This window comes from Pseudomonas sp. HMSC067G02 (assembly GCF_001813485.1).
GTDB lineage: Bacteria > Pseudomonadota > Gammaproteobacteria > Pseudomonadales > Pseudomonadaceae > Pseudomonas > Pseudomonas aeruginosa.
Genome location: NZ_KV812666.1, coordinates 177,063 through 231,537 on the forward strand (window position 1 = coordinate 177,063; position 54,475 = coordinate 231,537).

A 54,475-nucleotide genomic window follows, 5' to 3' on the forward strand; every position below is an offset into this window, starting at 1 on the left:
GCTGAATCAGCTTCAGCTTGATGTCGCGCTGATAGGCCCATTGATCGAGTGCCTTGCCGGTGAACTCGGGCCCTTGGTCGGTGCGGCTCGCTTTCGGGTAGCCGCGAAACCGCGCCATCTCGTCCAGCGCCCGTGTGACGCGAAAGCCGCTGATACCGTGCTCCACCAGGATGCCGACCGACTCCTTGGTGAAGTCATCGACCACCGTCAGGCATTTGATCCGCCGCCCGGTGCTCAGTGCATCGAAGACGAAGTCCATCGACCAGACCTGGTTTGGTGCGCTCGGCAAACTCAGACGTTCGCGCTCCACCGCGACGCCATGGCGGCGGCGCCGCCGTTTCACCATCAAGCCGGCAGCGCGGTACAGGCGATAGATCCGCTTGTGGTTGACCTGCACGCCAGCACGCCGCAGCAGGATGTGCAGGCGGCGATAGCCAAAGCGCCGGCGCTCTTGGGCCAGTTCCACCAGTTGGGCTTGCAGCTCGGTGTTTTGCACACTGGCTCGCGGCTGGTAGCGCAACACCGAGCGGGACAGCCCGATCAACTGACAGGCACGACGCTCGGAGATGCCGGTTCGCGCCTGCATCTCCTGCACCGCCTCCCGCCGTGCTGTCGGGCTTACCCTTTTCCCCGGGCGACCACTTTCAGCGACTCGATGTCGAGGTGGGCCTCGGCGAGCAACTTCTTCAATCGGCTATTTTCCAGTTCAAGATCCTTCAACCGTTTGGCGTCCGCCACGGTCATACCGCCAAACTTCGCCCGCCAAGTGTAGAACGAGGCATCACTGAAGCCGTGTCGGCGACACAGTTCCTTCACCGGCACACCGGCCTCCGCCTGCTTGAGGAAGTCGAGAATCTGCTCTTCGGTAAAACGCTTTTTCACTGCCGTCTCCTGCTCGGAAAACGGACTCTACTAAGTTTGACGTGATACTGAAATCGGGGGGCAGGTCATCAGTAACCTGTTGATTTACAGGGGCAAGAGATCTTTTCGGGCTAGTGGATGTGTGTCCATCCTGCGGAGGCCCAGTCCAAATTCTCGGGTATTAGATAGCGGTTACTGGCATTAGCCAGTCGCTGGTTAGCCATTTCTTCAGCGACTTTGAACAGCAATTTGGAGGTATCAGTATCGGGGCTCTGGGGGCTGTGCTCGGCAGGTGTCAGCAGCCATTGGCTGGCCTTTGCAGGGTTCAGCTTGGCTTTGCCATCGTTCACCTGAATGGCTACAAACTCTTGCCGCATCCGTTTTCCCTGAGGGCCTTGCCAGCGCAGCATGGCTCCAAGCAGAGCACCCTCTTCTAGTTCTGGTGCTTTGAGCATTGCAGCCAGACCGCCAAAGTCGTACTCGCAGGCTTTGCCCAGCAGGTACTGCATCAGCTTGGAGTTGAGGTCGAGCATGTGGGTGTCTGGGCGATTGGCTGCCAGCATGCGATCCAAGGTCACATCCATACGCCGCGAGGCCTTCGGGGATAGCCCCATGTCGCGCATCACCTGCTCGGACAATCTGATACGCAAAAGCCGCTCTTTGTGGCTGCGCTCAGCGACCTCAATGCCCAATTGATCGAACATCCCAAGGACGAAGCTGTAGAGATGATCGACAGTAATTTCGAGCTCATCGCGCAGTTCATTGGGGTCGCTGGTGGCGGCATGGGCAAACAGCTCTCGTTGTTTAGCAGCAGCAGTACGCGCCTGCTTCAGCGCTTCGTCGATGCGCTCACGGGTGCGGTCTATGCCGAGTTTTGTTGCCTCTTGCAGGATGTCTTCTACGTCAATTAGCTCGGCCAGCTGGCCTAGGATTTCATCCTTCAAGCCTTCGTTGAACTCATGCCGCTGAATCTCGGCGAGGTCGGTAACCACGCTGTCGATGCGCTCATACATTAGGTCGACGATGTTCTGATCCAGGCTGTCGGTTTGCTGGATGTTGAACACAACAACCTTCTTTTTCTGGCCATAGCGATACAGGCGGCCAATGCGTTGTACGAGGCGCATTGGGTTCCAGGGCAGGTCATAGTTGACCATGACGTGGCATTTGCTCTGGAGGTTGATGCCTTCCCCACCTGCTTCGGTCGAAATCAGAAAGCGGCCTTGCTCCTCGAAGCGCTTGATGGCCTCGCGTCGCTCAGCATGTTGCATGGAGCCATTGATGAGCTCGACCTGGTCGCTGCCATAGTGGTCAGCAAGTGCTTCGCGCAGATAGTTTTGAGTGGTGCGGTATTCGGTAAAGATCAGCACCTTCTCATCGGCATTGGCAGCGTGGATCTTGCCGATGATGTCCTCGATAAACAGCTTTAGTTTGAGGTCGTTTGCTTTCAGTGCTGCTGCTTCGGCAATCAAGTCTTTAAGCAGCTGCACTTCACCAGCGAAGAACTCGCGGGCATCACTGGTGAACTGTTCTTCCCATTCACCCAGATAACGTTGGTCTCTGGGCTCTTCATCCGAGAGTCCGTTGGCCTCATCGTCGAGCAGGCGCTGAAGGCGGTTGCACAACGCCCGGTGAATAGCCGCCGCGCTGGAGGCTGCCAGCTTGCGGTAGACGGTCATCACGAAACCAATGGCGTTACCGGTTCGCCCCAGTGCTTCACCCGCGTCATAGCCTTTGCGCAGATAGTCCTGAAGGGTTTTATCGAATTCGATGGATTCCTTACTGCTGGGCACCTGCAAGGCACTGGTAATTTTGCCTTGGAAGATGAAGTTCCCTTCTGCATCCGTTACATCCGCCTTGTGATTGCGGAACACCATGTCATGTAGGATTTCTGGCTTGATGTTGAGAGCCATGAGGTCGGTGCGTCGCTCGGGGCGAAGCAGTTCCAGCAGCGCGACAAACTTGTCTTGCATGCCCTGGTGAGGGGTCGCACTTAGCAAAAGCATGTGCTCGGTTTGACTACGTAGGCTTTTCGCCAGGTCATAGCGCTCAGAGCTGTCCAGCTTCTGGCCGTACTGGCGACGGCTGAGTCGATGGCCTTCGTCAAATATCACCAGATCCCAGAGCTCAGCCTGGAGCAGGCTCTCCAAGTGACCCTCCTGCTTGAGTCGATCCATGGAGCCAATGACACAGTCGTGCATCTTCCATTGGCGAGGTTCGTTGATGAAAAAGTCCTCACCATAGATTTCAAAGTCTTCGATCTTGAACTTGTGGTACAGCTCTTCCTGCCACTGCTTGGTCAGGCCGGCGGGGGTAACCAGCAAGATGCGTTTGATCAGGTCTCGTTGCCGTAGCGCATGCAGGAGCATTCCGGTCTCAATGGTTTTCCCAAGGCCCACATCGTCAGCGATCAACCAGTTGTAGTTGCCGGAGGCGATAATGTGGTGTACCAAGTGAATCTGATGAGGTAGCGGTTCAATCTCTAGGTGAGAAAGGGCCCCCGTGTTTTCATTCCATACCTTGATGGCATGGGCGAGCATGCGCAGTCGCATGCGTTCCGCATCGACCGCTTCGCCTTTACTGGCAGTGACAAACCGATGCTTAACGCCCTTCACCTGACGCAGGTACTGATAGGGCAGCCAATGGCGTTCGCCTCGCTCAGGAAAGTCGACAAGGACTTGCTCGCTTCCCGCCAAGGTACGTTGCTGCATGATCACGCCCTGCCCTAGTGAGCGAACACCGCTACCAGGTGTTTCGTCGACTACGTCCATGCCATTTTGAAAGCCTGAGCGCACGGCAGATGCATCGACATAGGCCAGTTTCTTCTCCGGACTGAACCAGTGAACCTGAAGCTGATCTTCGGCTTCTTTAGCAATGGCCATTTTGACGATACCCCGGCGTTCGCCCTGGCCGCTGGGTAGAGTCTGGCTGACCCAGCAACCAGGAACGTGGGAGAGTTTGAGGGGCTTCATGGGCTAGTCCTTTATCCTTACGGCTCAATGCTTGGCGAAGGTTGGTCGATATTCTGTGTGTGCAAGGCAGATGCGAGCGGTGCAGCTGACCATTGAGGCACAGCCGAATCCTCTTCAACACCGTCGATACCTGCGGTGTCATCCTCGATATCTGAAAGAGGTTCTGTGTCTGCGGGATCAGCCTTCACCTGCTTTCTTTTCCCTGAGGCATTAAGGCTTGGCTCTTCTTCTCTGACATAGGGCTTGTCACTGAAGTAGCAACTGGGCTCCTGGGGATGCTTTGTCTGGAAAACACCAAATTCCCGCAGGCGCTCGGCCTTCTCGATTTCTAGCGTGTCGCAAAGTCCCAGATCACCGTATTCCTCAGCTGGTAGCTCGCGAGGATCATGGAAATCAAAGTGCTGGCTGGCGGGCAAGCAACCTTCCAGGTTGGCAAACCTGAACCATAGGTAGCGTGCAAAGGCTTTAAACGCGCGGCGCAATGTGCTGTTTTCGTACCAGGACGCAAATAGGTTTTCGAGGAAGACCTCGATCTCTTCTACCTGGGGAAGCGACTCAAAGGAGCGCACGATCAGCAGCGCTGTCGGCCAGGACAGAACGTAGTAGGACAGGCGACTACTGCCGGTTTTATCGAAGGCGATCCAGTAGATATCGTTTTCGGCCCAGATCACTTTGATGTGCGCAGCAAGGATCAGCTCCTCAGGAGTGAGCCCCTTTTCGATCTCTCTCTCCAATGCAAGACGAGTTGCCCCCCAGCCGCTCATGACAAAAATCTGCTGAACCAAGGGCAGTGTGCTGAGTGGCCAGTTGGCTTTTCCAATCAGTTCCGCAGCTTTCTGAAGTGCGCGATCTTCACGGGAAAGCTTGTCTGCCAGCCAATCAGTGGATTCGGCTGCTGACGGCTCCTCATTGTCGAAGACTTCATCCGGGTCAAAGGCATAGGCAGCGTAGTCATCGTCTAGATCACGGAAGTCATCCAGAGCGGCGTTGGTGTCCCCGTCGTGTTCTTTGCCCAGCTCGATGATGGTCAGATCATGCAGGTCATGATCGAAGTCGATGTCATCTTCAGGGTCTTCAAGCCCCAGGCCCATTTGCACCGGACTAGGTACGTCCAGCTCAAGTTCATCTTGAGGAAGATCATCATCGTACTCGTCGAGGATCTCGTCATGAACCTCGGAGGGGATGACAGGTTCTTCGGATACTGGAGCAGTATCCGGCGGCTCGGGTAGCTCATCAGTGTCTGGCCCCGGTGGGCTCAACGGTGATGTAGGGATCATTCTTAGAGGTCGTCCCGATTTATTGAATACTTTGACGCTGGCCTTCGATTCGCCGGGCTCAGTGGGTTTTCTTGGCAAGCCAAGTTTGAGAAGGGGCTTTTTAGGAGTTGGTGAAGAGGTCTCGTCTTCATCTACCTGTTCCACCACATCTTCTGTAATGGCCGGGGCTGCATCAAGAGCGTCGGTCTCCTCACCAGCATCGGTGAGTTCAGTCGTTTCAATAGAGGCGGGTTCAACATGGTTTTCCCACCAACCGTCCTGGTTTAAGGGAGGGAGCTGGGCAGAAGCCTGTTGAATGAAACTGAGCTCGTTGTCGACTGCCACAGTCGAGGTCTGGGCACTGGGCACCGATGGGAGTTCCAGTGTCGCCAATGACGTGGCTGAGTCATTTAGAAATGCCAGGTCGCTAGCTGTCGGTAAGTCGTCTTCTGAATCTAGATCTGGCTCTACAAAAGCCTCTTGTTGGCGTTTTAGCAGTAGTGCACGTTGCATTGCCTTGGCCCCGTCAATAGGGCGGCGTTGCAGCATGTACACGCGGCTGAGTAGGTTCAGAAAGTCAGGCTCTTCGCTTGTATCGATAGCCTCAAGCAGGAGTGACTCAGCCGCTTGCAATTTGCCAGCGGCGACGAGGTGATTGACGTCTTGTAGCAGAGTCTCTTTGTTGTGTTGCTTGCTCTTAAGCGAAAGGGGTTGGGGGGCGCGACTTTTCTTGAAATGCAGAATGAGCTCAAGACGGCGGCCGATACCTGCTGCTGCCTGGTGGCTTTTAAGGAACTCACTGAGAAGCGTTCGGGCGGTGGCGTGCTGCCCTTGGGAAATTAGAAGCGCAACTGCTTGAAGCAGACCTTCTGAGGAATGACCTTTCAAGCACGCGCGAATCTTCGTCTCCAGCTCATTTGGATCCGATGCGGCATAGCTCCACAGTTCGTCTAACAGCGCTTCCCAATCCATTTCCATACCAATTCCGTGAGGACACAGCCCAGACCTGCACAAATCGTGGCGTGTAGGGCGCGCACTACCTCATAGGAGTGGGCCTGTGTCGTCTATCACATTATCCAGACCGACCTTGTAGGTAAAGGCAAACAGCCACTACAACATTAAATTCTTGTCTGCACGGCCAGTGCTCGCTCGTTGCCGGATTCACTCACTTCAATGCGTCTTGAAAGCTGTATCAACTGCGCTTCATGGGCTCGAAGCATGGCTTTAAGCTCTGCGTTTTCATGTTCCAGCCCAATGATCGTGCGGAGGCGTAGCTCGCTTATCTGGGTCTGGCCGCTGAGCAGGGTTTGGATGGCCAGAATGTTCTGGTGCATGACCAGGCCAATCTATCCCGAGACTGCGAGGGCGAGAACCACTAGCTCTCCATAAACCCACGGCTCCATGTGTGGGCAGCGGACGCCGGTCGATTCGGTCGATCGTTGCCAACCGGCCTTGCTTTGTGCCTCGCGTGAAAACAAGAAGCCCCGCTATGGCGGGGCTTCTTTTATCGAATCGGCGCACAGTGCGCCTTGCAGGGGGCTTTGCGGCCCTTCACGAGACCACCGACGGCTCCGGATGGCTGACCCGCTGCTGGATGGGGCTGATCTCGGCCATGGTCTCGCTGACCCAGGCTTCGGCGCGCTGGTTTAGCTCGGCGATGGCACGCGGGCCTTCGCCTTCGGCGTGCATGGCCGGGCCGATCACTACCTGGATGGTGCCCGGGTACTTGGCCCAGCCGGCCTTGGGCCAATACTGCCCGGCGTTGTGGGCGATCGGCAGTACCGGTAGCCCGGCGTTGACCGCCAGGGCGGTGCCGCCGCGGGAGAACTTGCCCATCTGCCCCACCGGAATACGCGTGCCTTCCGGGAAGATCAGCACCCAGGCGCCTTTCTTCAGGCACTCGTCGCCCTGCTTGGCCAGTTGCTTGAGGGCCAGCTTGGGCTGGCTGCGGTCGATGGCGATGGGCTTGAGCAGGGCCAGGGCCCAGCCGAAGAACGGCACGTAGAGCAGCTCGCGCTTGAGTACCTGGCTGAGTGGCTCGAAGAAGCCGGAGAGGAAGAAGGTTTCCCAGGTGCTCTGGTGCTTGGAGAGGATCACGCAGGGCTTTTCCGGGATGTTCTCCAGTCCGCGCACCTCGTAGCTGATGCCGGCGACCACGCGGGTCAGCCAGATCGCGAAGCGGCACCAGTTCTGTACCACGAAGCGGTAGCGGGCGCGGAACGGCAGGATCGGCGCGATGAAGAAGCTGAGGGTGCCCCAGACGAACGCGCTGGCGGACAGCAGCAGGTAAAAGAGGACGGTTCTGATGGCCTGCACTGTCGACATGTATTCTGACCTTACTGAAGTAATGCGCTGGCGACTGCCGCCAGATCGTCGAATATCAGGGTGCCCTCTGGCAAGGGCTTGCCCAGCGTACGTACACCTTTTCCGGTCTTTACCAACACCGGCTGACAATCGACGGCCCGCGCCGCCTCCAGGTCACCGATGCTGTCGCCGACGAACCAGATACCCGACAGATCGACCCCGTAGTGCTCGCCGATCTGCCGCAGCATACCCGGCTTCGGCTTGCGGCAGTCGCAGCCGTCGTCCGGTCCATGCGGACAATAGACGATGAGGCCGACCTCGCCGCCCTGCTCCGCGACCAGTTCGCGCAAGCGCGCGTGCATGGCCTCGAGCACCGCCAGGTCGTAATAGCCACGGGCGATGCCGGACTGGTTGGTAGCCACCGCGACGGTCCAGCCGGCCTTGCTCAGGCGGGCGATGGCCTCGATCGAGCTGGGGATGGGGATCCACTCGTCGAGGGTCTTGATGTAATCGTCGGAGTCGAGGTTGATGACTCCATCGCGGTCGAGAATCAGCAGGGAACGGGACATCGATGCGCAGTTGGCCATGAACGGAAAGGATCGATTCTACCTCAGCCAGCCGGAGCATCGCGGATGGATCGACGAGCCCCCTACGCTGGACAATCTGTACTAGATTCAATAATGGCAATGGAATGGCAATCCCAGGCCAGGGAGTCATTTGGCACGCAGCAGTGGGTGTCTCGGAGTACGTGCGAACCCCTTGGCGGGTGGATCACCGGAGTAACGCAGTAAGCGCCTATCGCATGCCAGCACGGCCGACCGGCCGTGTTTCCACCACAGGTGGAGCGGGCATGACGACGGGGAGTTCCGGGGCGTCTGCCCGTTCCCAAGGACGGTAACCGTGAAACGCCTGAAAAAGACACTGCACCTTTCAAGCTTGTCCCTCGCTTCCCTGGCTCTTTCTTCCGCCGCCCTGGCGGCCGCTCCGGTCATGCTCGACCAGGGCAAGGAATGGACCGAAAGCCACCGCCAGGACTTCTACAGCCGCGACCAGGGCTCGCAGGTGATGCCCCTGCCCTGGCTCAAGGCGTTGCGACAGCCGGATGGAACGCCTTTCCTCGCCGACAGCCTGGCCCGCTACGGCTATTTGCCCAATCCCAAGGCGCCCGCGGAAGGCCTGCCGGTGGGCTTCACCGTAGCCGGCACGGGCGCCCGGCAGATGGTCGGCATGACCTGTTCGGCCTGCCATACCCGGCAGATCGAGGTGAAGGGCACGGCCTATCGGATCGACGGCGGTCCGGCGATCGTCGACTTCCAGGCATTCCTCGCCGACCTCGATCGGGCCGTGGGACCGCTGACCAGCGATGACGCCGCCTTCGACGCCTTCGCCAAGCAGATCCTCGGGGCCAATCCGCCTCCCGGTGCGCGCGACGCCCTGCTCGCGGCGGTGAAGGAATGGTACGAGCCCTATCACACGCTGATCGAGCGCGCGCTGCCCAAGGACACCTGGGGACCGGCGCGGCTGGACGCGGTATCGATGATCTTCAACCGCCTTACCGGGCTGGATATCGGCACCGCGCCGCCCTACCTGATTCCCGACAACATCAAGGCGGCGGATGCGCCGGTGCGCTACCCGTTCCTGTGGAACGCGGCGCGGCAGAACAAGACCCAGTGGCCCGGCTTCGCCGCCAACGGCAACGACCTGCTCGGCCTGGCGCGCAATGTCGGCGAGGTCTACGGGGTGTTCGCCACCTTCCACCCGCAGAAGAGCAAGTTCCACCTGCTGGGCATGGACTACCTGAAGGTCAACTCGGCCAACTTCCACGGGCTGGGCAAGCTGGAAGACCTGATCAAGAAGATCGGCCCGCCGAAGTGGCCCTGGGCGGTGGACAAGCACCTGGCCAGGAAAGGCGCGCTGATCTTCGCCCGCAAGACCGACGAAGGTGGCTGCGTGGAGTGCCACGGCATCCGGATCAAGGACCTGGTGCTTTGGGACACTCCGCTGAGGGACGTCGGCAGCGACAGCCGCCAGCACGCCATCCTCGATGGCCAGGTGCAGACCGGCGTGATGGAGGGCGCGCGGATGCCGTTCGGCCAGCCGCTGAAGGCGACCGACGGAGCCTTCGACGTACTCGCCGTAGCGGTGGCCGGTTCGATCCTGCAGCACTTCGTGCCGATCCTCGGTGAGAAGCACGATGCCAAGGCGGCGGCGGTCAAGCCGGAAAGCGTGATGACCGACGAAACCCGGCAACTGCTGACCGCCTTCCAGAAGCCGGTGCGTACCCAGGCCGACCCCTACCCCTACGAGTCGCGGGTCCTGCAGGGGATCTGGGCGGCGGCGCCGTACCTGCACAACGGCTCGGTGCCGACCCTGGAAGAGTTGCTGAAGCCGGCCGCGGAGCGGGTGGAATCCTTCCCGGTGGGCTCGGCCTACGACGTGGACAAGGTCGGCCTCGCCGCCCAGCAGACCCAATTCGGCAGCTATGTGCTGAAGACCACCGGCTGCGAGCAGCGTGATTCCGGCAACAGCCGCTGCGGCCATGAGTACGGCACCAGCCTGTCGGCCGAGGAGAAGCGCGCGCTGCTGGAGTATCTGAAGGTCCTGTAGTGAAAAAGGCCCGGTGTCGCGAGGACGCCGGGCCTTTTCTTCGAGGCGGGACTGGCTCAGCCGAGCAGCGAGATGTCCGCCACCCCGAGGAACGACCCGCGCAGCTTGGCCAGCAGCGCATAGCGGTTGGCGCGCACCGCCGCGTCGTCGACATTGACCATCACATCGGCGAAGAACGTATCCACCGGCTCGCGCAAGGCCGCCAGGCGGGCCAGCGCGGCGCGATAGTCGCGTGCCGCTGCCAGCGGCGCGACTTCGCTCTCGGCGTACGCCACGGCGCTGCCCAGGGCCTTCTCGGCGGCTTCCACCAGCAGGCTGGCATCCACGTTCGGCGGAACCTCGTCCTCGGACTTGGCGAGAATATTCGACACCCGTTTGTTCGCCGCGGCCAGGGCCTCGGCTTCAGGCAACTGGCGGAAGGCCTGGACGGCCTGTACGCGCTGGTCGAAGTCCAGCGGCGAGCTTGGCTTGAGCGCGCGCACCGACTGGTACACGGCCACGTCCACGCCTTCGTCCTCGTAGCGCGCGCGCAGACGGTCGAACACGAAGTCCAGCACCTGCTCGGCCAGGCCGGCGGCCTTGACCTTGTCGCCGTATTGCTCGACGGCGGCGTTGACCGCGGCTACCAGGTCCAGGTCGAGCTGCTTCTCGATGAGGATGCGCAGCACGCCCAGCGCGGCACGGCGCAGCGCGTAGGGGTCCTTGCTGCCGGTGGGAAGCATGCCGATGCCGAAGATACCGACCAGGGTATCGAGCTTGTCGGCCACCGCCACGGCGGCGCCGGTCAGGGTCGAGGGTAGCTCGGCGCCGGCGCCGCGCGGCATGTACTGCTCGTTGAGGGCCAGGGCGACGTCTTCCGCTTCGCCGCCGTGGGTGGCGTAGTAGTAGCCGGCGATGCCCTGCATCTCGGGGAACTCGCCGACCATCTCGGTCGCCAGGTCACACTTGGACAGGATGCCGGCGCGCGCGGCGTTCTGCGCATTGCCGCCTATACGTTCGGCGATGTAGGCGGCCAGGCCGGAGACGCGCTGGGCCTTCTCGAACACGGTGCCGAGCTGGGCCTGGAACACTACGTTGCGCAGGCGCTCGTTGAAGCTTTCGAGCGGCTGCTTCTTGTCCTGCTTGAAGAAGAACTCGGCGTCGGTGAGGCGCGGGCGAACCACCTTCTCGTTACCGCTGACGATGTTCTCCGGCGCCTTGCTCTCGACGTTGGCGACGGTGATGAAGCGAGGCAGCAGCTTGCCGTTGGCGTCCAGCAGGCAGAAGTATTTCTGGTTGTCCTGCATGGTGGTGATCAGGGCTTCCTGCGGGACCTCGAGGAAGCGCTCCTCGAAGGAGCAGACCAGCGGCACCGGCCACTCGACCAGTGCAGTCACTTCGTCGAGCAGGCTCGGCGGCACGATGGCGCTGCCCTGTTGCTCGGCGGCCAGTTCGGCCACGCGCTTGGCGATCAGCTCGCGGCGCTCGGCGAAATCGGCCAGCACATGAGCGCCGCGCAGGTCTTCCAGATACGCTGCCGGGCTGGAAATACGCACATTGTCCGGATTGTGGAAGCGGTGGCCACGGGATTCGCGCCCGGCTTTCTGGGCGAGGATCTCGCACTCGACCACGTCGTCGCCGAACAGCATCACCAGCCATTGGGTCGGACGCACGAACTCCTCGCGGCGAGCTGCCCAGCGCATCCGCTTGGGAATCGGCAGTTCGTTCAACGAGGCCTCGACGATGCCCGGCAGCAGGCCGGCGGCCGGTTGGCCGGCGATGGTCTGGCTGAAGCGCAGCTTCGGACCGCTCTTGTCGATCTGCTGCAGATCCACGCCGCACTTCTTGGCGAAGCCCAGGGCGGCCTGGGTCGGGTTACCGCTGGCGTCGAAGGCGGCCTGCAGCGGCGGACCGTCTAGGTTGACGGTACGGTCGGGCTGCTGCACGGCGAGTTGCTCGACCAGCACGGCGAGACGGCGCGGCGCCGCATAGAAACGCGCAGCGGCATAGCTCAGACCGGCAGCCTTGAGGCCCTTCTCGATACCGCTGAGGAAGGCTTCGCCGAGGCTGTTGAGGGCTTTTGGCGGCAGCTCTTCGGTGCCCAGTTCGACCAGGAAATCCTTGGCGCTCATCATTCGGCCTCCTTCAGCTTGGCCAGTACTTCGTCACGCAATTCGGGGGTGGCCATGGGGAAGCCGAGGCGCGCGCGGGCCTGCAGGTAGCTCTGCGCCACGGCGCGGGCCAGGGTACGCACGCGAAGGATGTAGCGCTGGCGCTCGGTGACCGAGATGGCGCGCCGCGCATCCAGCAGGTTGAAGGTATGCGAAGCCTTGAGGACCATCTCGTAGGTCGGCAACGGCAGCTCCAGCGCGATCAGGCGGTTGGCTTCGCTTTCGTAGAAGTCGAACAGTTCGAACAGCTTCGGCACGTTGGCGTGCTCGAAGTTGAAAGTGGATTGCTCCACCTCGTTCTGGTGGAACACGTCGCCATAGGTGACCTTGCCGAACGGGCCGTCGGTCCAGACCAGGTCGTAGACCGAATCCACGCCTTGCAGGTACATGGCCAGGCGCTCCAGGCCGTAGGTGATCTCGCCGGTGACCGGATAGCACTCGATGCCGCCGACCTGCTGGAAGTAGGTGAACTGGGTGACTTCCATGCCGTTCAGCCAGATTTCCCAACCCAGGCCCCAGGCGCCGAGGGTCGGCGATTCCCAGTTGTCCTCGACGAAGCGGATGTCGTGGACCAGCGGGTCGATGCCGATGGCTTTCAGCGAGCCGAGATACAGCTCCTGGAAGTTCTCCGGGTTCGGCTTCAGGACCACCTGAAACTGGTAGTAGTGCTGCAGGCGGTTGGGGTTCTCGCCGTAGCGGCCGTCGGTGGGGCGGCGGCTCGGCTGGACGTAGGCGGCGTTCCAGGTCTCCGGGCCAATGGCGCGGAGGAAGGTGGCGGTGTGGAAGGTGCCGGCGCCCACTTCCATGTCGTAGGGCTGCAGCACCACGCAGCCCTGCTCGGCCCAGTAGTTCTGCAGGGCGAGAATCAGGTCTTGGAAGGTGCGCACGGCGGGCGTAGTCTGGCTCACGAAATTCACCTGTGCTGAGGCTTCGATACAAAACGCGGAAGTATACCCGATTCCCGCGCCGCCTCGCCCGTCCCCCCGATCCCTGGAAAACCACGGAAAGCCTTATGCCACGCTGCTTCTGGTGCAACGACGATCCTCTCTACATGGCCTACCACGACGAGGAGTGGGGTGTGCCGCAGCGCGATCCCGACGCGCTGTTCGAACTTCTGCTGCTGGAGGGCTTCCAGGCCGGGTTGTCCTGGATCACCGTGCTGAAGAAGCGCGAGCGCTACCGCGAGGTGCTGTTCGGCTTCGACGTGCAGCGGGTGGCACAAATGAGCGACGCTGAGATCGACGAACTGATGCTCGACCCCGGCATCATTCGCAATCGGGCCAAGCTCAACGCTGCGCGGCAGAACGCCCAGGCCTGGCTGGAGCTGGATGACCCGGCTGGGTTCCTCTGGTCCTTCGTCGGCGGCCAGCCGAAGATCAACCATTTCGCTGGTCGTGCCGAGGTGCCGGCGATTACCCCGGAAGCCGAGGCCATGAGCAAGGCGCTGCGCAAGGCCGGCTTCAACTTCGTCGGGCCGACCATCTGCTACGCCTTCATGCAGGCCAGCGGCATGGTCATGGACCATACCCAGGACTGCGACCGTTACGCCCAACTCGTCGGCTAGCCGGGCGCTCCCTGATGGATGCGTTCGGATGTTCCACGTGGAACATCGGCGCGCAGCATAGCTGGTCGCCCCGCTTCCTTGGCTGCCGCCCTCGCCCTTCTTCCTGGCGTACAATGCGCGTTCGAGTCGAGCGAGGAGTGTTTCGTGGAGAAATTCAAAGGTGCCCTGGTGGTGGGGGCCCTACGCCTGTTCGCGCTATTGCCCTGGCGTGCCGTACAAGGCGTCGGGGCCGGCATAGGCTGGCTGATGTGGAAATTGCCGAATCGATCCCGCGAGGTAGTGCGGATCAACCTGTCCAAGTGCTTCCCCGAGTTGTCCGAAACCGAACTGGAAAAGCTGGTCGGACAAAGCCTGATGGATATTGGCCGTACCCTCACCGAAAGTGCCTGTGCCTGGATCTGGCCGCCTGAAAAGTCGCTGAGGTACATCCGCGAGGTCGAAGGCATGGAAGTGCTGGAGGAAGCGCTGGCTTCCGGCGATGGCCTGGTCGGCATTACCAGTCACCTGGGAAACTGGGAAGTACTCAACCACTTCTATTGCTCTTACGCCAAGCCGATCATCTTCTATCGTCCGCCCAAGCTGAAGGCAGTGGACGAGTTGCTGAAGAAGCAACGCGTGCAATTGGGCAATCGCGTCGCACCTTCCACTCCGGAGGGTATCCTCAGTGTCATCAAGGAAGTGAAGAAAGGCGGTTGCGTAGGGATTCCCGCCGACCCCGAGCCCGCGCGTACCGCTGGGCTCTTCGTGCCCTACCTGGGCACCACTGCATTGATCAGCAAATTCGTCCCGCAGTTGCTTTCACGCGGCAAGGCGCGTGGAGTGTTCTTCCATGCGGTGCGCCTGCCCGATGGTAGCGGTTACAAGGTGATCCTCGAAGCGGCTCCGGCGGACATGTACGACAAGGACCTGGAAGTGTCTGTAGCAGCCATGAGCCGCGAGTTGGCGAAGTATGTACGAGCCTATCCCAGCCAGTACATGTGGAGCATGAAGCGCTTCAAGAACCGCCCGGATGGCGAGAAAAAATGGTACTGAGGAAAGGGCGTCGGAAGACGCCTTTTTCATATCCGGGTACTATGCTCAGCTCTGCCGCCTCCTCCGCAGGTTCCGAGGGACTCGATGGATAATCAACGACAATACCCACGAACCCCGCTCAAGTGCCGAATCCGTATCAGTCACCCGTTATTTGGCGAGCTGATGGCGCAGACACGCGACCTCTCCGACACCGGGGTCTATGTCAAACACCCGGATCTGACCCAGCTCCCAACAGGCAGTGTCGTTACTGGCCAGGTACAGGATCTGCCGATCGACGCGCCGATCCTGCAGATGGAAGTCGTGCGAGTCGATGCGGAAGGCGTCGGCCTGCGCTTTCTCAGCGAAGCCTGAACGGTGATGTTCCACGTGGAACCCCAGGCATGAGCCACTGATCACAGAGTGGGCGAAACCGCTGCCGGTTATCGGCTAGAATGCGCGCCGCTCGGCATGGTGCCGGGCATGGGTTCCCTCACCCCATCGCGCAAAAAGGACAGTACATGTCAGCTTCTTCTCCGGCGGCCTGGCGCGGCACCCTGGCCGGCCTGATCGCCTTCCACATCTTCATCATCATCGCCAGCAACTACCTGGTGCAGTTGCCGATCACCCTGTTTGGCTGGCACACCACCTGGGGCGCCTTCAGCTTTCCGTTCATCTTCCTGGCTACCGACCTCACCGTGCGCTTGCTGGGCAAGGGCCCTGCCCGGCTGGTCATCGCCCGGGTCATGATCCCGGCGTTGATCGCCTCCTACGTGGTCTCGGTGTTGTTCCAGGAAGCGGCGTTCCGTGGTTTCTCCGCGCTGCTGGAGTTCAACACCTTCGTCGCACGGATATCCCTGGCAAGCTTCCTCGCCTATGTGCTCGGGCAGATCCTCGACATCCAGGTATTCGACCGCCTCCGTCGTTCCCGGCACTGGTGGACCGCGCCAGTCGCCTCGACCATCCTCGGCAACCTGCTGGACACCTTCACCTTCTTCTTCGTGGCGTTCTGGCGCAGCGACAATCCGTTCATGGCGCAGCACTGGGTGGAAATCGCCACGGTGGACTACGGAGTGAAGCTGAGTATCAGTCTTCTGCTGTTCGTGCCGCTCTACGGCATGCTACTCAACGGCATCCTGAAGATGCTGCCGGGGCGGCCGCAGAGCAACGCTTGAGGCTCATCGAGGCAGTCTGGAGGAAGGGCGCAACGGCCGTGACCGTTGCGCCCTTCTTCGTTAGGAGGTGGTAGCCCGGTGCGCGGCCGTGAGCAGCGTCAGGGCATCGCCGCCGAGCGTGACCAGGATGTGCGCCACGCGCTGAATGGGAACGCCCTGCCCTGTCCGCACTTCGATCCTTTCCAAGGCATGGAGGAGGCCGAGGAGAGCCCTGAGGCGCTCCTGTACGGATTCGAGCATCTCATTGGCGGAGGCGTTCCGGTGAACGTAGAGAATCGCTTGCTCGTATGGGTATTCTACATAGGACGGGACCGAACGCTCGTGCTTCGACATGTTGGCTCCGGAAAAGTAGTTGAAGTCGGGTGTCGCGTTCGGGCTTGGACCGAAGCGATGAGTCGAAGCTAGAGGGCCGGCAGCGGTCGCTCAATGGGGTGTTGGGCGTTCGGGATGCAGGCTACATCGTTGACAGAAGTTGCCTACGAATGTGTGGAACAGGTCTTTGTAAAAGTGTCGTCGGGGCGTGCTCGAACCGTTCCGCCAGCGCTGGATGAGGACGCCCGACCCGTCTGCCGGAACTCCGGCCTACGGGTGGAGAGAACGCGCTGTACTCCGTCCTGGCCGGGGAAGCGCGAGCCTCGGCCGGACGCTCAGGTTCTCGCCCTGTCGAGCTTGCGCAGGAACACCGTCATTTCCTTTTCGGCCTGCTTGTCGCCATGCGTCGCGGCAGCTGCCAGGCCTTGCTCCCAGGCCTGCCGGGCGCCCGCGAGATCGCCGGCAGCCTGGCGCGCCTTGCCCAGCAGTTTCCAGCCAGCGGAATACTTCGGGTCCTGCTCTACGCAACGCTGGAGGTGTTCCGTCGCGCGTTCGGCGTCGCCCGCGTCCAGGTAGCCCTTGCCCAGGCCGAAGCGCAGCAGCGCATTGTCCACGCCTTTGGCCAGCATCTTTTCCAGACCTTCGATCATCATCCTGCCCTCTTCCAACGATGTCGGCCATTGTGCCCGGCTCCGGCCAGGCTTTGCACGGAACAGGGGGCTTCGGCCGTTGCGAAGGAGGCACGCGGCCCCTTCGTGTTCGTAGGCCGAAGCCCTATCGCCGTTCGCGATAGGGCGTGCCTCAGAAGAACGTCAGGCCGGCCTGGAACAGTCGCTCGACGTCGCGGATGTATTTCTTGTCGACCAGGAACAGCAGCACGTGGTCGCCGCTCTCGATGTGGGTGTCGCCGTGGGCGATCAGCACTTCCTCGTCGCGCACCAGCGCGCCGATGGTGGTGCCCGGCGGCAGCTTGATCTCGTTGATCGAGCGACCGATCACCTTGCTCGACTTGGCGTCGCCATGGGCCACCACCTCGATCGCTTCGGCTGCGCCGCGGCGCAGCGAGTGTACGCTCTCGATGTCGCCGCGGCGAACGTGGGCCAACAGGGTGCCGATGGTCGCCAGTTGCGGGCTGATGGCGATGTCGATCTCGCCGCCTTGCACCAGGTCGACATAGGCCGGGTTGTTGATCAGGGTCATCACCTTGCTCGCGCCGAGCCGCTTGGCCAGCAGCGAGGACATGATGTTGGCCTCGTCGTCGTTGGTCAGGGCGAGGAACACGTCGGTCTCGCCGATGTTCTCCTCCAGCAGCAGGTCGCGGTCGGAAGCGCTGCCGTTGAGCACGATGGTGCTGTCCAGGGTATCCGAGAGGTGCCGGCAGCGCAGCGGGCTGCGCTCGATGATCTTCACCTGGTAGCGGCTCTCGATGGCCTCGGCCAGGCGCTCGCCGACATTGCCGCCGCCGGCGATGATGATCCGCTTGTAGCTGTCGTCGAGCCTGCGCATCTCGCCCATTACCGCGCGGATATGGGCCTTGGCGGCGATGAAGAAGACTTCGTCGTCGGCCTCGATCACCGTGTCGCCCTGGGGAATGATCGGCCGGTTGCGGCGGTAGATCGCGGCGACGCGGGTATCCACGTTCGGCATGTGCTCGCGCAACTGGCGCAGCTCCTGCCCTACCAGAGGGCCGCCGTAGTAGGCCTTGATGCCGACCAGTTGCGCCTTGCCTTCGGCGAAGTCGATCACCTGCAACGCGCCGGGATGTTCGATCAGGCGCTTGATGTAGTTGGTGACCACCTGCTCCGGACTGATCAGCACGTCCACCGGGATCGCCTCGTTGTCGAACAGGCCGGTACGGGTCAGGTAGGCCGGCTCGCGGACGCGGGCGATCTTGGTCGGGGTGTTGAACAGGGTGTAGGCGACCTGGCAGGCGACCATGTTGGTTTCGTCGCTATTGGTCACCGCCACCAGCATGTCGGCGTCGTCGGCGCCGGCCTGGCGCAGCACCGTGGGGAACGAGGCCTTGCCTTGCACGGTGCGGATGTCGAGGCGGTCGCCGAGGTCGCGTAGGCGGTCGCCGTCGGTGTCGACCACGGTGATGTCGTTGGCTTCGCTGGCCAGGTGCTCGGCCAGTGTGCCGCCGACCTGGCCGGCACCTAGGATGATGATTTTCATGGCAGGAACGGCTCGTCAGGTTTCGATCAACGGGCGGATATCTTGATCAGCTTGGCATAGTAGAAGCCATCGTGGCCTTCCACCTGCGGCAACAACTGGCGGCCGTGGGGCTGTTTCATGCCCCAGGGGCCGGGAAGGTCCAGTTCGCGGGCGCCGGGCGTACGGGCGAGGAAGGCGGCGATGCTGTCGCTGTTTTCCGCCGGCATCACCGAACAGGTGGCATAGAGCAGCACGCCGCCGACTTCCAGGGTAGGCCACAGTGCGTCGAGCAATTCACCTTGCAGGTGCGCCAGGGCGGCGATGTCTTCCGGCTTGCGCGCCAGCTTGATGTCCGGGTGGCGGCGGATCACCCCGGTGGCCGAGCACGGCGCGTCGAGGAGGATGCGCTGGAACGGCTTGCCGTCCCACCACTCCCCGGTGGCCCTGGCGTCGGCGGCGACCAGGCTGGCTTGCAGGCCGAGCCGCTGGAGGTTTTCCCGAACCCTTACCAGGCGGCTCTCCTCGAGGTCGACGGCGACCACTTCGGCCAGTCCCGGCTGGGTTTCCAGCAGGTGGCAGGTCTTGCCGCCAGGCGCACAGCAGGCGTCGAGGACACGCTGGCCGGGCGCGCTTTCGAGCAGCTCGGCGGCCAGTTGCGCGGCTTCGTCCTGGACGCTGACGCGGCCCTCCGCGAAGCCCGGTAGTTCGCGTACGTCGCGCGGCGCGGCGAGCTGGATGCCGTCGCGGCTGTAGTCGCAGGCGCGGGCCTCGATCCCGGCTTCGGCGAGTTCGGCCAGGTAGGCATCGCGCTCGCCATGGCGCCGATTGACCCGCAAGGTCATCGGCGGGTGTGCGTTGTTCGCCGCGCAGAGCGCGTCGAGTTGCTCCGGCCAGGCCTGCTTGAGCGCTTTCAGCAGCCAGCGCGGATGGCCCAGGCGCGCCGAGGGATCGCGGTCGACCTCGGCCAGCAGCGTCTCGCCTTCGCGCTGCGCGCGGCGCAGCACGGCGTTGAGCACGCCCTTGGCCCAGCCCTTCTTCAGCTTGTCGGCGCAGCCGACGGTCTCGCCGATCGCGGCGTGCGGCGGAATCCGCGTGTAGAGCAACTGGTAGAGGCCGATCAGCAGCAGGGCGTGGATATCGGTGTCGGCGGCCTTGAACGGCTTCTGCAACAGGCGCGCGGCCAGGGCCTGCAGGCGCGGTTGCCAGCGCGCCGCGCCGAAGGCCAGCTCCTGGGTCAGGCCGCGATCGCGCGGGGCGACCTTGTCCAGTTGCGGCGGCAGCGCGCCAGACAGCGAGGCGCGTCCGGCGAGCACCGCGGCCAGCGCCTGGCAGGCGGCGAGACGCGGGTTCATTGGCCGAGCACCTGGCCGGCGGCGAATTGCTCGCGACGGCTGTTGTAGAGGTCGGCGAAGGCCAGTGGCTTGCCGCCCGGCAATTGCAGACGGGTCAGGCGCAGGGCGCCTTCGCCGCAGGCGACCAGCAGGCCGTCGCGGCTGGCCTCGAGGATGGTTCCGGGCGCCCCGCTACCCTGCCCCAGGCTGGCGCCGAGGACTTTCAGCGGAGCATCGGCGAGGCTGGTGTGGCAGACCGGCCACGGGGTGAAGGCGCGGACCTGGCGCTCCAGTTCGACGGCCGGACGGCTCCAGTCGAGGCGTGCCTCGTCCTTGTTCAGCTTGTGCGCGTAGGTGGCCAGGGCGTCGTCCTGGACCTCGCCATGCAGGGTGCCGGCGGCCAGGCCGGCGATGGCTTCGACCACCGCTTTCGGGCCGAGCGCGGCGAGCCGGTCGTGCAGGCTGCCGCCGGTGTCCGCGGCGGAAATCGGCGTGCTCACCTTGAGCAGCATCGGGCCAGTGTCGAGCCCGGCTTCCATCTGCATCACGGTGACGCCGCTCTCCGCGTCGCCGGCTTCCACCGCGCGCTGGATCGGCGCGGCGCCGCGCCAGCGCGGCAGCAGCGAGGCGTGGCTGTTGATGCAGCCCAGGCGCGGGATATCGAGTACCGCCTGGGGCAGGATCAGGCCATAGGCGACCACCACCATCAGGTCCGCGCGCAGCGCCGCCAGCTCCGCCTGGGCCTCGGCATTGCGCAGGCTCTGCGGCTGCATGACCGGTAGGCCATGCTCCAGGGCCAGGCTCTTCACCGCGCTGGGCATCAGTTTCTGCCCGCGGCCGGCCGGCCGGTCGGGCTGGGTGTAGACGGCGACGATCCGATGTGGGGTGTCGAGCAGGGCCTTGAGATGCTCGGCGGCGAATTCCGGGGTTCCGGCGAAGACGATGCGCAATGCTTGGCTCATGCGGGGCTCGCTAAAAGAAAAAGGCTTGCCGGGGCAAGCCTTTGGGGGATGGGGTCACGCCTGCTGTCGATGCTGCTTTTCCAGCTTCTTGCGGATGCGGTCGCGCTTGAGGGTGGACAGGTAGTCGACGAACAGCTTGCCGTTGAGGTGGTCGCATTCGTGCTGGATGCATACCGCCAGCAGGCCTTCGGCGACTTCCTCGAAGGGGTTGCCGTCGCGGTCGAGGGCCTTGATCCGGACCTTCTGCGGTCGGTCCACGTTCTCGTAGAAGCCGGGTACCGACAGGCAGCCTTCCTGGTACTGGTCCATTTCCTCGGTCAGCGGTTCGAACTCGGGGTTGATGAATACCCTCGGCTCGGACTTGTCTTCGCTGAGGTCCATGACCACGATGCGCTTGTGCACGTTCACCTGGGTCGCGGCGAGGCCGATGCCCGGGGCTTCGTACATGGTTTCGAACATGTCGTCGATCAGCTGGCGCACCGCGTCGTCGACCACCTCCACCGGTTTGGCGATGGTCCGCAGGCGCGGATCGGGGAATTCGAGAATGTTCAGGATGGCCATATGCGTTTGTGATGCACTTGTGGAATCGATTGAAAATCCGCTGCTAAGATGGCGCGCAGCTTGAAAACGGCTTCAGACCGCGTTTCTCGCGGGCTTCGGGCGTTTCGCGTATGTCGACATGATAAAGGGATTCACTGCATGAGGAAATCACTAGTCGCCCTTCTGCTCCTTGCCGCGAGCGGTCTGGCGCAGGCCCAGGTCGACCTCAGGGAAGGGCATCCGGACCGCTACACGGTGGTCAGGGGCGATACCCTGTGGGACATCTCGGGGAAATTCCTCCGCCAGCCATGGAAGTGGCCGGAACTCTGGCACGCCAACCCGCAGATCCAGAATCCCCACCTGATCTACCCCGGCGACACCCTCAGCCTGGTCTACGTCGATGGCCAGCCGCGCCTGGTGCTGAACCGTGGCGAATCGCGCGGGACCATCAAGCTGTCGCCGAAGATCCGCAGCACGCCGATCGCCGAGGCTATCCCGACCATCCCGCTGGACAAGATCAACAGCTTCCTGCTGGCCAACCGCATCGTCGATGACGAGAAGACCTTCACCAGTGCGCCGTACATCGTCGCCGGCAACGCCGAGCGGATCGTCAGCGGCACCGGCGACCGCATCTACGCCCGCGGCAAGTTCGCCGACGGCCAGCCGGCCTATGGCATCTTCCGCCAGGGCAAGGTCTACATCGATCCGAAGACCAAGGAAGTCCTCGGCATCAACGCCGACGACATCGGCGGCGGCGAGGTGGTAGCCACCGAAGGCGACGTCGCGACCCTGGCGCTGACCCGCACCACCCAGGAAGTGCGCCTGGGCGACCGCCTGTTCCCCACCGAGGAGCGTGCGGTGAATTCCACCTTCATGCCCGGCGAGCCGAGCCGCGAGGTGAAGGGCGAAATCATCGACGTACCGCGCGGCGTGACCCAGATCGGCCAGTTCGACGTGGTCACCCTGAACCGTGGCCAGCGCGACGGGCTGGCCGAGGGCAACGTGCTGGCGATCTACAAGGTCGGCGAGACGGTGCGCGACCGCGTTACCGGTGAGTCGGTGAAGATTCCCGACGAACGCGCCGGCCTGCTGATGGTGTTCCGTACCTACAAGAAGCTGAGCTACGCCCTGGTTCTGATGGCCAGCAGGCCGCTCTCGGTAACCGACAGGGTGCAGAATCCCTGACTCGAAACCCCCGCCTCGGCGGGGGTTTCGCGTTTCTGGGGGAAGGAAATTTCATACGACGGTTTCCAGGATGGAAGCCGGACCCTTCCCCTCTTCCTGTCAGCGATGGACCTGCCTGCTATGGATGAGTCGCGATGAAGAACCATTCTCCAGCCGAACTGGAAGCACGGCTGCGCCTGCATGGCCTGCCCGAACTGGGACCCATGCGCTTCCTGCGCTTGATCGAGGCCTTCGGTTCGGCCTCTTCCGCGCTTGCCGCGCCAGCCGGCGCCTGGCGCACCCTGGGAGTGCCTGCCGAGGCCGCTGCCGCGCGGCGCAGCCCGGCGGTGCGGGAAGCGGCGGGTGAAGCCCTGCGCTGGCTGGAAGGTCCGCGCAGGCACCTGCTGATGTGGGACGACCCGGGATACCCGGCACTGCTCGCCGAAGTCGCCGATGCCCCGCCGCTGCTGTACGTCGAAGGCACCCCGGAGACTCTGGAACGGCCGCAACTGGCGATGGTCGGCAGCCGCCGCGCCAGCCCCGCCGGGCTGGGCACCGCCCGGAGCTTTGCGCGCAGCCTGGCGCAGGGCGGCTTCGCCATCACCAGCGGGCTGGCCCTGGGAATCGATGGCGCCGCCCACGAGGGCGCGCTGGAGGTTGGCGGCGCGACCGTGGCAGTCCTCGGCACCGGCCTGCGCAGGCTCTATCCGCGGCGCCACGAGGCGCTGGCGCGGCGCATCGTCGAGGGTGGCGGCGCGCTGGTCTCGGAGCTGCCGCTGGACAGTCCGCCGCTGCCGGCAAACTTTCCCCGGCGCAACCGCATCATCAGCGGACTCTCGCTGGGTGTGCTGGTGGTCGAGGCAAGTCCCGCCAGCGGCTCGCTGATCACCGCGCGGCTGGCGGCGGAACAGGGTCGCGAGGTGTACGCCATTCCGGGTTCCATCCACCATCCCGGCGCACGTGGCTGCCACCAACTGATTCGCGATGGCGCGCTGCTGGTGGAAAGCGTCGGGCACGTGCTCGAAGCACTGCGCGGCTGGGCGCAGGCGGAGCCAGCGGAAGCGCCGGCGCAGCCCCTGCCCCACCCTTTGCTGGCGCTGCTGCGCGCCGCGCCCTACACCAGCGAAGGCCTGGCTGCCGCCAGCGGCATGACGCTGCCCGACGTGCTGGCGACGCTCAGCGAACTGGAACTCGACGGCCGGGTCGCCTGCGAGGCCGGCACCTGGGTGCATCGCTCCGGCTGAAACCGTACACTTCGCGCACCCTGTCCGCTGGAGTGAGTCGATGATCAGCAGCTTTCGTGCGCAATGCGCCGCCCGGGTCGTCCGCGAGGGCGGCGTGATCGCCTATCCCACCGAGGCGGTATGGGGGCTCGGCTGCGACCCGTGGAACGAGGATGCGGTGTATCGCCTGCTGGCGCTGAAGGCGCGGCCGGTGGAAAAGGGCCTGATCGTGGTGGCGGCGAACATCCACCAGCTCGACTTCCTTCTCGAAGACCTGCCGGACGTCTGGCTGGACCGCCTGGCCGGTACCTGGCCGGGGCCGAACACCTGGCTGGTGCCGCACCAGGAGCGCCTGCCGGAGTGGGTCACCGGCGTCCATGACAGCGTCGCCGTGCGGGTCACCGACCACCCCCTGGTACAGGAACTGTGCCATCTCACCGGTCCGCTGATCTCCACCTCGGCCAATCCGGCCGGGCGCCCGGCGGCGCGCACGCGGCTGCGGGTGGAGCAATACTTCCACGACGAGCTGGACGCTATCCTCGGCGGCGCCCTTGGCGGGCGCCGCAACCCCAGCCTGATCCGCGACCTGGTGACCGGGCAGGTCATCCGCCCGGCCTGAGTACGCGCTTCAGGGCAACAGTACGGTCGAGCCGGTGGTTCGCCGTGCGGCCAGTTCGGTATGCGCCCTGGCTGCTTCGGCCAGGGCGAAGCGCTGGTTGATCTCGATGCGGATGTCGCCGCGCTCGATCAGGCCGAACAGCTCGTCGGCCATCGCCTGGAGTTTTTCCGGGGTATCGGCGTAGCTGCCCAGGGTCGGCCGGGTCACGTACAGCGAACCCTTCTGCGAGAGGATGCCGAGGTTGACCCCGGTCACCGGCCCCGAGGCGTTGCCGAAGCTGACCAGCAAGCCGCGCGGCGCCACGCAGTCCAGCGAGGTTTCCCAGGTATCCTTGCCCACCGAGTCGTAGACCACCGGGCACTTCTTCCCGTCGGTCAGTTCGAGCACCCGCCGCGCCACGTTCTCGTGGCTGTAGTCGATGGTCTCCCAGGCACCGTGCTGCCTGGCCAGGCGCGCCTTTTCCGGCGAGCTGACGGTGCCGATCAGTTGCACTCCAAGGGCCTTGGCCCATTGGCAGGCGAACAGGCCCACGCCGCCCGCGGCGGCATGGAAGAGAATGGTTTCGCCGCCCCGCAGTTCGTAGGTCTGGCGCAGCAGGTATTGGGTGGTGAGCCCCTTGAGCATCACCGCGGCGGCCTGTTCGAAGTCGATGCCGTCGGGCAGGTGGACCAGCTTCTCCTCCGCCAGCACATGCAGTTCGCTGTAGGCGCCCAGCGGGCCGGTGGCGTAGGCGACGCGGTCGCCGATCTTGAAACGGGTCACTTCGCTGCCCACCGCCTCGACCTCGCCGGCACCTTCGCTACCCAGTCCCGAGGGTAAGCCGGGGGCCGGATAGAGGCCGCTGCGGTAATAGGTGTCGATGAAGTTCAGGCCGATGGCGCGATTGCGCACGCGGACTTCCCGGGGGCCCGGCTCGGCGGGTTGGTAGTCGCGGTATTCGAGGACTTCGGGGCCGCCGTAGGCAGCGAACTGGATGCGCTTGGCCATGCTGGAACTCCTGCTTCGTCAGGGTTTCGGACGGTCGCGCCGGGTGGGCGACCCTGGGTAAAGGCCTTCATCCAAGCCTTCCCCTTGACGGCCGTCAAGCGCCGGCTACCCATCCAGGGTGGTATGCTTGCGCCCTCGTTTCGTCGCCAGCCCGCGCCCCGCGCGGCCTCCCCGCTCCAAGGTGAACTCCGTGACCGACCGTATCGCCGCTGTCAAAACCTACCTGCTCGACCTGCAAGACCGCATTTGCGCCGCCCTCGAGGCGGAGGACGGCAAGGCCCGCTTCGCCGAGGACGCCTGGGAGCGTCCGGCCGGTGGCGGCGGACGGACGCGGGTAATCGGCGACGGCGCATTGATCGAGAAGGGCGGAGTGAATTTTTCCCACGTCTTCGGCGATAGCCTGCCGCCCTCGGCCAGCGCCCATCGGCCGGAACTGGCCGGGCGCGGTTTCCAGGCGCTCGGTGTGTCGCTGGTGATCCATCCGGAAAACCCCCACGTGCCGACTTCCCATGCCAACGTGCGTTTCTTCTGCGCCGAGAAGGAAGGCGAGGAGCCGGTCTGGTGGTTCGGCGGCGGCTTCGACCTGACCCCTTACTACGCCCACGAGGAAGACTGCGTGCATTGGCACCGGGTCGCTCGCGACGCCTGCGCGCCGTTCGGCGCGGACGTCTACCCGCGCTACAAGGAATGGTGCGACCGCTACTTCCATCTCAAGCACCGCAACGAGCCGCGCGGCATCGGCGGCCTGTTCTTCGACGACCTCAACCAGTGGGACTTCGACACCTGCTTCGCCTTCATCCGCGCCATCGGCGATGCCTATATCGACGCCTACCTGCCGATCGTCCAGCGCCGCAAGCACACGCCGTTCGATGAACGGCAGCGAGAGTTCCAGGCCTATCGTCGCGGTCGCTACGTGGAGTTCAACCTGGTCTTCGATCGTGGCACCCTGTTCGGCCTGCAGTCCGGCGGCCGTACCGAATCGATCCTGATGTCGTTGCCGCCGCAGGTGCGCTGGGGCTATGACTGGAAACCCGAGCCGGGCAGCGAGGAAGCGCGCCTGACCGAGTATTTCCTCGCCGACCGCGATTGGCTCGCCGGCCAGCCCTGACCAGCCCGCAGGGGACGAGTCCGCTCGTCCCGTCCCACCCCGGCAAAGGAACGACCCATGGACCGCTATTGCGTATTCGGCAACCCCATCGGCCATAGCAAGTCGCCGCTGATCCACCGCCTGTTCGCCGAGCAGACCGGCGAGGCGCTGGTCTATGACGCGCAGCTGGCGCCGCTGGACGATTTCCCCGGGTTCGCCCGGCGCTTCTTCGAGCAGGGCAAGGGCGCCAATGTCACCGTGCCGTTCAAGGAAGAGGCCTATCGTCTGGTGGACGAATTGAGCGAGCGGGCCACCCGGGCCGGGGCGGTGAACACCCTGATCCGCCTGGCCGACGGTCGCCTGCGCGGCGACAACACCGACGGCGCGGGCTTGCTGCGGGACCTGACGGCGAACGCCGGGGTCGAGCTGCGCGGCAAGCGGGTTCTCCTGCTCGGCGCCGGCGGTGCGGTGCGCGGGGTGCTCGAACCCTTCCTCGGCGAGTGCCCGGCGGAGCTGCTGATCGCCAACCGCACGGCGCGGAAGGCCGTGGATCTGGCCGAGCGGTTCGCCGATCTCGGCGCGGTGCGCGGCTGCGGTTTCGCCGAGGTCGAAGGGCCTTTCGACCTGGTCGTCAACGGCACCTCGGCCAGTCTTGCCGGCGACGTGCCGCCGCTGGCGCAGAGCGTGATCGAGCCCGGCCGTACCGTCTGCTACGACATGATGTATGCCAAGGAACCGACCGCCTTCAACCGCTGGGCCGCCGAACGCGGTGCGGCGCGTACCCTGGATGGCCTGGGCATGCTGGTGGAGCAGGCCGCCGAGGCATTCTTCCTCTGGCGTGGCGTGCGTCCTGCCTCGGCGCCGGTGTTGGAGACGCTGCGCCGGCAATTGGCAACTGTCTGAGTTGTCAGGCAGCATTTGAGACGTACGTCTCAAATCGGTTTCCATCTGACATGTAGGAATCACAAAACCGGGTTAAGACTTCAGGCTTCACTCACTCTCGAGCGCTGCCGATGAAAACCTTCGCCCGCCTGGCCGCCGGTCTCTGCATCTGCGCCATCGCCAGCCAGGCCAACGCCTGGTCGCAACCGACCCACAAGAACATCGTCAAGGACGCCCTGGCCTTCATGAACTCCTCCTACGCCACCGAGGAGATGCGTCAGGCCTACCGGTTCTACGTGAGCGCCGCCGGCAGCGAGGCGCAGGCCGGGGAGATCCTCGGCCAGGCGGCCTTCGACGTGGACGACTTCAAGGACACCCGTCTCGGGGGCTGGTGGGTCGGCTACGAACACGCGCCGCTGTGGGGCGCGGCTTCGGGCATCGTCAACTACACCTCGTACTGGCACTTCCTCAACCTGGCCCGCGACGGCGACTCTCATGGCAACCCCCACGGCGGCTACGACTACCGCTACCACAAGGTCGACGGCGGCATCGCCGACGTCGACTGGTACGCCATGGTCTATCTCTACAACCGCGAGCTGAAGCGCGAGGACTTCGACACCACCGAGGCGCACTACCGCCAGGGCACCCGCTCGGACTGGCAGGAGCACTACGGCGACTTCCAGACCGCCGCCTTCCAGCCGATCGACAACCTCGCCACCTACTGGTTCGAGCAGTTCCGCGCCGCGCCTTCGCTGCAAACCATCGGCTATGCCCTGCACGCCACCGGCGACGTGGCCCAGCCGCACCATGTGTGGATCACCTCGGCCAACGGCCATTCCAGCTGGGAAGGCTGGGTCGACGACCACTACGCCAGCGAGAAGCTCAACGACCCGGCGGCGGTGGCCAACCTGGTGGGGCGCTACGATCCGAGCAAGAGCATCCGCGACCTGCTCACCCAGACCGGCCAGGTCGCCTACGCGCGTCCCGAGCCGCTCTACGACACCAGCTACGAGACGCGCCTGCGGGTGGCGAAGGAGCTGATTCCCGAGTCCATCGCCCTGACCGTCACCGTACTGACCAAGGGCGCCAACAGCTTCGATGCACAGACTGCTCTCTGACCGCGCTCGGGGCTGGCGTCGCGCACTGTGCGGGGTCGCCCTCGGGCTGCTGGCGTGGAGCGCCCATGGCGTCCCCGCCAAGGCGCCGCAGGATCTGCGGATCGACGGCGAGGTGCTGCCGGGGAAAAGCGTCGACCTGCTCGAGCAAGCCCTGTCGCGGGTCAAGTTCAACACCGACCCGCAGCAGTTGCGCCGCGGCCTGGTGGAAAACCGCCTGCTGGCGCGCGCGGTGGAAGACCAGCTCACCGCGCAGAGCCGCGCCGATCTCGACGCCAGCGTGGAGATCGAGGCCGGCAACCTGCTCGAACAGGTATACGGCAGGCGCTACCGCGAGGACCTCGGGCCATACCTGCGCCAGCCCCGGGCCCTGAGCGCGGAGCGTTTGCGCGAGGTGCTGGCGCCGAGGAGCCGCGGCCTGGTGGAAAACAGCCTGCTGCTGGATGAGACGCAGCGCCGCGAGGCGGCCGGGGTCGAGCTGATCGGCTGGCAGTTTCCCGGCCAGCCGGCACAGGTCCTCGACCTGCTATCGCTGTACGAAGGCGACAACGTCCAGGGCCAGGTGGAATTGCAGCAGGGCAACCTCGCCTACCTGGCGCGCCAGGTCCAGACCCGCATCCGCCGCGACTACCTCTGGTACCGCCTGGCCCGGGACGGCTTCGGCCCGGCAGAGCGGCAGGGCGTGAGGACCCTGGTGCGGGACAAGCTGGTGCGCCATCGCTATCTGCACCAGATCGGCCTCTACAGTGATTTCCACCATGAGTCCGAGGCGCTGCGGGAACTCGCCGGCAAGGTCAGCGACAAGGACGCCGAGGCCTACTATCGGCGCAACCTGGAGCGTTACCGCAACGTCGCGCAGGTGCAGGCGGCGCATATCCGCCTGGCCGACCAGGCGAGCGCGGACAAGGTCTACGCCGAGTTGCGCAACGGCCTGGCCTTCGACGAGGCGGTACGCCGCTATTCCCTGGCCGACGACAGGGACCGCGACCCGCCCGGCGACCTAGGCCTGATACGGCCCCAGGACGGCCGGCTCGACCTGCTGCGCAAGACTGCGCTGATCCAGAAGGCCGATACGGTTTCCCAGCCGATGCGCATCGACGGCGCGTTCGAGATCGTCCGGGTGCGTAGCCGCGAGGATCGCCAGTTGCCCCTCGACGACCGCAGCGTGCGCTTCGAGGTGAACCAGGCGGTGGCGCGCGAGCAACTGGCAGCACAGTTCGAGACGCGCCTGCGCAACCTGCTGGCCGGCGCCAGGGTGGAAGGCCTGTGAAGCGCTGGCTCGGCGTTGCCCTCGGCTGCAGCGGGCTGGCGATCGCCCTGGCCTGCGCCGGCGTGTTGCTGGCGCCCGCCGATATGGCCGCTTCCTCGTCTTCTCCGCCGCCAGCCAGGACGGTTGCGGCGCTGCCCGCGGTCGACGACCGTCCGCCGCCGCTGGCGCCGGTACGATCGCAAGCGGTGGCACCGGCGTACGAGGCGGAGCCGCCGGTGGCGGAACTGGATCGCGAGCAGGCGATCCAGTTCATGCAGATGCTGCGCGACGAGGGCGACCCGCGCAGCCCGCCGCTCGGCGGCCTGCAACCACGCCAGGGCGCGACGGCGCAGGAGCTGGCCGATCCGAAGCAGTACCAGGCCTTCGAGGAACGACAGACCCGCGAACTGGTACAGGCCTACACCAGCGGCGTACAGCAGATCCCGGAAATCCGCGCGCGGATCGAGGCGGCCGAACAGGGTGGCGAGCGCAGCGCCGAGGAAATCGACGAGGCTCGCGCCGCCCTTGGACAGTTGGAGATGATGCGCGACAAGCTGCAGCGGGAATCGCCGCAACTGCTGCCCGGCGACAGCGCACCGACATCGCCGGCGGCGCCCTGAGCGTCAGCCTTCGTAGTGCAGGCGGCAGCCTTCGTCGGCCTGCCGGCCCAGCGCTTCGCGGACCTGCGGGCGAGCGTGGCGCAATACCAGGCAGCGTCCCTCGGCGTGCAGGCGGCGGGCTTCCTGCTGCAACAGCACTGCGCCGGCGAAGTCGATGAAGTTCACCTGGCGGGCGTCCAGCACCAGCCGTGGCCTGTCGCATTGGCGCATGAGGCGTTGCAGGTAGTCGCAGGCGCCGAAGAAGATCGAGCCTTCGATGCGCAGCACCTCTTCCTCGTCGTTGCGCTGGCGCAGTACGCGTGGTGTCGAGGTGCGCCGCAGGTAGAAGAACAGCGACGCCAGCACTCCCGCGTAGATGGCGTTCTGCAGCGGCAACAGCAGCGTGGCCAGGGCGGTTAGGCCGGCCACCAGGCATTCGGCGCGGCCGCTGCGGTAGAGCGCGCGGAGCGCCGGGCGGTCGATCAGGCCCCAGGCGATCAGCAGGATGCCTGCGGCCATCGCCGGCAACGGTACATGTTCGATCAGGCGCGCACCGAGCACGGCCAGCAGTGCCACCCAGAGCGCCGAAAACGCACCCGCCAGCGGGGAGCGCGCACCGGCTTCCAGATTGAGCCCGGAGCGGGTGAAGGAACCCGCCGACAGGCTCGCCGACAGCCAAGGCCCGAGCAGGTTCGACAGACCCTGGGCGCGGACCTCCTGGTTGGCATCGAACGCGTCTCCCTGGCGCGCGGCCAGGGCGCGGGCGATCGACAGGCTGGTGACCAGCCCGAGCATGCCGCAGGCCACCGCCGCAGGTAGCAGGTCGAGGATCGATCGGGGATCGAAGACCAGCGGATTCCAACCCGGCAGTGCACTCGATAAGGCCTGCACATGGGCTACCGAGGCGAAGGTCCCGGGTAGCGCCCAGACCAGCGTGGCACCGCCCAGCAAGCCAAGCAGCAGGGCCGGCCAGCGCGGTCGCAGGCGCCTGACCAGCAGGCTGAGCGCGAAGCTGAAGCCGCCCACCAGCAGCGATGGGCCATCGAACTCGGCGAACCGCGCCAGCAGCCGCCAGCCGTTTCCCGGCGCTGCGCCCTCCCCGCTCGCGGCCAGGCCGAGAAGATAGGGCAGTTGGCCGAGGACGATCAGCAGCGCCGCGCCAAGGGTGAAGCCGAGCATCACCGAATGCGAGACGAAATTGACCAGCGACCCGACGCGCAGGACGCCGAGCAGCCACTGGAAGGCGCCGGCGAGAAAGGTCAGCAGCAGCACGGCCTGGACGTATTGCGGGCTGCCCAGCGGCGCCAGCGGGGCCACCGAACTGAACAGCAGCACCGAGATCGCCGCGGTGGGACCGCTCACCAGGTAGCGCGACGAGCCCCACAGGCAGGCGATCGCCACTGGCAGCATCGCCGCGTACAGGCCGTACTCCGCTGGCAGGCCGGCGATCAGCGCATAGGCCATCGATTGCGGCAGTGCCAGGATCGCGCCATTCAGGCCGACCCAGGCCTCGCGCCCGAGCGTGCCCCGGCGTAGCCCCGGTAGCCAGGCGAGGAACGGCAGCAGGCGCGTCCACATGGCGCTATGGCTGGCCGCGAACCGCGGCCAGGGCGTCGCCGCCGTCGCGGCTGGTCACCCCTTGCAGCCAGGCCTCGAGCACCCGCGGGTTGGCCTTGAGCCAGGCGCGGGTCGCCGAGGCCGGAGTCGCCGTGCCTTCCAGCGCGTCGCTCATCAGGCGGTTCTCCATGTCCAGGTCGAAGCGCAGGTTGGCCAGCAGCCGCGCCGGGTTCGGGCACTGCGCGGCGTAGCCCTTGCGTGCCAGGGTGTAGACCTGGCCGCGGTCGCCGAAGTACTGCTCGCCGCCTTCCAGGTAGCGCAGGTCATGGCGGATGTTCATCGGGTGTGGCGTCCAGCCGAGGAACACCAGCCAGCGCTGGCGCTTCTCGGCCCGGCCGAGTTCGGCGAGCATCGCCTGCTCGCTGGACTCCACCAGCTTCCAGTCGCCGAGGCCGAACTGGTTGGCGTCGATCATCTTCTGGATCGACTGATTGGCCGGCGCGCCGGAGCCGATCCCGTACAGCTTGCGGTTGAAGCGTTGCCCTTGCGCGGCGAGGTCTTCGAAGCGGTGTACGCCGGCGTCCCAGACGTAGCGCGGCACCGCCAGGGTGAAGCGGGTGCCATCGAGGTTGCGAGCGAGGCGTTCGACCTGGCCGCTGGCGACGAACTTGTCGTGATAGTCCTGGTGCGCGGGCATCCAGCCGCCGAGGAAGGCGTCCACCTGGCCGTCGCGCAGGCCGCCATAGATGATCGGCACCGACAGGGTATCGATCTTCACCTGGTAGCCGAGGCTTTCCAGGAGAAACGCGGCGGTGGCGTTGGTCACCGCGATATCGCTCCAGCCTGGATCGGCCAGCCTGACGCGGGCACAGGCGGGGTCTTCGGCGTATAGCGAGGCGCTGCCCAGGAACAGGGTGGCGGCCAGCAGGCAGGTGGGAAGCCGGTTCATGGAAGTGCCCTCGTGCTCAGGGTTGCGGGAAGCGCGCGCGGCGCTCGAGATCGTCCAGGTCGATATGGTTGCGCATGTACTGCTGGCTGGCGTCGACCCACGGCTGGTGGTCCCAACTGGCCAGCCGCCCTCGCGCCAGCGCGGCGGCCACCAGACGTCGGCGGCGCTGGCTGTCGAGTACGGCGCGGGTGATCGCGGGGATGTCCCAGCGTCGCCGGGCCTCGTCGAGGAACGCCTCGAACGTTCCGCGATGGGCCGGACTGGCGGCGAGGTTCTCGCGCTCCTGCGGGTCGTTGCGCAGGTCGTAGAGCAGGCAGGGGTCCTGCTCGGAGTAGATGAACTTGTAGTCGCCGCGGCGGATCATCATCAGCGGGCTGAGGGTGCCCTCGGCGGTGTATTCGCCGATCACCTCGTCATGCCCGCTGCCGTCGCGCAGGTGCGGCAGCAGCGAGCGGCCTTCCAGCGGCAGGCGTGGATCGACCTGGCCGCCGGCCAGCTCCACCAGGGTCGGCAGCAGGTCCACGGTGGATACCGAAGCGCCGATGCGGCGCGGCGCGAAGCGCGCCGGCGCATGGACCAGCAGCGGCACGCGCGCGGCCATCTCGAACCAGTGCATCTTGTACCAGAGGCCGCGCTCGCCGAGCATGTCGCCATGGTCGCCGGAGAACACCACGATGGTGTCGTCGGCCAGCCCGCATTCCTCCAGGGTCGCCAGCAGCGCACCGATCTGCGCGTCGACGTAGCTGCAGGCGCCGAAGTAGGCACGCCGGGCGGCGCGGATGCGCTCCTCGGGCAACGGCTTGTCCCACAGGTCGATGACCTTCAGCAGGCGTTGCGAATGAGGGTCCTGCTCCTCCTGGGCGAAGCGCTGGCGCGGCAGCGGGATGTCCTCGTCGCGGTAGAGATTCCAGTAGCTCGCCGGGATGCTGTAGGGGTCGTGCGGATGGGTCATCGACACGGTCAGGCAGAATGGCTGGCCGGCGTGCTGGCGAACATGGTCGTAGAGGTACTGGCGGGCCTTGAACACCACCTCCTCGTCGAAGTCCAGCTGGTTGGTGCGCACGCAGGGACCGGCCTGCAAAACCGAGGACATGTTGTGGTACCAGCTCGGGCGCACCTCCGGCTCGTCCCAGTTCACCGCCCAGCCATAGTCCGCCGGATAGATGTCGCTGGTCAGGCGTTCCTCGTAGCCGTGCAACTGGTCGGGACCGCAGAAGTGCATCTTGCCCGACAGCGCCGTGCGATAGCCGAGGTTGCGCAGGTAGTGGGCGTAGGTGGGGGTATCGGCGGCGAAGTCGGCGGCGTTGTCCCAGGCGCCGATGCGGGTAGGCAAGCGACCGCTGACCAGGGTGAAGCGCGACGGCGCGCAGAGCGGGCTGTTGCAGTACGCCGAGTCGAACACCACGGCCCGTTCGGCGAGGCGCGAGAGGTGAGGCATGCGCAGCACCGAGCGCGGATCGTGAAGCGGCAGCAGCGGCGCGGCCATCTGGTCGGCCATGATGAACAGGATGTTCGGCGAGGTCTTCATCGGGCGGCTTATCCCATGCGATTGGGTTATGCGATAGTGCTGCGTCGATCATCAGTGCATCGAAATCCCTGGTAAACCGCATGGGGCTGGATGCGTTGGATAAGCCTGGCTTATGGGAGAACGCCTCATGCCGCTGTCCCTCGACCTGCTCCGGGTATTCGAGTCCGCCGCCCGCCAGCTCAGCTTCACCGCTGCCGCCGAGGAGCTGGGGACCACCCAGCCTGCGGTCAGCCAGCAGATCAAACGCCTGGAGAAAGAGCTGGCGACCCCTCTGTTCCAGCGCGTCCATCGAGGCATCGTGCTCACCGACGCCGGCCAGCTCCTGCTCCGCCACGTGGCCGCCGGCCTCGAGACGATCGATGCCGGCATCGCCGCGCTGGGCGCGCGCCAGCGCCACGAGGTGCTCCAGGTGGCCACCGACTACGCCTTCGCTGCCTACTGGCTGATGCCGCGCCTTCCGCGCTTCCACCAGGCCCATCCGCACCTGGACGTGAGCCTGGTGACCAGCGAGCGCGGCCTGGCCGGCCAGCGCGGCGATATCGACGTGGCGATCCTGTTCGGCGACGGTCGTTCCAAGCACGGCGAAGCGCACCGGCTGTTTCGCGAGGAGGTGTTCCCGGTCTGTAGCCCGCGGCTGGTCGAGGGATTGCAGTTGCCGCTGGCCAAGGCGCACCTGGCGCGCCTGCCGATGCTGCATCTGAAGCCGGCGCAGCACGCCCGCTGGTTCGACTGGCCGGCGTTGTTCGAAGCGTTGGCCATCGATCGGCAGCCGATTCCGGCGGTGCTCAGCTTCGACAACTACACCTTGCTGATCCAGGCGGCCATCGCCGGCCAGGGCGTGGCCATCGGCTGGCGCCACCTGGTCGACGGCCTGCTCGAACAGGGGCTGCTTTGCCGGCCCATTGGCGAGAGCTGCCTGTCGCGATACGGGTACTATGCGGTATTGCCGGAGCGCAAGCGGCGCCAGCGGCTGGTCGACGGTTTCGTCGACTGGCTGCAGGCCGAGTTGCAGGCCGGCGGCGCTTGAAGAGGTGACGATGAACGAGTATTCCACCCCCCGCATCCAGGGCTTCCATGCTCACGTCTATTTCGATGCGCAGAGCATCGAGCGAGCCCGCGCCCTTTGCGAAGAGGCGGCGCGGCGCTTTCCGCTGAAGATGGGGCGGGTCCATGAGCGGCCGGTAGGGCCGCATCCGGACTGGAGCTGCCAGCTGGCATTCGCTCCCGAGGTGTTCGGCGAGCTGGTGCCCTGGCTGGCCATCCATCGGCAGGACCTGGTGGTGTTCATCCACCCGGTCACCGGCAACGATCTGCTCGACCATCGCGACCGAGCCATCTGGATGGGAGCCATTCGCCCGCTGGACCTGTCGATCCTGGACGAAGGCCCGCAACGCTATGACTTCGCCGTGCCTTGAGGCGCGGTCATCGTCATCCAGTCGTGCAGTTCGCATTGCAGCTCGCCCAGTGCCGTCACCAGGTCGTCGACGGCATCGGCGAGCTTGCGCACGGAGCTTTCGCCGCAGGCGATCTCCAGTTGGTGGCAGGCGCGTTCCACGGCGTGGGCGTGGATCAGCGAGGCCATGCCCGCCAGGCGGTGCGCCAGCTCGTTGAGTTCCTGGGTCTGCTCGCGCTCCTGGGCGCGTCGCAGCTTGCGGGTGTCTTCGTTGTTGCTGGTCATCAGCTGCGCGACGAGCAGGCGGCTGATCTCCGGTTGGTTGGCGCGGTCGCCCAGGGCGGCGGTCAGGTCGAACGTTCGCATGGGATCCTCAGATCAGCTCGTGGCGGCGGGCGAAATCGATCAGGCCGGCCAGGGAATGGGCGTTGAGTTTCAGCATGATGCGTGACTTGTAGGTGCTCACGGTTTTCTCGCTGAGGAACAGCTGCTGGGCGATGGCCTTGTTGGTATTGCCGTTGGCCAGGTACTGCAGCACGGTCATCTCGCGGTCGGAAAGGCTTTCCAGCATGCGGGCCTCGTTGTCGCGGCTCTGCTGGTTGATGCTGCGCAACGCCCCGGTGGGGAAGTGGATGTAGCCGGCCAGCACGGCCTTGGCGGCGAGCAGCAGCTCGGAGAGGTTTTCCCTTTTGCTGACGAAGCCCATGGCGCCGGCCTGCAGGCAGCGCGGGGCGAACTGCGCCGGATTCTGCCGGGTCAGGACCAGGACCTTGGTGTCCAGCTTCAGGGACTTCAGGCGGGCTATCACTTCGAGACCGTCGATCTTGGGGATGCCGATGTCCAGGATGGCCAGGTCGGGAGACTTCTTGCGGGCTACCTGCAGGGCTTCGGCACCGTTGTCGGCCTCGCCGACGATGGTGAAACCGTCGCGCTCGAACAGCAAGCGCACGGCCAGGCGGATAGCGGGATGATCATCGACGATCAGCACCTTACTCATGCGAACCTTCTTTGAATGCGTTGGCTATTTGGGTGAGGCGCTATTCAAGGCTTCGGCAGAGTCGGCGGACAATAAGACGTTTCTGAAAGTGACCGTGAATTTTTCCTCACGGTTCTGGCAGCGTGCAACGCAAGGCCAGGCGCAGCGGGTTGCCTGCGCCTGGCGAATGCCGCTGTCAGGGTCTGTCAGCGTGCGTTGCGCACGCCTTCGGCCAGCTCGCCGCACAGGGCGAGGACATCCTTGACCGCCTGGGCATTGTCGCGGGCCTTGGCGATCCGGTCGATCAGCGCCGAGCCGACCACCACGCCGTCGGCCAACCGCGCGACCGCGGCGGCGTGTTCGGCGCTGCGGATGCCGAAGCCGATACCGATCGGCAGGTCGGTATGCCGGCGCAGGCGCGCCACCGCTTCCTCGACGTGCTCCAGGGTCGCCGCGTTGGCGCCGGTGACGCCGGCCACCGACACGTAGTAGACGAACCCGGAACTGCCTTCGAGCACCGTCGGCAGGCGCTGGTCGCCAGTGGTCGGGGTGGTCAGGCGGATGAAGTCGAGGCCGGCGGCCTGGGCCGGGTGGCAGAGGTCTTCGTTGTGCTCCGGCGGCAGGTCGACCACGATCAGGCCGTCCACCCCCACCTCCTTCGCCTCGGCGATGAAGCGCTCGACGCCGTAGTGGTGGATCGGGTTGAAGTAGCCCATCAGCACCAGGGGCGTCTCACTGTCGCCGCTGCGGAATTCGCGGACCATCTGCAACGTCCTGGCCAGGGTCTGGCCGCCTTCGAGGGCGCGGATGTTGGCCAACTGGATGGCCGGGCCGTCCGCCATCGGATCGGTGAACGGCATGCCCAGTTCGATCACGTCGGCTCCGGCCGCCGGCAGGCCTTTGAGGATTTCCAGGGAAGACGCGTAGTCCGGGTCGCCGGCGGTGACGAAGGTCACCAGGGCGGCGCGGTTTTCCTGCTTGAGCTGGGCGAAGCGGGTCTGCAGGCGGCTCATGCTTTCGACTCCTGTTGCATGTGGTGCATGACGGTCTGCATGTCCTTGTCGCCGCGACCGGACAGGTTCACCACCATGATGTGCTCCTTGGGCAGGCTGGGCGCGCGCTTGAAGACCTCGGCCAGGGCGTGGGAGCTTTCCAGCGCCGGGATGATGCCTTCGAGGCGGCAGCAGGTGTGGAAGGCCTCCAGGGCTTCGTCGTCGGTGATCGAGGTGTACTCGACGCGGCCGGTGTCGTGCAGCCAGGCGTGTTCCGGGCCGATGCCGGGATAGTCGAGGCCGGCGGAGATGGAGTGTGCGTCGATGATCTGGCCATCCGCGTCCTGCAGCAGGAAGGTGCGGTTGCCGTGCAGCACGCCGGGAACCCCGCCGTTCAGGCTAGCCGCGTGCTTGCCGGTGTCGATGCCGTGGCCGGCGGCTTCCACGCCGACGATCTGCACCCCGGCGTCGTCGAGGAACGGGTGGAACAGGCCCATGGCGTTGGAGCCGCCGCCGATGCAGGCGACCAGCGAATCGGGCAGGCGCCCTTCCTTCTCGGCCAGTTGCTCGCGGGTTTCCTTGCCGATCACCGCCTGGAAATCGCGGACCATCGCCGGGTACGGATGCGGGCCGGCGACCGTGCCGATCAGGTAGAAGGTGCTGTCGACGTTGGTCACCCAGTCGCGCAGCGCCTCGTTCATGGCGTCCTTCAGGGTACCGGTGCCGGCGGTCACCGGGATCACCTCGGCGCCCAGCAGCTTCATGCGGAAGACGTTGGCCTGCTGCCGGTCGATGTCGGTGGTGCCCATGTAGATCACGCACTGCAGGCCGAAGCGCGCGGCGACGGTGGCGGTGGCCACGCCGTGCATGCCGGCGCCGGTCTCGGCGATGATGCGTTTCTTGCCCATGCGCCGGGCCAGGAGGATCTGGCCAATGCAGTTGTTGATCTTGTGCGCGCCGGTATGGTTCAGCTCCTCGCGCTTGAGGTAGATCTTCGCCCCGCCGCAGTGCTCGGTCAGGCGCTCGGCGAAGTACAGCGGGCTCGGTCGACCGACGTAGTCGCGCTGGAAGTAGGCCAGTTCCTCCTGGAACGCCGGGTCGTCCTTGGCCTTCTCGTACTCGCGGGCGAGGTCGAGGATCAGCGGCATCAGGGTCTCGGCGACGTACTGGCCGCCGAAGCGGCCGAACAGGCCCTTGGCGTCGGGGCCGTTGCGATAGGAAGTCATGGAGGGCTCCAGGAAATGACGTATGGGCAGAATCTAATCCCCCCGCCGGGTAAAAGAAACCGATAAGATTGCTCAAACCTGTCAGGAAAACTCACGAATAGCCATGAGCCGCGACCTCCCTTCCCTGAATGCCCTGCGCGCTTTCGAAGCCGCTGCCCGGTTGCACAGCATCAGCCTGGCGGCCGAGGAACTGCACGTTACCCATGGCGCCGTGAGCCGGCAGGTGCGGTTGCTCGAGGACGATCTCGGGGTGGCCCTGTTCGGCAAGGATGGGCGCGGCGTAAAACTCACCGATTCCGGCGTTCGCCTGCGTGACGCCTGCGGCGATGCGTTCGAGCGACTGCGTGGCGTCTGTGCCGAGCTGCGCCGGCAGACCGCCGAGGCCCCGTTCGTCCTCGGCGTACCCGGCAGCCTGCTGGCGCGCTGGTTCATCCCGCGACTGGACCAGCTCAACCGTGCCCTCCCCGACCTGCGCCTGCAACTGTCCACCAGCGAGGGCGAGTTCGATCCGCGTCGTCCCGGCCTGGACGCCATGCTCTGGTTCGCCGAGCCGCCCTGGCCGGCGGACATGCAGGTCTTCGAACTGGCGCCCGAGCGCATGGGCCCGGTGGTCAGCCCGCGCCTGGCGCAGGAAACCGGCCTGGCCCAGGCGCCCGCCGCGCGGCTGTTGCAGGAGCCGCTGCTGCATACCGCCTCGCGACCCCAGGCCTGGCCGGCCTGGGCCGCGAGCCAGGGGCTGGCGGCGGAGGCGCTGCGCTATGGCCAGGGGTTCGAGCATCTCTACTACCTGCTGGAAGCGGCGGTGGCGGGCCTCGGCGTGGCCATCGCCCCGGAGGCGCTGGTCCGCGACGATCTCGCCGCGGGCCGCCTGGCGGCGCCCTGGGGCTTCATCGAGACCGATGCGCGCCTGGCCCTGTGGGTACCGGCGCGCCTGCACGATCCGCGTGCCGGGCGCCTGGCGCAATGGTTGCGGGAGCAGTTGGCAGGCTGAGCGCTGGCGATTTGCTGCACTTTTCCGGCTCGGCTAGTGTCCATTGAACAGAGGCGCCCGTCGGGCGCGAAGAACCAGGCATCGTCCGGGGAGAGAGTTCATGTCCAATCACCACACCTACAAGAAGATCGAACTGGTCGGCTCGTCCAAGACCAGCATCGAGGACGCCATCAACAACGCCCTCGCCGAAGCGGCGAAGAGCATCCAGCATCTGGAATGGTTCGAGGTGGTGGATACCCGCGGGCACATCGAGAACGGCGCCGTCGGCCATTACCAGGTGACCCTGAAAGTAGGGTTCCGTATCGCCAATAGCTGATGGCACCCTGGAAACCTGTCCACGATCGCCAGCGCCCTGGGAAGGCCACCGCGTCTTTCCGCTTCGCCGGATCATGCACAGGCTATGAGGGCGGCGTGCCTCCATGGGCGGCGCGCTCGTCTCAACCTTGCCGCATTTGGCAAGCCTGACCCGTTCGGGTCTTCATCCATGCAACGAGGGAATGTGTTCATGAAGAAGTTGATGTTGGCAGTCGGCCTGTTTGCCGTGGCGGGCAGCGCATTCGCCGCCAAGCCCTGTGAGGAACTGAAAGCCGAGATCGATGCGAAGATCAAGGCCAACGGCGTTCCTGCCTACACCCTGGAAATCGTCGACAAGGGCAGCGTCACCGACAAGAAGGTAGTCGGCACCTGCGACGGCGGCACCAAGGAAATCGTCTACCAGCGCGGCTGATGCAGCGCCTGCGACGAGCAGTATCCGGGGCCGGCTTTCCCATGGGAGCCGGCCCTTTCTTTTTGCCGCGATGAGTACCTTACCAACGATGGGGCTTGTTGCAGTTCGTCGAGAAAGCGTGCCATCTAACGGATTAATCCAAAAGTCTGTGTTAGGTTTTTCGGCACGCCCAGATGGCCTTGTGCCTTAATTCCGGATTGTCCGACTCATGGAAGACGGATTTCGGAATATTCCTGCTTACCCGCTGTAGCCGCTGGGCCAACATCGCGCCTTTCTGTATTTCAAGGAATGAAATCGTGGCTCTCCATCGCCTGGCCTTTATCTTCCTGTGCCTGCCCCTCATGGCCAGCGCCGCCCCCTTCACCTCCCCCGGTGACCGCGACCTGATCCGCGACCGCCAGCAGCGCCTGCTGGACGAACAGCGCAAGCGCCTGGAGGAACTCCAGCAACTGCCCGGCAAGGGAGCGCCCGCCGCTGCGGATGCCTCCGGCGACGACGAGCGCTGCTTCGAGATCCGCCGCATCGAGCTGGAAGGCGCCGGGCACCTCGGCGAAAGCGCGCGTCGCCAACTGCTGGCGCCCTACCAGGGGCGCTGCCTGGGCGTCGGCCAGCTCAATGCGCTGCTCAAGGCCGTCACCGACCATTACCTGGATCGCGGCTACGTCACCACCCGCGCCTACCTGCCACAGCAGGATCTGGCCTCCGGGACCCTGCGCATCATCGTCGTCGAAGGCCGCCTGGAGGGCCTGGACAGCTCCGCGCTGGCCAGCCCGCGCGAACTGGCGATGAGCTTTCCGGGCAGGACCGGCGAGCTGCTCGACCTGCGCGAACTGGAGCAACTGGTCGACCAGTTGAGCCGCCTGCCGTCGCGCCAGGCGCAACTGGAGCTGGTGCCCGGCAGCGAGGTCGGCGGCAGCCGGGTGCGTCTCAAGGGCGAGCGCGACAAGCCCTGGCGGGTCTCCGCCACGCGCAACAACGACGGCGACGTCAGCACCGGCGAGCAGCAGATGGGCCTGGGCCTGGACTGGGACAGCCCGCTGGGCCTGGCCGACCAGCTCAACCTGCGCGCCAACCGCGACGCGGTGACCGACCGCTGGCGCCATTCCGACAGCCAGAGCCTGTTCTACACCCTGCCCTGGGGCTGGTGGACCTTCACCTACGGCTACAGCCAGAGCGACTACCGCACGCGCAACGAGGCCAGCGGCTTCCCCTTCAAGCTCGATGGCGACAGCCGCAGCCATCAGTTCCGCGCCGAACGCGTGCTGCACCGCGACGACGTGAGCAAGACCGCCATGAGCCTGGGGCTCAGCCACCAGCGCACCAACAACTATGTCGAAGACACCCGCCTGGAAGACCAGAGCACGCGGATCACCGAGACCCAGCTCGGCTTCAACCATGGCCGGCGGATCGGCAGTGGCTTCGTCAACCTCGACCTCGGCTGGCAGCAGGGCATAGGCGCCCTTGGCGCGCAGGGTCGCGGCCACCCGCACGCGGGCGATCCGAATGCGCGCTACGACAAGTACAGCCTGACCCTCAGCTACCTGCAGCCGTTCCAGCTATGGGGCGAGCGCTTCAGCTTCGACAGCCTGGCCACCGGGCAAAGGAGCGAGGACGTGCTGTTCAGCCCGCAGCGCATCAGCCTCGGCGGCAACAGCTCGGTGCGCGGCTTCAAGGACCAGACCCTGACCGGCGACAGCGGCGGCTACTGGCGCAACCAGTTGCGCTGGCGGCGCGCGGTGGAATGGGCGCCGCTGCGGCCCTGGCTGCAGGAATACGGCGTGGCCTTCGCCTACGACGTCGGCGTGATCCGCCACGACCGCTACAACGACGGCGCCAGCGGGCGCATGAGCGGCAACGCCATCGAACTGGATGCCCGGGGCCGCTATTTCGCCGCCAGCGTCGGCTTCGCCCGCTCGCTGGAGCGGCCCAGCGCCATCGAGCGGCGCGAGCACCCGATCTATTTCCGGGTCGACGCGTTCTTCTGAATACGCGGCGACCTCCTGAACGCTTTAGGAAAGCGCCTACCTGCATCGAGGCCCTTTCCTTGGAAAACCTTGCTTAACCTCGCCGGGCCCCTACCCGCCAAGGAGTAACGATATGGACATCCGCAGCCCGCTGAACCAGTGCATCGCCCTGTCCCTGGCCGGCATCCTGTTCCTCAACCCGATCGTCGCCGCGGCGGCGGGGCTGGCGCTGGACAAGGCCGCCGGCGGCAACACCGGCCTGGGCCAGGCGGGCAACGGCGTGCCCATCGTCAATATCGCCACGCCCAACGGCGCCGGGCTGTCGAACAACCATTTCCGCGACTACAACGTCGGCGCCAACGGGCTGATCCTCAACAACGCTACCGGCAAGACCCAGGGTACCCAGCTCGGCGGGATCATCCTCGGCAACCCCAACCTCAAGGGCCAGGCGGCGCAGGTGATCCTCAACCAGGTCACCGGCGGCAACCGCAGCACCCTGGCCGGCTACACCGAGGTGGCCGGGCAGTCGGCGCGGGTGATCGTCGCCAACCCGCACGGCATCACCTGCCAGGGCTGCGGCTTCATCAACACGCCGCGCGCGACCCTCACCACCGGCAAGCCGATCATGGACGGCCAGCGCCTGGAGCGCTTCCAGGTGGACGGCGGCGACATCGTCGTCGAAGGCGCCGAACTGAACGTCGGCAACCTCGAACAGTTCGACCTGATCACCCGCAGCGCCAAGCTCAACGCCAAGCTCTACGCGAAGAACCTCAACATCGTCACCGGCCGCAACGACGTCCAGGCCGACAGCCTGCAGGCCACGCCGCGCGCCGCCGATGGCAGCGAGAAGCCACAGCTGGCGATCGACAGCTCGGCGCTGGGCGGGATGTACGCCGGGGCGATCCGCCTGGTCGGCACCGAGCAGGGCGTGGGGGTGAAGCTGGCCGGCGACATGGCCGCCAGCGGCGGCGACATCCGCATCGACGCCAGCGGCAAGCTGAGCCTGGCCCAGGCCTCCAGCCAGGGCGACCTGAAGATCGCGGCCCAGGCCGTGGAGCTGAACGGCAAGACCTACGCCGGTGGCAGCGCCGAGATCCGCAGCGCGGAGGAACTGGTCAACCGGCAGAGCCTGGCGGCGCGCGAACGCATCGCGCTGGAGGCGGCGCATATCGACAACGCCGGGGTGATCGAAGCCGGCGTCGAGCCAGACGAGCGGCGCAACGCGCGCGGCGACCTCGAGCTGCGCAGCGGCACCCTGCGCAACGCCGGCAGCCTGGTGGCCAGCCGCGCGCTGGAAGCGAAGGCGAGCCAGGCGCTGGACAACCAGGGCGGCAGCCTGAAGGGGGCGACCGTCCGGGTCGACGCCGGGCACCTGGACAACCGTGGCGGCAAGCTGCTCGCCGAGGGCGAACTGCGGGTCGAGGCGAGCAGCCTGGACAACCGCCAGGACGGCCTGTTGCAGAGCCGGGACCGCGCCGTGGTCAAGACCCGTGGCGATCTCGACAACCGTGGCGGCCAGGTGATCGGCCTGAACGACCTGGAGGTCGGCGCGGCGACGCTCGACAACGGCCAGCAAGGCCTGCTCGGCAGCCAGCAGTCCACCCGCGTCCGCGCCCAGGCGCTGGTCAACCGGGGGGACGGCGAAGTCTCCGGCAAGCGCGTCGAGGCCCGCGTCGGCAGCCTCGACAATCGCGGCGGCAAGCTGATCGGCGACGACCTGCTGGTGGTCGCCAGCGGTGCCATCGACAACCGCCTCGGCTTGTTCTCCGCGGCCAACCGCCTCGACCTGCGGGCGCGCAGCCTGGACAACAGCGGCAAGGGCACGCTGAGCAGCCGGGGCGGCCTGGAGGTCAGCCTCGGCGGCCTGCTGGACAACCGCGATGAAGGCAACCTGCTCAGCCAGGGCGCGCAGCGCGTGACGGTGGGGCAACTGGACAACCGCGCCGGCGGCCTGCTGTCGAGCCGCAGCGAGTTGAACGTCCACGGCGCCAGCCTGGACAACCGTGGCGGCGTGCTGGTGGCCGACGCCGGCCTGAGCGCCACGGGAGGCGCCTTCGACAACCGCGACGGCGGCAGCGCCAGCGGCAAGGCTGGCGTGCGCGTGGAGGTCGCCAGCCTGCGCAACGACCAGGGTGGCAAGCTGCTCAGCGATGGCCGCCTGGACCTCGCAGCGAACGCCGTCGGCAACGCCGGAGGGCGTATCGCCGCCAAGGGCGACCTGCAGGCGACGCTTGGCAGCCTGGCCCAGCAAGGTGGCGAACTGGTCAGCGAAAAGACCCTGAAGGTCGCGGCCGACACGCTCGACAACAGCCAGTCCGGGCTGATCGCCGCGAATGGCGGCATCGCTATCGAGGCGCGGCAGGTCGACAACCGCGCCGGCGAGATTTCCAGTACCTCGAAGGTCGCCGTGAACGCCCGCGAGCAACTGGACAACCGCGGCGGCAAGGTCATCGGCGACAGCGGCCTGCGCCTCACCGTGCAGCGCCTGCTGAACCAGGCCAAGGGGGTGCTGGCCGGGCGCGACGGCCTGAGCCTGGACGGCGGCGAACTGTTCAACGGCGACGGCGGGCGGCTCGACAGCCAGAACGGCCTGAGCGTGAGCCTCGGCGGCGTGCTGGACAACCAGGGCGGCGCGCTGGTCAGCGAAGGCAGCCTGACGGCGCGCGCCGCGCGCCTGGACAACCGTGGCGGAACCTTCTCCAGTGCCGGTGCGCTGGCGCTGACCAGCCAGGCCGCGCTGGACAACCAGGGCGGCAGGCTGCTCAGCGATGCCGGCGTGACGCTGAAGGGCGCCAGCCTCGACAACAGCCGTTCCGGCGTGATCAGCGCCAAGGGTGCGGTGGATATCCGCACCGGCGTGCTGGACAACAGCCGCAACGGCGGCATCGGCAGCAACGCCGGCATCACCCTGGTGGCCGCCCGGCTGGACAACGGCCAGCAGGGCCGGGTCAGCGCCAAGGGCCTGCTCGACGCCAACCTGAAAGGCCTCGACCAGCGCGGAGGCGGTGTCCTGGTCAGCGAAACCGGCGTCACCCTCGACCTCAATGGCGGCACGCTGGTCAACCGCGACGGCGGCCTGATCGCCACGCCCGGCGCGCTGCTGCTGCGCCAGCTCGGCGCGGTGGACAACGGCGCCGGCGGGGAAATCTCCAGCGACCGCGCCTTCACCCTCGCCGCCGCCAGCCTGGACAACCGCGGCGGGCGCCTGATCGGCGCCGACAGCCTGACCCTGCGCATCGCCCAGGCTCTGGACAACAGCCTGGCCGGGGTGATCTCCGGCGCCGCCGGCCTGGACATCGCGGCCGCTCGCCTGGACAACAGCGCCAAGGGCACCCTGGCCAGCCGCGCCGGCATCGACCTGCGCGTCGACGGCGCGCTGGACAACCACGCCGAAGGCACCGTCTCCGGCGCCCGCCTGACGCTCGCCAGCGCCTCGCTGGACAACAGCGGCAAGGGCCTGCTCTCCGGCAACGCCGGCCTGAGCGTCGTCACTGGCGCGCTGGACAACGCCGAGGGTGGCCAACTGATCAGCCAGGGCGTGCTGGACGTCAGCAGCGCCGACCTCGACAACCGTGGCGGCGCCCTCAGTGGCAAGCAGTCGCTGCGCCTGAGCGCCGCCAACCTGGACAACCATGGCGGCCTGCTCACCAGCGACGGCGAACTGGAACTGACGGCAGGGCGCGTCGATTCCGCCGACGGCGGCGAAATCTCCGCCCGGGGCGACCTGCGCCTGACGGTCGAGCGCCTGGTGCAACGCCAGGGCCGGCTGATCGGCGAGCGCGGCGTCAGTCTCGACCTGCGAGGCGGCGACCTGGACAACCAGGGCGGCCTGATCAGTGCCCGCGGCCCGCTGAGCATCGAGCGGCTGAACGTCCTCGACAACCGCCAGGGCGGCGAGATTTCCAGCCAGCAGGGCTTCGAGCTGCTGGCCAGGCGCATCGACAACGGCCAGCAGGGGCGCATCATCAGCGCCGGGAAACTGCGCCTGGACGCCGACGCGCTGGGCAACGCCGGCGCCGGCCTGCTCTCCGGATGGCAGGGCCTGACGGTGACAGGCGGGAGCCTGGACAACAGCGCCGGCGGCACCCTTTCGAGCAAGGACGGCGAGCTGGCCATCAGCCTCGGCGGCGCGTTGGACAACCACGGCCAGGGCGCGCTGGTCAGCAAGGGCGCGCAACGGATCGACGCCGCCAGCCTGGATAACGCCCAGGGCATCGTCTCCGGCGAAAGCGACGTGACCCTGAGCATCGCCGGGAAGCTGGACAACGGCCAGGGCGGCCTGGTCTCGGCGCAGCGCGCGCTGAGCTTCGAGCGCGACGATACGCTGCTGAACAACGCCGGCGGCCGGATCAACGGCGGCAGCCTGCTGCTCAAGGGCGCCAGCCTGGATAACAGCGACGGCCAGTTGATCAGCCAGGGCCGGCTCGACGCCATCCTCGGCGGCGCCCTGGTCAACACCGGCGCGGCGCGCCTGGCCAGCGGCGGCGACCTGCTGCTGCGCAGCGCCAGCGTCGACAACCGCGGCGGCAAGCTGGTCAGCCAGGGGCTGCTGGAGATCAGCGCCGGCAGCCTCGACAACAGCGCCTCCGGCACCCTCGCCAGCCAGGCCGACATGAGCCTGCGCCTGGTCGGCGGCGCCCTGCGCAACCAGCAGGACGGCCTGATCTTCAGCCAGGCCGGCGCCCTCGAGGTGCAGGCCGGCAGCCTGGACAACCGCCAGGGCACGCTCCAGGCCCAGGGTGACAACCGGCTGCGTATCGGCGGCGCGCTGGACAACCAGGGCGGCCGCCTGGACAGCCGGGCCGGCAACCTCGACCTGCAGAGCGGCAGCCTCGACAACGGCGCCGGCGGCGTGCTCAACAGCGCCAAGGGTTGGCTGAAGCTGGTCACCGGGCTGTTCGACAACAGCGCCGGCGTCACCCAGGCGCAGTCGCTGGAGATTCGCGCCGGGCAAGGCGTGCGCAACCAGCAGGGCCATCTCTCGGCGCTGGGCGGCGACAACCGCATCGTCACCGCCGACTTCGACAACCAGGGCGGCGGCCTCTACGCCAGCGGCCTGCTCAGTCTCGACGGCCAGCGCTTCCTCAACCAGGGCGCGGCGGCGGGCCAGGGCGGCAAGGTCGGCGCCGGGCGCATCGACTTCAGCCTGGCCGGCGCGCTGGCCAACCGCTTCGGCCAGTTGGAAAGCGAAAGCGAGCTGCACCTGCGCGCCGCCGCGATCGACAACAGCGGCGGCAGCCTGCGCGCCCTCGGCCGCAGCGGCAGCACGCGGCTGGTCGCTGGCGGCCTGAACAACGCCTACGGCGTGCTGGAAAGCGCCAACCAGGACCTCGACCTGCAACTGGGCAGCCTGGCCAACGCCGGCGGGCGCATCCTCCACACCGGCAATGGCACCTTCGGCCTGGATTCCGCGCAGGTGATCCGCGCCGGCGGGGAACTGACCACCAATGGCCTGCTGGACATCCGCGCCAGCGAATGGACCAACAGCAGCGTGCTGCAAGCCGGACGCCTGAACCTGGACATCGGCACCTTCCGCCAGACGGCCGAGGGCAAGCTGCTGGCGGTGCAGTCCTTCACTGGCCGCGGCGGCGACTGGAGCAACGACGGCCTGCTGGCCAGCGACGGCAGCTTGCGACTCGACCTGAGCGGCGGCTACCGTGGCAACGGCCGCGCCACCAGCCTCGGCGACTTCGCCCTGAACGCCGCCAGCCTCGACCTCGGCAACGCCGCCAGCCTCGCCGGCGGCGCCAATGTCACGCTTGGCGCCGGCAACCTGCTGGTCAACCGTGGGCGGATCACCGCCGCCGGCGACCTCGTGGCCAGCGCCGCGAGCCTGAACAACTACGGCACCCTGGGCGGCGGCGGCAACCTGCGATTGAACGCGCCCGCCCTGCTCAACGAGCGCGGGTTGCTGTTCAGTGGCGCCGACATGACCCTGCGCGCCGGCGACATCACCAACCTCTACGGGGATGTGTACAGCCTCGGCAGGCTGGATATCGCCCGCGACGATGCCGGCAACCGCGCCGCCAGCCTGCGCAACCTTTCCGGGGTGATCGAGAGCGGCAAGGACTTCAGCCTGCGTGCCAGCCTGATCGAGAACCGTCGCGCCGTGCTGGAAAGCAAGTCGGGCCTGTACACCGCGAAGATGGAGCAGACCGCCTGCATCGAAGGCGTCAACGCGGGCGACTGCAGCGGCAAGCGCAACGCCATCTGGACCATCACCCAGCGCGACAAGACCGAGGTCACCGCCAGCAGCGCCATGGGGCAACTGCTGGCCGGAGGCGACTTCGCCATCGACGGCGGCACCCTGAACAACCTTTCCAGCCTGATCGGCAGCGGCGGCAACCTCACCGCCAACCTCGAAGTCCTCGACAACCAGGGCCTGGAAACCGGCGAGCTGGAAACCATCCGCGTGCTGCGTACCGCTCGCGGCGGCGATATCGGCGGCATCGACCAGAAGTCGCGCAACTTCACCAACCTCTACTGGTACCAGAGCGCCAATTTCGACCCGGCGCGCGCGGGCGAGATTCCCGCCGCGCTCAACGCGATCCTCAGCGACTGGTCCTTCGAGTACGAATTCCCGAGCAAGGGACCGACCCCGATCAGCAGTGGCGACCAGTCCTACGCAGCGGTGATCCAGGCCGCCGGCGACGTCACGGTCAATGCCAGCACGCGCATCGACAACGGCGTCACCCGCCCCGGCTACACCTTCGTCGGCAGCGGCCGCCAGGTGGGCGACAGCGCGGTGGGCGGCAGCGGGGTTTCGGTGGTCGTGCCGCTGACCTCGCAACTGCCGCCCGACCTGGCGCGGCGCCAGGTCAACCCGGTCACCCTGCCCGGCTTCAGCCTGCCCCAGGGCGACAACGGCCTGTTCCGTCTCAGCTCGCGCTTCGCCGAGGACGGCAATGGCAGCGCCGCGCTCGGTGCCGGCGCCGACCGCACCCAGGGCGGCAGCGGCGTCTCGGTCGGCCAGCAAGGCGCCGGCAACGTCGCCGGTACCTGGCAGGGCCAGGGCGTGCGAGTCGACGGCCTGGCTGGCGCGGCCAACGTCCAGGGTCAGGGCGGCAGCACGCTCGGCGGTAGCCTGCCGGGCGTCGCCCGGGTCCAGGGCGTGCCCGGCAACGCCACGCCGAGCGCCAGCCACAAGTACCTGATCGAGACCAACCCGGCGCTCACCGAGCTGAAGCAGTTCCTCAACTCGGACTACCTGCTCAGCGGCCTGGGCATGAACCCGGACGATAGCAAGAAGCGCCTCGGCGACGGTCTCTACGAGCAGCGGCTGATCCGCGACGCGGTGGTGGCGCGCACCGGCCAGCGCTACATCGACGGGCTGAGCAGCGACGAGGCGCTGTTCCGCTACCTGATGGACAACGCCATCGCTTACAAGGACAAGCTCCAGCTGCAACTGGGCGTGGGTTTGAGCGCGGAGCAGATGGCGGCGCTGACCCACGACATCGTCTGGCTGGAAGAGGTCGAGGTGAACGGCGAGAAGGTCCTCGCGCCGGTGGTCTACCTGGCCCAGGCGGAGGGTCGGCTGGCACCCAACGGTGCGCTGATCCAGGGCCGCGACGTGAAGCTGGTGAGCGGCGGCGACCTGCATAACGTCGGCACCCTGCGCGCGCGGAACGACCTCTCGGCGACAGCCGACAACCTCGACAACAGCGGCCTGATCGAGGCCGGCAAGCGCCTCGACCTGCTCGCCGGCGACTCGATCCGCAACCGCCAGGGCGGGGTCATTGCCGGGCGCGACGTGAGCCTCACCGCGCTGACCGGCGACGTGATCAACGAACGCAGCGTGACCCGCTACGACAGCGCGCTCGACGGCCGCACCTGGGAGCGTAGCTTCGCCGACAGCGCCGCGCGGGTGGAGGCGGCGAACAGCCTGAACGTCCAGGCCGGACGCGACATCGCCAACCTCGGCGGGGTGCTGCAAAGCCGCGGCGACCTCAGCCTCGACGCCGGACGCGACGTCACCGTCGCCGCCGTCGAGGACCGCCAGGGCCAGACCCGCTGGAGCACGTCGCGGCTACAGAGCGTGACCCAGCTCGGCGCCGAAGTCAGTGCCGGGCGGGACCTGAACGTCAGCGCCGGGCGCGACCTCAGCGCAGTGGCCAGCGCCCTCGAAGCGCGCCGCGACATCGCCCTCTCCGCCGGGCGTGACGTGACCCTGGCGGCGGCGGCGAACGAGGAGCATGCCTACAGCAAGACCAGGAAGGTCACCTACCAGGAAGACAAGGTCGCCCAGCAAGGCACCCGCGTGGATGCCGGCGGCGACCTGGCGATCAATGCCGGACAGGACCTGCGCCTGATCGCGAGCCAGGCCAGCGCCGGCGACGAGGCCTACCTGGTGGCCGGCGACAAGCTGGAACTGCTGGCCGCCAACGACAGCAACTACTACCTGTACGACAAGAAGAAGAAAGGCGACTTCGGCCGCAAGGAAACCCGGCGCGACGAAGTCACCGACGTCAAGGCGGTGGGCAGCCAGATCAGCAGCGGCGGCGACCTCACCCTGCTCAGCGGCGGCGACCAGACCTACCAGGGCGCGAAGCTGGAATCGGGTAACGACCTGGCCATCGTCAGCGGCGGCGCGGTGACCTTCGACGCGGTGAAGGACCTGCACCAGGAGAGCCACGAGAAGAGCAAGGGCGACCTGGCGTGGCAGTCGTCGAAGGGCAAGGGCCAGACCGACGAAACCGTGCGCCAGAGCCAGATCGTGGCCCAGGGGAATCTGGCGATCAAGGCCGTGGAAGGGCTGAAGATCGACCTCAAGCATATCGACCAGAAGACCGTGAGCCAGACCATCGACGCGATGGTGCAGGCGGATCCGCAACTGGCGTGGCTGAAAGAGGCCGAGCAGCGCGGGGATGTGGACTGGCGCATGGTGCAGGAGGTGCACGATAGCTGGAAGTACAGCAACTCGGGGCTGGGGGCTGCGCCGTCACTGGCCATTGCCATCGTTGCGGCTGCTTACCTCGGCCCGGTGTATGGCGCAATGGCCAGCAACCTCGCCATTGGCACCATCAACAATGGCGGTGACCTTGGCAAGGGGCTGCAACAGGCCACCAGCGCTGACAGTCTGAAAGGGTACGCCATCGCAGCGGCTACGGCTTATCTCGTCAGCCCGCAGTTGGACAAGGCTTTCGGCGTATCCAGTGACAACATCAACAAAGTCACCAAAGGATTCAAGCTCAGCACAGTTGAGGGAATCGGTGGATTTGCTGCCTACAGCATTGCCCAAGGCTTTGCTCAATCGGTCATGCAGCAGGCCGCCTATGGCGGCAGCTACATCGACAACCTCGGTAATGCCATGGCAGGCCAGGCGCGCAACCTGGGAATGGCGGTAGGTTTCAATTTCATTGGCGACTCGGTCAAATACCCTGATGGCAGCCCGCCGAAAATCATGGCTCACGCCCTGATGGGAGGTCTGCTGGCCGAAGCCTCCGGCAGTGACTTCAAGACTGGAGCGGCGGCCGCTGGTGCCAACGAGGCCATGATCAACCTCCTTGGGAAAATGGTAGGTGGCGATCAAAACCTCGAACTGATGGCCTCGCAACTCGTTGGCGTAGCCGCGGCAAGTGCGGTCAATGGCGATGTGAGTCTGGGCGCCGAGATCGCCAAAAGCGGGACGGCGTACAACCGGCAGCTACACCCAGATGAAATCAAATTCGCATCGGATGTGGAGCGCGTCAAACGTTATGCCCAGGAAAATGGGCTGAGCGAGGACACCGCCCGCAAAGAGCTTCTCAGCACGGCCGCCATGATGGTGGACAATGACTGGAACCAGGCCTTGGCCGGCACAGACATCAACGCTGCCCGGGCTGCTCAGTATCTGCGTACGGAGCTGGGCACAGGCCCGGACAGCAATCTCTTCCAGGTGACCCAGGCTGACTACTACAACGAGCGGGTGGGGCTGACGGCGCTATTCAAGAACAAGGAGGCCCTGACCAGCGTTCTGGAAAACATAGCCCTAGCGAATCCCGCGAGCTATACGAGGGACCCCGCGAACCGTGCGGAAGTGCTGAATGCCAAAGGTGAAGGTAGCCAAGCGGGCTTTGGGCTGGCACTGGAAGGGATCGTCAGCGCGCCTTCAAAAACTGCCTTGTGGTTGATGGGTGCGCTAACCTGTTCAAGCTGTGCGGAGCGGGATATCCAGAACGCTTGGAACTCGGTTGCCTCGTTACCTGAAGACATCCGTATGAAAGGCTATCTGGATGCCTTGCACACCATGCAAGGCCAGGGTGCCAGCGTGGTGCGGGACAACGCCGCGAGTTCGACTGCATTGGGAGTTGAGGTCGGGTTGGCCATTGATGGAGGGTTGGCAGGGGCAGGCAAGGGCGTCGTTACTGATGGTGCAAAAGGGAGCGCGGCGGGAGCAGCAGAAGCTAATAACGCTCTCAGTGCAGCGGAAGGAGTTGTTGCCTCGCGGGTCAATGTGCGGACTGGCGCTGCAAACGTCACTGGTAGTGGACTTGAGTACGCTTGGAAAAAGCATGGTGGCGCTTGGGGTGATAACAAATCTGCTTTTACGATCTCTAAGAATGAATTGAAGGTTGTTCTGCAGAGTCCACAGGTTGTCAAGACGCCTGCGTACCAATCACCAACTTCTGGTAATTTTATACGAACAGTTGATATGGGTCGGCCTATTGGAATTGATGCCAAAGCTGGGGGGCAGCCTACTAATTTCATGACGGTGATTACCGATTCAAAGGGTAATTTGGTAAACACATTTCCTGGGAAGACTTTCTAATCATGTATTATTTGATGATATGGGATAGATATTTAGCCTCCATCGGGCGAGACGGTTGTCTTGATAAAGTTGAGATTCCTTTGGATGTGGCAAATTTTTTCTTTCGTCTGGATGTCGAGCAATATCCAATTCTTTCCAGCTTAAGCTTCGATGATTACGATATGTTCTCTGGGGCGCAGATTGACTCTCTTGTAGGTGAGCTATGTTCTGTTGCAAGCATAAATCCGCTAATTTCCGAAACAGTTGAATCGATGGTGGATATAATGCTTAAGGCGAGGGCTTTAGGGAAAAATATATTGTTTGACCCGTTCAAGGTAGACTAGTTGGTGCAAAAGCGACAGGTGGAGCCGATCAAACTGCGGGCTCAATCAAGAATGTTAATCCGGGTTATCCAGAAGCTGGTCGAACTCATAACTGTGTCAATTGCTCTATTGCTACTGATGCAACACTGGCAGGAAATCCTGCATCGGCCTTGCCAATCAACCATACGAAGGGTGTTCCGTTGAGTGTGCTGGAAAAACAATTCGACTCTAAATTTGGCCCTGTAACGGCACCTGGGAGCATAAAGGGGACAGATTTATTTTCCCTACTCTAATTTTCTAAGCAGGGAGGCTCCAGCGCAGACGCCGTAAGGAGGCTCCGCGATGCCTAGGTAAGGGCGCATGGTTTAGCGAATTATTTGCTTTGAGCGTTTCAGAGTGGGCGCAGTCGCCGAAATTAGAGTAGTAAAAATAAAATCTGTCCCCTTCCCAATTCGGATGAGATACCATGAAGAAAATAGTATCTTTTAAAGATTTAAAGTGTTTGAGTAATTATGAATTATGGAAGTCCGGTTGGGAGAATAAGAATGAGATTGATATTTTTTCATATATTTCATATGAAATCAGGCCAGAAGATTTATTGATCTTGGGGAAATTGGTTTTTCCTGATTTTATCTTGGATAGGGGGCGGTAATACTGGAGATGAACTATGAGGCAGAAAAGTTTAATGGCTGGATGGCAAGATTCGAAGATGATATCCAGTCTGTAGAGAGATTTGTTAATCATACTCATATTTATGACATTTTCCCCGGGTGTAGTGAGGATGTAGAAGATGAAATTTTTGAGCAGCTTGCTCATATGCTTTCTCTATCATGGCGCTTAATTTTAAAAGAGAAATTTCCAGATAGAGATTTTTCGGTTTTGCTATCTTGCTCAGATCAAGATTATGGCCCTACTATTACTTTTTTCCAGAAATAAAAATACTTTATTAAATAAAGAATAAGTAAAGGGGTAGATTTATTTTCCCTACTCTAATTTTCTAAGCAG

At 65.1% G+C, this 54,475-nt stretch carries 43 protein-coding genes and 1 pseudogene; 22 read left to right on the plus strand and 22 right to left on the minus strand.

Annotated features, from left to right (window positions below; genetic code table 11):
- The 6 genes and pseudogenes from HMPREF2914_RS13120 to gmhB form a co-directional block, all read right to left on the minus strand.
- Positions 1-882 (minus strand): annotated as a pseudogene (locus HMPREF2914_RS13120) (IS3-like element ISPa32 family transposase); the annotation flags it as partial.
- A 110-nt stretch (positions 883-992) separates the two neighbouring features.
- A complete protein-coding gene (locus tag HMPREF2914_RS13130) occupies positions 993-3,410 on the minus strand; it encodes a DEAD/DEAH box helicase (RefSeq protein ID WP_049311444.1) in 2,418 nt (805 codons plus the stop codon).
- 437 nt (positions 3,411-3,847) lie between these two features.
- Positions 3,848-6,064, minus strand: coding sequence for a hypothetical protein (locus tag HMPREF2914_RS31540; protein ID WP_083323302.1), 2,217 nt, complete (start codon positions 6,062-6,064; stop codon positions 3,848-3,850).
- 140 nt (positions 6,065-6,204) lie between these two features.
- Positions 6,205-6,420, minus strand: coding sequence for a hypothetical protein (locus HMPREF2914_RS13145; RefSeq protein WP_016852303.1), 216 nt, complete (start codon positions 6,418-6,420; stop codon positions 6,205-6,207).
- Positions 6,421-6,637: 217 nt separating this feature from the next.
- Entirely contained in the window at positions 6,638-7,411 is a 774-nt protein-coding gene (locus tag HMPREF2914_RS13150; RefSeq protein ID WP_019485165.1) for a lysophospholipid acyltransferase family protein, read from the minus strand.
- 11 nt (positions 7,412-7,422) lie between these two features.
- Positions 7,423-7,959, minus strand: a complete 537-nt coding sequence (gene gmhB, locus HMPREF2914_RS13155; protein ID WP_023092222.1) for a D-glycero-beta-D-manno-heptose 1,7-bisphosphate 7-phosphatase — start codon at positions 7,957-7,959, stop codon at positions 7,423-7,425.
- A 331-nt stretch (positions 7,960-8,290) separates the two neighbouring features.
- Between gmhB and HMPREF2914_RS13160 the strand changes: the two genes are divergently transcribed.
- The gene (locus HMPREF2914_RS13160; RefSeq protein WP_019485166.1) at positions 8,291-9,997 is read left to right on the plus strand and encodes a di-heme-cytochrome C peroxidase; all 1,707 of its coding nucleotides are present in this window, start codon (positions 8,291-8,293) and stop codon (positions 9,995-9,997) included.
- A gap of 56 nt (positions 9,998-10,053) precedes the next feature.
- On the opposite strand, the gene glyS is transcribed toward HMPREF2914_RS13160, so the two are convergent.
- Positions 10,054-12,108: a glycine--tRNA ligase subunit beta gene (gene glyS, locus HMPREF2914_RS13165; protein ID WP_023980069.1), complete on the minus strand. Its 2,055-nt coding sequence runs from the start codon at positions 12,106-12,108 to the stop codon at positions 10,054-10,056.
- Positions 12,108-13,055 carry a glycine--tRNA ligase subunit alpha gene (gene glyQ, locus HMPREF2914_RS13170; protein ID WP_003097276.1) on the minus strand — a complete coding sequence of 316 codons (948 nt, stop codon included), beginning with the start codon at positions 13,053-13,055 and terminating at the stop codon, positions 12,108-12,110. The genes glyS and glyQ overlap by 1 nt, the downstream gene beginning before the upstream one ends.
- 104 nt (positions 13,056-13,159) lie before the next feature.
- On the opposite strand from glyQ, the gene HMPREF2914_RS13175 reads away from it, so the two are divergent.
- The 4 genes from HMPREF2914_RS13175 (at position 13,160) to HMPREF2914_RS13190 (ending at position 15,894) form a co-directional block, all read left to right on the plus strand.
- Positions 13,160-13,711: a DNA-3-methyladenine glycosylase I gene (locus HMPREF2914_RS13175; RefSeq protein WP_003097280.1), complete on the plus strand. Its 552-nt coding sequence runs from the start codon at positions 13,160-13,162 to the stop codon at positions 13,709-13,711.
- Positions 13,712-13,855: 144 nt separating this feature from the next.
- Positions 13,856-14,743: a lysophospholipid acyltransferase gene (locus HMPREF2914_RS13180; RefSeq protein WP_003097282.1), complete on the plus strand. Its 888-nt coding sequence runs from the start codon at positions 13,856-13,858 to the stop codon at positions 14,741-14,743.
- Positions 14,744-14,827: 84 nt separating this feature from the next.
- Positions 14,828-15,094 carry a PilZ domain-containing protein gene (locus HMPREF2914_RS13185; RefSeq protein ID WP_003114645.1) on the plus strand — a complete coding sequence of 89 codons (267 nt, stop codon included), beginning with the start codon at positions 14,828-14,830 and terminating at the stop codon, positions 15,092-15,094.
- Positions 15,095-15,240: 146 nt separating this feature from the next.
- Entirely contained in the window at positions 15,241-15,894 is a 654-nt protein-coding gene (locus HMPREF2914_RS13190; protein ID WP_003097286.1) for a 7-cyano-7-deazaguanine/7-aminomethyl-7-deazaguanine transporter, read from the plus strand.
- Positions 15,895-15,954: 60 nt separating this feature from the next.
- Here the strand turns inward: HMPREF2914_RS13190 and HMPREF2914_RS13195 are convergent, their stop codons facing one another.
- The 6 genes from HMPREF2914_RS13195 to def all read right to left on the minus strand — a co-directional run bounded on the left by HMPREF2914_RS13195 (position 15,955) and on the right by def (position 21,214).
- Entirely contained in the window at positions 15,955-16,227 is a 273-nt protein-coding gene (locus tag HMPREF2914_RS13195; RefSeq protein WP_003142201.1) for a hypothetical protein, read from the minus strand.
- Positions 16,228-16,541: 314 nt separating this feature from the next.
- Positions 16,542-16,859 (minus strand): tetratricopeptide repeat protein, encoded by a 318-nt coding sequence (locus HMPREF2914_RS13200; protein ID WP_003097288.1) that lies wholly within the window; start codon positions 16,857-16,859, stop codon positions 16,542-16,544.
- Positions 16,860-17,007: 148 nt separating this feature from the next.
- Positions 17,008-18,381 carry a Trk system potassium transporter TrkA gene (gene trkA / locus HMPREF2914_RS13205; RefSeq protein WP_003111375.1) on the minus strand — a complete coding sequence of 458 codons (1,374 nt, stop codon included), beginning with the start codon at positions 18,379-18,381 and terminating at the stop codon, positions 17,008-17,010.
- Between the two features lie 26 nt (positions 18,382-18,407).
- A complete protein-coding gene (rsmB, locus tag HMPREF2914_RS13210) occupies positions 18,408-19,712 on the minus strand; it encodes a 16S rRNA (cytosine(967)-C(5))-methyltransferase RsmB (protein WP_023092224.1) in 1,305 nt (434 codons plus the stop codon).
- Positions 19,709-20,653 (minus strand): methionyl-tRNA formyltransferase, encoded by a 945-nt coding sequence (gene fmt, locus HMPREF2914_RS13215; RefSeq protein ID WP_009316076.1) that lies wholly within the window; start codon positions 20,651-20,653, stop codon positions 19,709-19,711. The genes rsmB and fmt overlap by 4 nt, the downstream gene beginning before the upstream one ends.
- A gap of 54 nt (positions 20,654-20,707) precedes the next feature.
- Entirely contained in the window at positions 20,708-21,214 is a 507-nt protein-coding gene (gene def / locus HMPREF2914_RS13220) for a peptide deformylase (protein WP_003097293.1), read from the minus strand.
- 138 nt (positions 21,215-21,352) lie between these two features.
- Here def and HMPREF2914_RS13225 point away from each other — a divergent pair, with 138 nt between their 5' ends.
- From HMPREF2914_RS13225 to HMPREF2914_RS13235, 3 genes are all read left to right on the plus strand, one after another.
- Positions 21,353-22,378 (plus strand): LysM peptidoglycan-binding domain-containing protein, encoded by a 1,026-nt coding sequence (locus HMPREF2914_RS13225; RefSeq protein WP_003097294.1) that lies wholly within the window; start codon positions 21,353-21,355, stop codon positions 22,376-22,378.
- Positions 22,379-22,512: 134 nt separating this feature from the next.
- Positions 22,513-23,601 (plus strand): DNA-processing protein DprA, encoded by a 1,089-nt coding sequence (gene dprA / locus HMPREF2914_RS13230; RefSeq protein ID WP_023092225.1) that lies wholly within the window; start codon positions 22,513-22,515, stop codon positions 23,599-23,601.
- Between the two features lie 40 nt (positions 23,602-23,641).
- Positions 23,642-24,199 carry an L-threonylcarbamoyladenylate synthase type 1 TsaC gene (locus HMPREF2914_RS13235; RefSeq protein WP_003097300.1) on the plus strand — a complete coding sequence of 186 codons (558 nt, stop codon included), beginning with the start codon at positions 23,642-23,644 and terminating at the stop codon, positions 24,197-24,199.
- Between the two features lie 9 nt (positions 24,200-24,208).
- On the opposite strand, the gene HMPREF2914_RS13240 is transcribed toward HMPREF2914_RS13235, so the two are convergent.
- A complete protein-coding gene (locus tag HMPREF2914_RS13240) occupies positions 24,209-25,186 on the minus strand; it encodes an NADPH:quinone reductase (RefSeq protein ID WP_023092226.1) in 978 nt (325 codons plus the stop codon).
- Between the two features lie 190 nt (positions 25,187-25,376).
- Here HMPREF2914_RS13240 and hemF point away from each other — a divergent pair, with 190 nt between their 5' ends.
- The 5 genes from hemF (at position 25,377) to HMPREF2914_RS13265 (ending at position 30,139) form a co-directional block, all read left to right on the plus strand.
- Positions 25,377-26,294: an oxygen-dependent coproporphyrinogen oxidase gene (gene hemF, locus HMPREF2914_RS13245; protein ID WP_003097311.1), complete on the plus strand. Its 918-nt coding sequence runs from the start codon at positions 25,377-25,379 to the stop codon at positions 26,292-26,294.
- A 57-nt stretch (positions 26,295-26,351) separates the two neighbouring features.
- Positions 26,352-27,176 carry a shikimate dehydrogenase gene (gene aroE, locus HMPREF2914_RS13250; RefSeq protein ID WP_003097314.1) on the plus strand — a complete coding sequence of 275 codons (825 nt, stop codon included), beginning with the start codon at positions 26,352-26,354 and terminating at the stop codon, positions 27,174-27,176.
- Positions 27,177-27,286: 110 nt separating this feature from the next.
- Positions 27,287-28,273, plus strand: coding sequence for a phospholipase C/P1 nuclease family protein (locus HMPREF2914_RS13255; RefSeq protein ID WP_003097316.1), 987 nt, complete (start codon positions 27,287-27,289; stop codon positions 28,271-28,273).
- Complete coding sequence (locus HMPREF2914_RS13260) at positions 28,254-29,540, plus strand: peptidylprolyl isomerase (RefSeq protein WP_023092227.1); 1,287 nt, start codon at positions 28,254-28,256, stop codon at positions 29,538-29,540. Before HMPREF2914_RS13255 ends, HMPREF2914_RS13260 begins: the two co-directional genes overlap by 20 nt.
- Complete coding sequence (locus HMPREF2914_RS13265; protein WP_023092228.1) at positions 29,537-30,139, plus strand: hypothetical protein; 603 nt, start codon at positions 29,537-29,539, stop codon at positions 30,137-30,139. Before HMPREF2914_RS13260 ends, HMPREF2914_RS13265 begins: the two co-directional genes overlap by 4 nt.
- A gap of 3 nt (positions 30,140-30,142) precedes the next feature.
- On the opposite strand, the gene HMPREF2914_RS13270 is transcribed toward HMPREF2914_RS13265, so the two are convergent.
- The 3 genes from HMPREF2914_RS13270 to betC are packed head-to-tail and all read right to left on the minus strand — an operon-like array spanning position 30,143 to position 34,152.
- Positions 30,143-31,696: a SulP family inorganic anion transporter gene (locus HMPREF2914_RS13270; RefSeq protein ID WP_023092229.1), complete on the minus strand. Its 1,554-nt coding sequence runs from the start codon at positions 31,694-31,696 to the stop codon at positions 30,143-30,145.
- 4 nt (positions 31,697-31,700) lie between these two features.
- On the minus strand, positions 31,701-32,624 hold the full coding sequence (locus tag HMPREF2914_RS13275; protein ID WP_003097322.1) for a choline ABC transporter substrate-binding protein: 924 nt from the start codon (positions 32,622-32,624) through the stop codon (positions 31,701-31,703).
- A 16-nt stretch (positions 32,625-32,640) separates the two neighbouring features.
- Complete coding sequence (gene betC, locus HMPREF2914_RS13280; protein WP_003097323.1) at positions 32,641-34,152, minus strand: choline-sulfatase; 1,512 nt, start codon at positions 34,150-34,152, stop codon at positions 32,641-32,643.
- Between the two features lie 112 nt (positions 34,153-34,264).
- On the opposite strand from betC, the gene HMPREF2914_RS13285 reads away from it, so the two are divergent.
- Both HMPREF2914_RS13285 and HMPREF2914_RS13290 read left to right on the plus strand, forming a co-directional pair.
- Positions 34,265-35,179: a choline sulfate utilization transcriptional regulator gene (locus HMPREF2914_RS13285; protein ID WP_003122286.1), complete on the plus strand. Its 915-nt coding sequence runs from the start codon at positions 34,265-34,267 to the stop codon at positions 35,177-35,179.
- A 10-nt stretch (positions 35,180-35,189) separates the two neighbouring features.
- Positions 35,190-35,567, plus strand: a complete 378-nt coding sequence (locus HMPREF2914_RS13290; protein ID WP_003114635.1) for a DOPA 4,5-dioxygenase family protein — start codon at positions 35,190-35,192, stop codon at positions 35,565-35,567.
- On the opposite strand, the gene HMPREF2914_RS13295 is transcribed toward HMPREF2914_RS13290, so the two are convergent.
- The 4 genes from HMPREF2914_RS13295 to trpB all read right to left on the minus strand — a co-directional run bounded on the left by HMPREF2914_RS13295 (position 35,546) and on the right by trpB (position 38,739).
- Positions 35,546-35,911 carry an Hpt domain-containing protein gene (locus tag HMPREF2914_RS13295; protein WP_003097330.1) on the minus strand — a complete coding sequence of 122 codons (366 nt, stop codon included), beginning with the start codon at positions 35,909-35,911 and terminating at the stop codon, positions 35,546-35,548. The genes HMPREF2914_RS13290 and HMPREF2914_RS13295 overlap by 22 nt on opposite strands.
- Before the next feature lie 7 nt (positions 35,912-35,918).
- Positions 35,919-36,542: a response regulator transcription factor gene (locus HMPREF2914_RS13300; protein WP_003111192.1), complete on the minus strand. Its 624-nt coding sequence runs from the start codon at positions 36,540-36,542 to the stop codon at positions 35,919-35,921.
- A gap of 185 nt (positions 36,543-36,727) precedes the next feature.
- Positions 36,728-37,534, minus strand: coding sequence for a tryptophan synthase subunit alpha (gene trpA / locus HMPREF2914_RS13305; protein WP_003120671.1), 807 nt, complete (start codon positions 37,532-37,534; stop codon positions 36,728-36,730).
- Positions 37,531-38,739: a tryptophan synthase subunit beta gene (gene trpB, locus HMPREF2914_RS13310; protein WP_003097340.1), complete on the minus strand. Its 1,209-nt coding sequence runs from the start codon at positions 38,737-38,739 to the stop codon at positions 37,531-37,533. Before trpB ends, trpA begins: the two co-directional genes overlap by 4 nt.
- Positions 38,740-38,842: 103 nt before the next feature.
- On the opposite strand from trpB, the gene trpI reads away from it, so the two are divergent.
- The 7 genes from trpI to HMPREF2914_RS32645 all read left to right on the plus strand — a co-directional run bounded on the left by trpI (position 38,843) and on the right by HMPREF2914_RS32645 (position 54,406).
- On the plus strand, positions 38,843-39,730 hold the full coding sequence (gene trpI, locus HMPREF2914_RS13315) for a trpBA operon transcriptional activator TrpI (RefSeq protein ID WP_003122282.1): 888 nt from the start codon (positions 38,843-38,845) through the stop codon (positions 39,728-39,730).
- 100 nt (positions 39,731-39,830) lie between these two features.
- Positions 39,831-40,046: a dodecin gene (locus HMPREF2914_RS13320; protein WP_003097345.1), complete on the plus strand. Its 216-nt coding sequence runs from the start codon at positions 39,831-39,833 to the stop codon at positions 40,044-40,046.
- A 183-nt stretch (positions 40,047-40,229) separates the two neighbouring features.
- Complete coding sequence (locus HMPREF2914_RS13325; protein ID WP_003097347.1) at positions 40,230-40,457, plus strand: DUF1161 domain-containing protein; 228 nt, start codon at positions 40,230-40,232, stop codon at positions 40,455-40,457.
- A gap of 296 nt (positions 40,458-40,753) precedes the next feature.
- Positions 40,754-42,442, plus strand: a complete 1,689-nt coding sequence (gene tpsB2 / locus HMPREF2914_RS13330) for a two-partner secretion system transporter TpsB2 (RefSeq protein WP_023092230.1) — start codon at positions 40,754-40,756, stop codon at positions 42,440-42,442.
- A 112-nt stretch (positions 42,443-42,554) separates the two neighbouring features.
- The gene (locus HMPREF2914_RS13335; protein ID WP_023980071.1) at positions 42,555-53,168 is read left to right on the plus strand and encodes a two-partner secretion domain-containing protein; all 10,614 of its coding nucleotides are present in this window, start codon (positions 42,555-42,557) and stop codon (positions 53,166-53,168) included.
- A gap of 2 nt (positions 53,169-53,170) precedes the next feature.
- The gene (locus HMPREF2914_RS31545; RefSeq protein ID WP_034059389.1) at positions 53,171-53,491 is read left to right on the plus strand and encodes a hypothetical protein; all 321 of its coding nucleotides are present in this window, start codon (positions 53,171-53,173) and stop codon (positions 53,489-53,491) included.
- Between the two features lie 639 nt (positions 53,492-54,130).
- A complete protein-coding gene (locus HMPREF2914_RS32645) occupies positions 54,131-54,406 on the plus strand; it encodes a hypothetical protein (protein WP_153514935.1) in 276 nt (91 codons plus the stop codon).
- The last annotated feature ends 69 nt before the right edge of the window (positions 54,407-54,475 follow it).

Excerpts from the sequence above, each read along its gene's own strand:
- HMPREF2914_RS13290 (WP_003114635.1), top strand. The coding sequence starts at position 35,190 with ATGAACGAGTATTCCACCCCCCGCATCCAGGGCTTCCATGCTCACGTC.
- HMPREF2914_RS13200 (WP_003097288.1), bottom strand. The coding sequence starts at position 16,859 with ATGATGATCGAAGGTCTGGAAAAGATGCTGGCCAAAGGCGTGGACAAT.
- trkA (WP_003111375.1), bottom strand. The coding sequence starts at position 18,381 with ATGAAAATCATCATCCTAGGTGCCGGCCAGGTCGGCGGCACACTGGCC.
- HMPREF2914_RS13240 (WP_023092226.1), bottom strand. The coding sequence starts at position 25,186 with ATGGCCAAGCGCATCCAGTTCGCTGCCTACGGCGGCCCCGAAGTCCTC.
- HMPREF2914_RS13320 (WP_003097345.1), top strand. The coding sequence starts at position 39,831 with ATGTCCAATCACCACACCTACAAGAAGATCGAACTGGTCGGCTCGTCC.
- HMPREF2914_RS13150 (WP_019485165.1), bottom strand. The coding sequence starts at position 7,411 with ATGTCGACAGTGCAGGCCATCAGAACCGTCCTCTTTTACCTGCTGCTG.
- dprA (WP_023092225.1), top strand. The coding sequence starts at position 22,513 with ATGAAGAACCATTCTCCAGCCGAACTGGAAGCACGGCTGCGCCTGCAT.
- glyS (WP_023980069.1), bottom strand. The coding sequence starts at position 12,108 with ATGAGCGCCAAGGATTTCCTGGTCGAACTGGGCACCGAAGAGCTGCCG.
- trpI (WP_003122282.1), top strand. The coding sequence starts at position 38,843 with ATGAGCCGCGACCTCCCTTCCCTGAATGCCCTGCGCGCTTTCGAAGCC.
- HMPREF2914_RS13255 (WP_003097316.1), top strand. The coding sequence starts at position 27,287 with ATGAAAACCTTCGCCCGCCTGGCCGCCGGTCTCTGCATCTGCGCCATC.
- aroE (WP_003097314.1), top strand. The coding sequence starts at position 26,352 with ATGGACCGCTATTGCGTATTCGGCAACCCCATCGGCCATAGCAAGTCG.
- HMPREF2914_RS13275 (WP_003097322.1), bottom strand. The coding sequence starts at position 32,624 with ATGAACCGGCTTCCCACCTGCCTGCTGGCCGCCACCCTGTTCCTGGGC.
- HMPREF2914_RS13185 (WP_003114645.1), top strand. The coding sequence starts at position 14,828 with ATGGATAATCAACGACAATACCCACGAACCCCGCTCAAGTGCCGAATC.
- HMPREF2914_RS31545 (WP_034059389.1), top strand. The coding sequence starts at position 53,171 with ATGTATTATTTGATGATATGGGATAGATATTTAGCCTCCATCGGGCGA.
- HMPREF2914_RS13145 (WP_016852303.1), bottom strand. The coding sequence starts at position 6,420 with ATGCACCAGAACATTCTGGCCATCCAAACCCTGCTCAGCGGCCAGACC.
- HMPREF2914_RS13175 (WP_003097280.1), top strand. The coding sequence starts at position 13,160 with ATGCCACGCTGCTTCTGGTGCAACGACGATCCTCTCTACATGGCCTAC.
- trpA (WP_003120671.1), bottom strand. The coding sequence starts at position 37,534 with ATGAGCCGCCTGCAGACCCGCTTCGCCCAGCTCAAGCAGGAAAACCGC.
- HMPREF2914_RS13270 (WP_023092229.1), bottom strand. The coding sequence starts at position 31,696 with ATGTGGACGCGCCTGCTGCCGTTCCTCGCCTGGCTACCGGGGCTACGC.
- HMPREF2914_RS32645 (WP_153514935.1), top strand. The coding sequence starts at position 54,131 with ATGAACTATGAGGCAGAAAAGTTTAATGGCTGGATGGCAAGATTCGAA.
- HMPREF2914_RS13235 (WP_003097300.1), top strand. The coding sequence starts at position 23,642 with ATGATCAGCAGCTTTCGTGCGCAATGCGCCGCCCGGGTCGTCCGCGAG.
- trpB (WP_003097340.1), bottom strand. The coding sequence starts at position 38,739 with ATGACTTCCTATCGCAACGGCCCCGACGCCAAGGGCCTGTTCGGCCGC.
- HMPREF2914_RS13225 (WP_003097294.1), top strand. The coding sequence starts at position 21,353 with ATGAGGAAATCACTAGTCGCCCTTCTGCTCCTTGCCGCGAGCGGTCTG.
- HMPREF2914_RS13195 (WP_003142201.1), bottom strand. The coding sequence starts at position 16,227 with ATGTCGAAGCACGAGCGTTCGGTCCCGTCCTATGTAGAATACCCATAC.
- HMPREF2914_RS13285 (WP_003122286.1), top strand. The coding sequence starts at position 34,265 with ATGGGAGAACGCCTCATGCCGCTGTCCCTCGACCTGCTCCGGGTATTC.
- HMPREF2914_RS13300 (WP_003111192.1), bottom strand. The coding sequence starts at position 36,542 with ATGAGTAAGGTGCTGATCGTCGATGATCATCCCGCTATCCGCCTGGCC.
- def (WP_003097293.1), bottom strand. The coding sequence starts at position 21,214 with ATGGCCATCCTGAACATTCTCGAATTCCCCGATCCGCGCCTGCGGACC.
- rsmB (WP_023092224.1), bottom strand. The coding sequence starts at position 19,712 with ATGAACCCGCGTCTCGCCGCCTGCCAGGCGCTGGCCGCGGTGCTCGCC.
- HMPREF2914_RS13295 (WP_003097330.1), bottom strand. The coding sequence starts at position 35,911 with ATGCGAACGTTCGACCTGACCGCCGCCCTGGGCGACCGCGCCAACCAA.
- HMPREF2914_RS13260 (WP_023092227.1), top strand. The coding sequence starts at position 28,254 with ATGCACAGACTGCTCTCTGACCGCGCTCGGGGCTGGCGTCGCGCACTG.
- betC (WP_003097323.1), bottom strand. The coding sequence starts at position 34,152 with ATGAAGACCTCGCCGAACATCCTGTTCATCATGGCCGACCAGATGGCC.
- fmt (WP_009316076.1), bottom strand. The coding sequence starts at position 20,653 with ATGAGCCAAGCATTGCGCATCGTCTTCGCCGGAACCCCGGAATTCGCC.
- HMPREF2914_RS31540 (WP_083323302.1), bottom strand. The coding sequence starts at position 6,064 with ATGGAAATGGATTGGGAAGCGCTGTTAGACGAACTGTGGAGCTATGCC.
- HMPREF2914_RS13130 (WP_049311444.1), bottom strand. The coding sequence starts at position 3,410 with ATGCGACTGCGCATGCTCGCCCATGCCATCAAGGTATGGAATGAAAAC.
- gmhB (WP_023092222.1), bottom strand. The coding sequence starts at position 7,959 with ATGTCCCGTTCCCTGCTGATTCTCGACCGCGATGGAGTCATCAACCTC.
- HMPREF2914_RS13190 (WP_003097286.1), top strand. The coding sequence starts at position 15,241 with ATGTCAGCTTCTTCTCCGGCGGCCTGGCGCGGCACCCTGGCCGGCCTG.
- HMPREF2914_RS13335 (WP_023980071.1), top strand. The coding sequence starts at position 42,555 with ATGGACATCCGCAGCCCGCTGAACCAGTGCATCGCCCTGTCCCTGGCC.